Origin of the sequence: Streptomyces sp. NPDC058051 (assembly GCF_042885475.1) — a bacterium.
GTDB lineage: Bacteria > Actinomycetota > Actinomycetes > Streptomycetales > Streptomycetaceae > Streptomyces.
Genome location: NZ_JBHVRW010000018.1, coordinates 1 through 56,218, shown reverse-complemented (window position 1 = coordinate 56,218; position 56,218 = coordinate 1). Strand labels below are relative to the sequence as shown.

General features: G+C 71.5%; 52 protein-coding genes (1 of these 52 cut by a window edge). 30 read left to right on the top strand and 22 right to left on the bottom strand.

What is annotated here, in order from left to right; all coding sequences use genetic code 11:
* The 4 genes from ACFVUT_RS25650 to ACFVUT_RS25635 form a co-directional block, all read left to right on the top strand.
* Nucleotides 1–849: the 3' portion of a DUF4429 domain-containing protein gene (locus ACFVUT_RS25650; RefSeq protein WP_389654236.1), read on the top strand. The gene continues 120 nt to the left of window position 1, outside the view; the window shows 849 of its 969 coding nt (coding positions 121–969); the start codon falls outside the window, past its left edge; it ends in the stop codon at nt 847–849.
* Nucleotides 850–1,036: 187 nt separating this feature from the next.
* Nucleotides 1,037–2,455, top strand: a complete 1,419-nt coding sequence (locus ACFVUT_RS25645; protein WP_389654234.1) for a sensor histidine kinase — start codon at nt 1,037–1,039, stop codon at nt 2,453–2,455.
* Complete coding sequence (locus tag ACFVUT_RS25640) at nt 2,452–3,135, top strand: response regulator (RefSeq protein WP_389654232.1); 684 nt, start codon at nt 2,452–2,454, stop codon at nt 3,133–3,135. The genes ACFVUT_RS25645 and ACFVUT_RS25640 overlap by 4 nt, the downstream gene beginning before the upstream one ends.
* A 680-nt stretch (nt 3,136–3,815) precedes the next feature.
* Complete coding sequence (locus ACFVUT_RS25635) at nt 3,816–4,208, top strand: hypothetical protein (RefSeq protein WP_389671051.1); 393 nt, start codon at nt 3,816–3,818, stop codon at nt 4,206–4,208.
* A gap of 39 nt (nt 4,209–4,247) precedes the next feature.
* Here the strand turns inward: ACFVUT_RS25635 and ACFVUT_RS25630 are convergent, their stop codons facing one another.
* From ACFVUT_RS25630 to ACFVUT_RS25605, 6 genes are all read right to left on the bottom strand, one after another.
* Nucleotides 4,248–5,264, bottom strand: a complete 1,017-nt coding sequence (locus tag ACFVUT_RS25630; protein WP_389654228.1) for an aldo/keto reductase — start codon at nt 5,262–5,264, stop codon at nt 4,248–4,250.
* Nucleotides 5,264–5,731: a MerR family transcriptional regulator gene (locus ACFVUT_RS25625; protein WP_389654226.1), complete on the bottom strand. Its 468-nt coding sequence runs from the start codon at nt 5,729–5,731 to the stop codon at nt 5,264–5,266. The genes ACFVUT_RS25630 and ACFVUT_RS25625 overlap by 1 nt, the downstream gene beginning before the upstream one ends.
* Before the next feature lie 132 nt (nt 5,732–5,863).
* Complete coding sequence (locus ACFVUT_RS25620; RefSeq protein ID WP_389654224.1) at nt 5,864–6,388, bottom strand: GNAT family N-acetyltransferase; 525 nt, start codon at nt 6,386–6,388, stop codon at nt 5,864–5,866.
* A gap of 81 nt (nt 6,389–6,469) precedes the next feature.
* Nucleotides 6,470–7,306, bottom strand: coding sequence for an ABC transporter permease subunit (locus ACFVUT_RS25615; protein ID WP_389654222.1), 837 nt, complete (start codon nt 7,304–7,306; stop codon nt 6,470–6,472).
* A complete protein-coding gene (locus ACFVUT_RS25610; protein WP_389654220.1) occupies nt 7,303–8,889 on the bottom strand; it encodes an ABC transporter permease subunit in 1,587 nt (528 codons plus the stop codon). The genes ACFVUT_RS25615 and ACFVUT_RS25610 overlap by 4 nt, the downstream gene beginning before the upstream one ends.
* Entirely contained in the window at nt 8,886–9,971 is a 1,086-nt protein-coding gene (locus ACFVUT_RS25605; protein ID WP_389654218.1) for an ABC transporter ATP-binding protein, read from the bottom strand. Before ACFVUT_RS25605 ends, ACFVUT_RS25610 begins: the two co-directional genes overlap by 4 nt.
* A 137-nt stretch (nt 9,972–10,108) precedes the next feature.
* Between ACFVUT_RS25605 and ACFVUT_RS25600 the strand changes: the two genes are divergently transcribed.
* The 3 genes from ACFVUT_RS25600 (at nt 10,109) to ACFVUT_RS25590 (ending at nt 12,933) form a co-directional block, all read left to right on the top strand.
* On the top strand, nt 10,109–11,368 hold the full coding sequence (locus ACFVUT_RS25600) for a sensor histidine kinase (RefSeq protein WP_389654216.1): 1,260 nt from the start codon (nt 10,109–10,111) through the stop codon (nt 11,366–11,368).
* Nucleotides 11,365–12,042 carry a response regulator transcription factor gene (locus ACFVUT_RS25595; protein ID WP_389654214.1) on the top strand — a complete coding sequence of 226 codons (678 nt, stop codon included), beginning with the start codon at nt 11,365–11,367 and terminating at the stop codon, nt 12,040–12,042. The genes ACFVUT_RS25600 and ACFVUT_RS25595 overlap by 4 nt, the downstream gene beginning before the upstream one ends.
* Nucleotides 12,043–12,111: 69 nt before the next feature.
* Nucleotides 12,112–12,933 (top strand): serine hydrolase domain-containing protein, encoded by an 822-nt coding sequence (locus tag ACFVUT_RS25590; RefSeq protein WP_389654212.1) that lies wholly within the window; start codon nt 12,112–12,114, stop codon nt 12,931–12,933.
* Here ACFVUT_RS25590 and ACFVUT_RS25585 read toward each other — a convergent pair.
* Complete coding sequence (locus ACFVUT_RS25585; RefSeq protein ID WP_389654210.1) at nt 12,893–13,384, bottom strand: ATP-binding protein; 492 nt, start codon at nt 13,382–13,384, stop codon at nt 12,893–12,895. The two genes, ACFVUT_RS25590 and ACFVUT_RS25585, sit on opposite strands and share 41 nt — an antisense overlap.
* An 85-nt stretch (nt 13,385–13,469) precedes the next feature.
* On the opposite strand from ACFVUT_RS25585, the gene ACFVUT_RS25580 reads away from it, so the two are divergent.
* Nucleotides 13,470–14,318, top strand: coding sequence for a helix-turn-helix transcriptional regulator (locus tag ACFVUT_RS25580; RefSeq protein WP_389654208.1), 849 nt, complete (start codon nt 13,470–13,472; stop codon nt 14,316–14,318).
* Nucleotides 14,278–14,544, top strand: a complete 267-nt coding sequence (locus ACFVUT_RS25575) for a DUF397 domain-containing protein (RefSeq protein ID WP_389654206.1) — start codon at nt 14,278–14,280, stop codon at nt 14,542–14,544. Before ACFVUT_RS25580 ends, ACFVUT_RS25575 begins: the two co-directional genes overlap by 41 nt.
* Before the next feature lie 94 nt (nt 14,545–14,638).
* Here the strand turns inward: ACFVUT_RS25575 and ACFVUT_RS25570 are convergent, their stop codons facing one another.
* Complete coding sequence (locus ACFVUT_RS25570) at nt 14,639–15,316, bottom strand: C39 family peptidase (RefSeq protein WP_389654204.1); 678 nt, start codon at nt 15,314–15,316, stop codon at nt 14,639–14,641.
* A 181-nt stretch (nt 15,317–15,497) separates the two neighbouring features.
* Nucleotides 15,498–16,502: a winged helix-turn-helix domain-containing protein gene (locus tag ACFVUT_RS25565; RefSeq protein WP_389654202.1), complete on the bottom strand. Its 1,005-nt coding sequence runs from the start codon at nt 16,500–16,502 to the stop codon at nt 15,498–15,500.
* 230 nt (nt 16,503–16,732) lie between these two features.
* On the opposite strand from ACFVUT_RS25565, the gene ACFVUT_RS25560 reads away from it, so the two are divergent.
* A complete protein-coding gene (locus ACFVUT_RS25560) occupies nt 16,733–17,323 on the top strand; it encodes a GNAT family N-acetyltransferase (protein WP_389654200.1) in 591 nt (196 codons plus the stop codon).
* Nucleotides 17,324–17,356: 33 nt separating this feature from the next.
* Here the strand turns inward: ACFVUT_RS25560 and ACFVUT_RS25555 are convergent, their stop codons facing one another.
* Together ACFVUT_RS25555 and ACFVUT_RS25550 are read right to left on the bottom strand one after the other, a co-directional pair.
* On the bottom strand, nt 17,357–18,001 hold the full coding sequence (locus ACFVUT_RS25555; RefSeq protein ID WP_389654198.1) for a dihydrofolate reductase family protein: 645 nt from the start codon (nt 17,999–18,001) through the stop codon (nt 17,357–17,359).
* A 174-nt stretch (nt 18,002–18,175) separates the two neighbouring features.
* The gene (locus tag ACFVUT_RS25550; RefSeq protein WP_389654196.1) at nt 18,176–18,832 is read right to left on the bottom strand and encodes a pirin family protein; all 657 of its coding nucleotides are present in this window, start codon (nt 18,830–18,832) and stop codon (nt 18,176–18,178) included.
* 118 nt (nt 18,833–18,950) lie between these two features.
* Here ACFVUT_RS25550 and ACFVUT_RS25545 point away from each other — a divergent pair, with 118 nt between their 5' ends.
* From ACFVUT_RS25545 to fabF, 5 genes are all read left to right on the top strand, one after another.
* On the top strand, nt 18,951–20,150 hold the full coding sequence (locus tag ACFVUT_RS25545; RefSeq protein ID WP_389654194.1) for a PucR family transcriptional regulator: 1,200 nt from the start codon (nt 18,951–18,953) through the stop codon (nt 20,148–20,150).
* Nucleotides 20,151–20,239: 89 nt separating this feature from the next.
* On the top strand, nt 20,240–21,154 hold the full coding sequence (locus ACFVUT_RS25540; RefSeq protein WP_389654408.1) for an ACP S-malonyltransferase: 915 nt from the start codon (nt 20,240–20,242) through the stop codon (nt 21,152–21,154).
* A gap of 13 nt (nt 21,155–21,167) precedes the next feature.
* Nucleotides 21,168–22,169, top strand: coding sequence for a ketoacyl-ACP synthase III (locus tag ACFVUT_RS25535; RefSeq protein WP_389654192.1), 1,002 nt, complete (start codon nt 21,168–21,170; stop codon nt 22,167–22,169).
* Between the two features lie 65 nt (nt 22,170–22,234).
* A complete protein-coding gene (locus ACFVUT_RS25530) occupies nt 22,235–22,483 on the top strand; it encodes an acyl carrier protein (RefSeq protein WP_024490626.1) in 249 nt (82 codons plus the stop codon).
* A gap of 76 nt (nt 22,484–22,559) precedes the next feature.
* On the top strand, nt 22,560–23,822 hold the full coding sequence (fabF, locus tag ACFVUT_RS25525; protein WP_389654190.1) for a beta-ketoacyl-ACP synthase II: 1,263 nt from the start codon (nt 22,560–22,562) through the stop codon (nt 23,820–23,822).
* Between the two features lie 119 nt (nt 23,823–23,941).
* Here the strand turns inward: fabF and ACFVUT_RS25520 are convergent, their stop codons facing one another.
* Nucleotides 23,942–24,436, bottom strand: a complete 495-nt coding sequence (locus ACFVUT_RS25520) for a DUF3145 domain-containing protein (RefSeq protein ID WP_389654188.1) — start codon at nt 24,434–24,436, stop codon at nt 23,942–23,944.
* 349 nt (nt 24,437–24,785) lie between these two features.
* Between ACFVUT_RS25520 and ACFVUT_RS25515 the strand changes: the two genes are divergently transcribed.
* A complete protein-coding gene (locus ACFVUT_RS25515; protein ID WP_389654186.1) occupies nt 24,786–25,691 on the top strand; it encodes an SGNH/GDSL hydrolase family protein in 906 nt (301 codons plus the stop codon).
* Between the two features lie 11 nt (nt 25,692–25,702).
* Nucleotides 25,703–26,716, top strand: coding sequence for an aldose epimerase family protein (locus ACFVUT_RS25510; RefSeq protein ID WP_389654184.1), 1,014 nt, complete (start codon nt 25,703–25,705; stop codon nt 26,714–26,716).
* A gap of 115 nt (nt 26,717–26,831) precedes the next feature.
* On the opposite strand, the gene ACFVUT_RS25505 is transcribed toward ACFVUT_RS25510, so the two are convergent.
* Nucleotides 26,832–29,303, bottom strand: coding sequence for a beta-glucosidase (locus ACFVUT_RS25505; RefSeq protein WP_389654182.1), 2,472 nt, complete (start codon nt 29,301–29,303; stop codon nt 26,832–26,834).
* 149 nt (nt 29,304–29,452) lie between these two features.
* Between ACFVUT_RS25505 and ACFVUT_RS25500 the strand changes: the two genes are divergently transcribed.
* Nucleotides 29,453–30,058, top strand: coding sequence for a TetR/AcrR family transcriptional regulator (locus ACFVUT_RS25500; RefSeq protein ID WP_389654180.1), 606 nt, complete (start codon nt 29,453–29,455; stop codon nt 30,056–30,058).
* Between the two features lie 119 nt (nt 30,059–30,177).
* On the top strand, nt 30,178–32,133 hold the full coding sequence (locus ACFVUT_RS25495) for a flavin monoamine oxidase family protein (RefSeq protein ID WP_389654178.1): 1,956 nt from the start codon (nt 30,178–30,180) through the stop codon (nt 32,131–32,133).
* A 22-nt stretch (nt 32,134–32,155) separates the two neighbouring features.
* Here the strand turns inward: ACFVUT_RS25495 and ACFVUT_RS25490 are convergent, their stop codons facing one another.
* From ACFVUT_RS25490 to ACFVUT_RS25480, 3 genes are all read right to left on the bottom strand, one after another.
* Entirely contained in the window at nt 32,156–32,764 is a 609-nt protein-coding gene (locus ACFVUT_RS25490) for a LysE family transporter (protein ID WP_389654176.1), read from the bottom strand.
* Nucleotides 32,765–32,777: 13 nt separating this feature from the next.
* Complete coding sequence (locus ACFVUT_RS25485) at nt 32,778–33,572, bottom strand: EI24 domain-containing protein (protein WP_389654174.1); 795 nt, start codon at nt 33,570–33,572, stop codon at nt 32,778–32,780.
* Between the two features lie 180 nt (nt 33,573–33,752).
* The gene (locus tag ACFVUT_RS25480) at nt 33,753–34,772 is read right to left on the bottom strand and encodes an NADP-dependent oxidoreductase (protein WP_389654172.1); all 1,020 of its coding nucleotides are present in this window, start codon (nt 34,770–34,772) and stop codon (nt 33,753–33,755) included.
* A 151-nt stretch (nt 34,773–34,923) separates the two neighbouring features.
* Between ACFVUT_RS25480 and ACFVUT_RS25475 the strand changes: the two genes are divergently transcribed.
* Entirely contained in the window at nt 34,924–35,367 is a 444-nt protein-coding gene (locus ACFVUT_RS25475; RefSeq protein WP_389654170.1) for a MarR family winged helix-turn-helix transcriptional regulator, read from the top strand.
* Nucleotides 35,368–35,502: 135 nt separating this feature from the next.
* On the opposite strand, the gene ACFVUT_RS25470 is transcribed toward ACFVUT_RS25475, so the two are convergent.
* Nucleotides 35,503–36,291, bottom strand: a complete 789-nt coding sequence (locus ACFVUT_RS25470) for a hypothetical protein (protein ID WP_389654168.1) — start codon at nt 36,289–36,291, stop codon at nt 35,503–35,505.
* A 78-nt stretch (nt 36,292–36,369) separates the two neighbouring features.
* Here ACFVUT_RS25470 and ACFVUT_RS25465 point away from each other — a divergent pair, with 78 nt between their 5' ends.
* From ACFVUT_RS25465 to ACFVUT_RS25455, 3 genes are all read left to right on the top strand, one after another.
* On the top strand, nt 36,370–36,936 hold the full coding sequence (locus ACFVUT_RS25465; RefSeq protein ID WP_389654166.1) for a hypothetical protein: 567 nt from the start codon (nt 36,370–36,372) through the stop codon (nt 36,934–36,936).
* 276 nt (nt 36,937–37,212) lie between these two features.
* Nucleotides 37,213–38,250 (top strand): rod shape-determining protein, encoded by a 1,038-nt coding sequence (locus ACFVUT_RS25460; RefSeq protein ID WP_389654164.1) that lies wholly within the window; start codon nt 37,213–37,215, stop codon nt 38,248–38,250.
* A 21-nt stretch (nt 38,251–38,271) separates the two neighbouring features.
* Entirely contained in the window at nt 38,272–39,963 is a 1,692-nt protein-coding gene (locus ACFVUT_RS25455; RefSeq protein WP_389654162.1) for a GAF domain-containing protein, read from the top strand.
* Here the strand turns inward: ACFVUT_RS25455 and ACFVUT_RS25450 are convergent.
* Nucleotides 39,941–40,372, bottom strand: coding sequence for an Lrp/AsnC family transcriptional regulator (locus tag ACFVUT_RS25450; protein ID WP_389654160.1), 432 nt, complete (start codon nt 40,370–40,372; stop codon nt 39,941–39,943). The genes ACFVUT_RS25455 and ACFVUT_RS25450 overlap by 23 nt on opposite strands.
* 147 nt (nt 40,373–40,519) lie before the next feature.
* Here ACFVUT_RS25450 and ACFVUT_RS25445 point away from each other — a divergent pair, with 147 nt between their 5' ends.
* From ACFVUT_RS25445 to ACFVUT_RS25435, 3 genes are all read left to right on the top strand, one after another.
* Nucleotides 40,520–41,728 (top strand): nitrate/nitrite transporter, encoded by a 1,209-nt coding sequence (locus ACFVUT_RS25445; RefSeq protein ID WP_389654158.1) that lies wholly within the window; start codon nt 40,520–40,522, stop codon nt 41,726–41,728.
* A gap of 183 nt (nt 41,729–41,911) precedes the next feature.
* Nucleotides 41,912–43,369, top strand: coding sequence for an acyl-CoA synthetase (locus ACFVUT_RS25440; protein ID WP_389654156.1), 1,458 nt, complete (start codon nt 41,912–41,914; stop codon nt 43,367–43,369).
* Nucleotides 43,362–44,780: a carboxyl transferase domain-containing protein gene (locus tag ACFVUT_RS25435; RefSeq protein WP_389654154.1), complete on the top strand. Its 1,419-nt coding sequence runs from the start codon at nt 43,362–43,364 to the stop codon at nt 44,778–44,780. Before ACFVUT_RS25440 ends, ACFVUT_RS25435 begins: the two co-directional genes overlap by 8 nt.
* A gap of 111 nt (nt 44,781–44,891) precedes the next feature.
* On the opposite strand, the gene ACFVUT_RS25430 is transcribed toward ACFVUT_RS25435, so the two are convergent.
* The 3 genes from ACFVUT_RS25430 to ACFVUT_RS25420 form a co-directional block, all read right to left on the bottom strand.
* Nucleotides 44,892–46,157, bottom strand: coding sequence for an MFS transporter (locus ACFVUT_RS25430; protein WP_389654152.1), 1,266 nt, complete (start codon nt 46,155–46,157; stop codon nt 44,892–44,894).
* A 121-nt stretch (nt 46,158–46,278) separates the two neighbouring features.
* The gene (locus ACFVUT_RS25425; protein WP_389654150.1) at nt 46,279–48,102 is read right to left on the bottom strand and encodes an ABC transporter ATP-binding protein; all 1,824 of its coding nucleotides are present in this window, start codon (nt 48,100–48,102) and stop codon (nt 46,279–46,281) included.
* Nucleotides 48,103–48,293: 191 nt separating this feature from the next.
* Nucleotides 48,294–48,482, bottom strand: a complete 189-nt coding sequence (locus ACFVUT_RS25420; RefSeq protein ID WP_389654148.1) for a hypothetical protein — start codon at nt 48,480–48,482, stop codon at nt 48,294–48,296.
* Nucleotides 48,483–49,241: 759 nt separating this feature from the next.
* Here ACFVUT_RS25420 and msrA point away from each other — a divergent pair.
* Complete coding sequence (gene msrA / locus ACFVUT_RS25415) at nt 49,242–49,790, top strand: peptide-methionine (S)-S-oxide reductase MsrA (RefSeq protein ID WP_389654146.1); 549 nt, start codon at nt 49,242–49,244, stop codon at nt 49,788–49,790.
* Between the two features lie 916 nt (nt 49,791–50,706).
* Nucleotides 50,707–51,921 (top strand): acyltransferase family protein, encoded by a 1,215-nt coding sequence (locus tag ACFVUT_RS25410; protein WP_389671048.1) that lies wholly within the window; start codon nt 50,707–50,709, stop codon nt 51,919–51,921.
* A gap of 464 nt (nt 51,922–52,385) precedes the next feature.
* Here the strand turns inward: ACFVUT_RS25410 and ACFVUT_RS25405 are convergent, their stop codons facing one another.
* Complete coding sequence (locus ACFVUT_RS25405) at nt 52,386–53,708, bottom strand: acyltransferase domain-containing protein (protein ID WP_389654142.1); 1,323 nt, start codon at nt 53,706–53,708, stop codon at nt 52,386–52,388.
* A gap of 675 nt (nt 53,709–54,383) precedes the next feature.
* Here ACFVUT_RS25405 and ACFVUT_RS25400 point away from each other — a divergent pair.
* A complete protein-coding gene (locus ACFVUT_RS25400) occupies nt 54,384–55,289 on the top strand; it encodes a PucR family transcriptional regulator (protein ID WP_389654140.1) in 906 nt (301 codons plus the stop codon).
* Nucleotides 55,286–56,218: beta-ketoacyl synthase N-terminal-like domain-containing protein (locus ACFVUT_RS25395; RefSeq protein WP_389654138.1), on the top strand; the 933-nt coding region annotated here is incomplete at its 3' end. The genes ACFVUT_RS25400 and ACFVUT_RS25395, both read left to right, overlap by 4 nt.

Below are 56,218 nucleotides of genomic sequence, written 5' to 3'. Positions count from 1 at the left end.
GTCCCGCACACGGCGCTGTCGTCGGTGACGCTGACCCCGGGCAAGCGGGGCACGGTGGTCCTGCACGCCGTGCCGAGGCCGGGTGCCGACCCGCTCCTGGAGGCCGCGGCCGGACAGCTGAAGGACGGCAGCGACCCGTACCGGCTGGTGCTCCCCGCCGAGCGCGAGACGCTCGCCGAGTACTACGCCGACGAACTGCGCGCCCTGCTCGGCCCCGACGCCGCGGAGCCCGCCGACCGGTTCCTGGTCGCGGCCCCCGAAGCACCGATGCAGTTCAAGGCGTACGACGGCCGGGCCGGCTTCGACGGGGAACGGGTCTCCTTCCGCTGGTTCTGGACGGGCGCCTCCACGGCGAAGTGGAAGGCCGGCGACCAGACGTTCCCGGTGTCGGAGCTGAGCGGCGTCGAGTGGCGTTCGCCGGAAGCCTTCGAGGGCTATCTGCGGCTGGTGCCGAGGGGCCTGGAGTGCACAACTCCCCGTCCGGTTCCCGGGAGCGGTCTCGGCCCGGGTACGGAACCGGTCGCGGAGCTCGGCACGGACACGGTGCTCAGTGCCCGACCGGTGGGCCCCCGCCCCGCCCGGGCCGATCAGGACCCGGCCGCGGTGGTCTTCGGTCTCGGCTACGGCCCGGTGCACGAATCGCTGCCGTTCGCCGCCGCCGTTCTGGAGTCCGTACGCAGAAAGCACTCGGCTTCCGCTGCGTCGGCCGCCGTGGTGACGAGCGCTGTGCGGCGCGATCCCGCGGACATCGCGGAGCGGATCCGGCACCTCGGCGAGCTGCATCAGGCGGGTCTGGTGACGGACGACGAGTTCCGCGCGAAGAAGGCCCAACTGCTCGCCGAGCTGTAGCGGTAGCAGTAGCTGGAGGTGACGGGCGGCTGGAGGTATCGGGGCAGTCGGAGGCGTCAGGACGACTGAAGGCGTCGGGGTAGCTGAAGGCGTCGGGCCGGTAGTACTCCCGTACGGAAGCGCGGCGGCGGATCGAAACCCGGGTATGACGTCCTCGGGCCGGTCCGCTCCCTACGCTGATCGGGTCATGACCAGTTCCCCGCCGCACCAGCCGCCCGCGCCGGACGAGCCTCCCGCACCGCAGGGGCCGCCTCCGCCGCCCCGGGCGCCCCGGCCGTCCACTCCACCCCAGGCGCCGCCCGTCGCCGACGGTCTCGTGAGCGCCGCGCGACGCCATCTGCGCGAGTTCGCTCGCGGGCTCACGCATCCGTCCCACCCCTCGACGCCCCTTCTGGCAACGGCGCCGAGGCAGTGGCAGCGGCAGCTGCCGTACGTGGTGGTCCTCGCGCTCGTCGCGCTCTTCGTCCCGGTCACGATCGCTGTCCTGACCGATCAGTACGAGGTGGGCGGGGGTGTGGCGGGAGCACTCGCCGTCGCGCAGGCCGGTCCGCTGCTGATGCTGGCGCACCGGCCGCTCCAGGCCTGGTGGATCGTCTTCCTCGCCGACGTCCTGGGCGCGTTCGTGCTGCTCCGGTATCCGGCCCACTCGTACGACGTCTGGCCGTGGCCCCCACCCACGCTGATCGGCTACCTCTTCCTGCTGCTCGCGCTGGCCCTGCGCGAGACCCGGCGGACCCTGGTCGCGGTCTGGGCGGCGACGGGTGCGGCGGGCCTGGTCCTGCACCTGGTCTCGCCGGGCCGCAGCAACGGCAGCGCGCTGCTGCTGGTGATCCTCGGCACCGTGGTCCTCGTGATCGGCGCGGCGCTGCGGGAACGGGGCGACGCACAGCGCCGGCTCGCCGAGCAGGAGACCATCAGCGAGGCCGAGCGGGCGCGGCGGACGCTGCTGGAGGAGCGCACCAGGATCGCCCGTGAGCTGCACGACGTGGTCGCGCACCACATGTCCGTGATCACGGTCCAGGCCGATTCCGCGCCCTACCGGATCAGCGGGCTGCCCGAGGAGGCGCGCGCGGAGTTCGGGGCGATCGCGGCGAGCGCGCGGGAGTCCCTGGCGGAGATGCGGCGCCTGCTGACGGTACTGCGCAGCGACGGCACGGAGGGCGAGCGGGCGCCGCAGCCGGGGCTCGACCGGGTGCAGCAGCTGGTGGAGGCGACGGTGCGGGCCGGGGTGCCGGCCGAGCTGTCGCTGGCCGCCGACCTGCCGGACGTACCGCAGGCCGTGGACCTGTCGGCGTACCGGATCGTGCAGGAGGCGCTGGCGAACGTGATCCGGCACGCGCCCGGTGCGCGGACCCGGGTGTCGGTGACGTCCGACGGTGAGCAGCTGACCGTTCTGGTGGTCAACGGCCGGGCGGAGCGGCCCGGTTCGCCGCTGGAGACGAGCGGGACCGGGCACGGACTGGTCGGCATGCGGGAACGCGTACGGTTGACGGGCGGCACGCTGGACACCGGCCCGCTGCCCGACGGCGGTTTCCGGGTGGCCGCGCGGCTGCCGCTCACCGCCGCAACGCACCCGGACTCGGTCCCGGCCTCGGAGGCATCTTGACCATCAGCGTGATCATCGTCGACGACCAGGCCATGGTGCGGGCGGGGTTCGCGGCACTGCTCGCGGCGCAGAGCGACATCGACGTGGTCGGTGAGGCGCCGAACGGGCGGCAGGGCATCGAGGTCAGCAGGAAGGTCCGTCCGGACGTGGTCCTGATGGATGTCCGGATGCCCGAGATGGACGGCCTGGCGGCGGCCCGCGAGCTGCTGCACCCGCCCGCGGGGGTGGTGCACCTGCCCAAGGTCCTGATGCTGACGACGTTCGACGTGGACGACTACGTGTACGAGGCGCTGCGCGCCGGGGCGTCCGGTTTCCTGCTGAAGGACGCGCCGCCGGCGGATCTGATCGCGGCGGTACGGGTGGTCGCGGCGGGTGAGGCGCTGCTCGCCCCGTCCGTGACACGGCGCCTCATCGCGGACTTCGCCCGGCAGGGGCCGTCCGGGGCCACCCGGAGCGGGCAGGCGCTGCGGCTGAAGGGACTGACGCCGCGCGAGACGGAGGTACTGGAGCTGATCGCGCGCGGGCTCTCCAACCAGGAGATAGCAAGGAGCCTGGTACTGGCCGAGCAGACGGTGAAGACGCACATCGGGCGGGTGCTGGCCAAGCTGGATCTGCGGGACCGCGCACAGGCGGTGATCTTCGCCTACGAGGCGGGGTTGGTGGTGCCGGGCGAGGGGTGAGGGTGCCTGCCCTCTGCCCTGCGCCGGAGGGTCCGCGGGTGCGTGCCGCTGATGCCCAGTGCGTGTCACGGCGCGGGCAGCGCCCCCGGCCTCCGGCGCGGGCGCCTGTTCGATCGCCGCCCGTTCGCGTCCCCCGTCCGGGCGTGCCGTTGGAGCTGGACGAGGCGAAGAGGGACGAGGAGCGGCCGGGGCGACGTGGACCTCGGTACGGGGGGTGTCGACGGTGCAGCCCGCCCGGCTGAGGCGCTGTCAGAGGTGGCTGACACGCTGGGCGGCATGACAATCATGGACCGCTGGCACGAACAGGTGGCTACCGCTGGGGGAGCACGGGCGAGGAGACCTGGCTGCTGCTCGCTCAGGCCCAGTACCCGACCGGCGACCACGACGGCGACATGCATACCATCGCCTCCTGGCTCATCCGCCGCGCGGACCTGGAGGCGGAGGACTTCGGCAACGTCAAGGTGACGCTGGCGCACCTCTTCTGACCCGGCCGGGACCGGAGCGGACGGCGGACGCTGCCCGCCCGCGGGCCGCCGCGGTCTCCTCCTCGTCGACGAAGGACACCCCACCGGGGCACGTGCCTCGGCCACCGCTGGATTCGGCCCCGGCTGGGTCTCCGGGAATGCGCAGCAGACCTCACCGGGCCGCCCCCGGGCGCCGCGGCCTGGCGCGCGGATCAGGTGATCGGCCGGGAGCTGCCCGACCCGGAGCGGACCACACCGGCCGAAGTGAACCGGTTTTTCCGGGGGTTGACCGCCGCGCAGCAACAGGCCCTGGCCGTACGGCATCCGCTCGTCGTCGGCAATCCGGACGGCGTACCCGTCGCACTGCGCTACCGGGCCAACGCCCGTTCCCTGCAAGCCAATCACGACCCCAGGTACGCTCACCTCGCCCCAGCGCATTCCGGAACCAGGGACGGAAACGGGGACGGGGACGGCCCCGATCCGACCGGCCGGAACTTCGGCGCACGCCGCGTTCCGGCGCACGAGGCCCACGGGCACACCGGCTACTTCGCCCCGGGCACGGATTCGCTGCGCGCCTTCGTGTCGATCACGAAAGGGGAAGCCCGATGAGCCCGGGCCGTGGGGCCCGGCGCCCCCGGTCGGACGCGGTTACTCGCGCGCGGCGGACGTCGAGCTCATGTCCGGGTACCGGTCCCCCGCCACCTGCCCCGCGATCGGCTCCAGCAGTGCCAGCTCCTCGGCGGTCAGCGTGAGGCGGGTGGCGGCCACGTTCTCCAGCAGCCGGCTGCTCCTGCGGGTGCCCGGGATCGGCACCACGGTCAGCCCGTGCACCTGGGCCCGCTGCTGCACCCAGGCGAGCGCCACCTGCGCGGCCGACACACCGTGCGCCGTCGCGATCTTGTGGACGGGCTCCAGCAGGGCGGCGTTCGTCTTCGCGTTGTCGCCGGTGAAGCGCGGCTGGAACTGACGGAAGTCGCCCTTCGACAGGTCCTTGGACGCGTCCGTGAACGCCCCGGTGAGGAAGCCCCGGCCGAGCGGCGAGTACGGCACGAACGTCACCCCGAGTTCGACGGCGGCGGGCACGGCGCTGCGCTCGACGTCCCGGCTGAAGAGCGACCACTCGGACTGGAGGGCGGCGATCGGGTGCACGGCGTGCGCCTCGCGCAGCTCCGCGCCGGTCACCTCGCTCAGCCCGAGTTGCTTGACCTTGCCCTGCTGGACCAGCTCGGCCATCGCGCCGACCGACTCGGCCAGCGGGACGGCCGGGTCGCGGCGGTGCATGTAGTAGAGGTCGATGACATCGGTGTTCAGACGGCGCAGGCTGTCCTCGACGGCCTGGCGGATGTACGCCGGGTCGTTGCGTACGCCCCGGTAGTGCGGGTCGTCGTCCTTGCGCTCGATGGCGAACTTCGTGGCGAGCGTGATCGCGTCGCGGTGCGCCCCGACGAACGGGGCGAGGAACGTCTCGTTGGCTCCGCTGCCGTAGATGTCGGCGGTGTCGAAGAGGGTGACACCCGCCGCCAGCGCCGTCTCCAGCGTCTCGCGGGCCGAGGACTCGTCGGTGTCGCCGTAGAACTCGCTGATGCCCATGCAGCCGAGCCCCTGTACGCCGACCTGCGGGCCGCCGCTGCCGAGCTCCACCGTGGCGATCTTGTTGTCAGTCATCAGGCACAGGGCCTCTCCGGCGCCCGTCGGGCGCTCGCGTAGAAGTCGATCTTGTGGTCGAGGACGGCGAGGGTGTCGTGAAGCTCCGCGATCCGCGTCTTGACGTCGCGCCGGGTCGACTCCAGCAGCTCCTGCCGTTCCTCGAAGGTGTGGTCGCCCTCGCGCAGCAGCTCCGCGTACCGCACCATCCCGGCCACCGGCATTCCGGTCAGCCGCAGCTTGCCGACGAACGCCAGCCAGTCGAGATCGCGGTTGGTGAAGCGGCGCTGGCCGGTGTGCGACCGGTCGACGTGCGGCATCAGCCCGATCCGCTCGTACCAGCGCAGGGTGTGCGCGGTGAGCCCGGTGAAGGCGACGACCTCACTGATGGTGTAGCGGTCCTGGCCGTCGGGGCGCGGATGCGGATCGGGTTCCGATGCGCATGCGTCCTCCTCCACTTGTACGGAAGTGCTCTCCATCACCGTCATGACCTCCACGCTAGAACCTTGGAGTGCACTCGAAGCAAGCGCAAACGGGGACAGCTTTCCCGCCACCTGGCCCGCGCGGTCTGCCGCGCGGCCGGGGACCGCGCCCGCCGGGGATTACGGGACGGCCCTTGGTCAGTCGCCGAGGATCCGCTCCCACAGCAGCCCGTCCCGCCAGCTCCCGTCGAGAAAGATCGAGGAGTGCGCGACGCCGTACGGGCTGAACCCGTTGCGGCGCAGCACCCGCTGCGACGGCAGATTCTCCAGATGGGTGGACGCCTCGGCGCGGTGCAGCCCGAGTTCGTCCGCCATCACCCGGAGTGCAAGCCCGACGGCGTGCCCGGCGTGCCCTTGATTCTGGGCGACGCCGGCGATCCAGTATCCGACGGAGCCGCGGCGCAGGTGCGGCTGCGGCAGGATGCCTCCGACGGTGATCTGCCCGATCACCTGGTCGTCGGCGAGCACCACGCCCGGCCAGACCGTGCCGGCCCGGTATCCGGCCAGCAGGCCCTCGATCCGCTCCGCCTGGCCCTCCGGGGTGAAGAAGTCGGCCGGCTGAGCCGGTTCCCACGGCCGGAAAGCCTCGACGTCCCGCACCCGATGCGCGGCGATCGGGGCGGCGTCGGCGGGCTCGATCAGGCGGATCCTGGTACTGCGCATGGGCTGATCCTCGTCGCGGTGCGTCGCATGAGACGGCCAGCCTACGGCTGATGGCTCCGCCGATGATCCGCCGGCCGGAGGTCAGGCGTCACGCCTCCGCAGCAGCAGGGCGCCGGCCAGCAGTGCCGCCGCGGCCCACGTGGCGAGCACGCCCAGGCCCGACCATGGGCCGACGGGCAGTTCGTCCAGGTCGACGGTGGCCTGGACCGCGAGTCCGGCGGTCATCGGCGCGATCTGCTGGAGATGGTGCTGCCACTCCGGGGCCTTGACCACCTGGGTGACGACCGGGAAGAGGTAGAGCAGTCCCAGCACGATCCCGATGGCTGGTGCCGCCTCCCGTACCGCGGTCGCCACGCCGAGGCCGAGCAGGGCGATCAGGACGAGGTAGAGAACCGAGCCCACGGCCGCGCGCAGGGTCGGCCCGTCGGCCAAGGACAGCGGGGCGTAGCCGTGCGCCTCGGTGAATCCGTTGCCGGGCAGGATGTGGCGGCCGGCGAGGAGGGAGGCCAGGACGGCGGCCGTCCCGGAGGCCAGGACGACCGTGGTGAGGACCGTCGCCTTGGCGGTGAGGACAGTGATCCGGTTCGGCACCGCCGTGAGCGTGGTGCGGATCATGCCGGTGCCGTACTCGCCGCTGACGGCCAGCACCGCGAAGACGGCGACAACCGCCTGCCCGACGGTGACACCGGTCAGAACGAGCCTGACGGCGTCCTGACCGCACCCCGCGTCCGGGCACTTCACGGCCTTGGCGGTGCCGCAGCCCACGGCCACGGTCAGAGCGACGGCGAGCAGGAGCAGCCCGCCCGTTCCTCCGGCGGTACGGAGCTTGGTCCACTCCGCGCGCACGGCGCGGCCGAGGTCCCCGCGCCACGCGCCGTCCGCTGTGGTCACGCGTCGTGCGAGGCTCAGGAAGCTCATACGTCTCTCCCGCGCAGCCGCACCACGGCCAGGCCGAGAGCGAGCGCGGCGTATCCGCACAGCACGGCGAAACCGGCCCACGGCGCCAGCGGGTGGTAGCCGGTCGACGGCTCGTACACGCTGAGCACCTGCGCGTACCGCGGCAGCGTCTGCTGGACGGCGAAGCCCGCCGCCGGCGTCACCCGCAGCAGCCACTCCGAGGCGCCCGGGGGCAGCACGCCGGACGAGGCGAGCAGGAAGGGCAGCACGATGGCCGCGATGACCAGGGCGACCGCCGGTGCGCTGCGCCGCAGGAGGGTGCCGACGCCGAGGGCGAGCACGGCGGCTGCCGCGCAGAGCAGGCCGGTGCCGACCACGACGCGCAGTTCGGTCGCCGATGTGACGGGAAAGACCCGGAAGCCCCTGCCGCGCGCGCTGTGCTCCCCGAGGGGCACGGTGATCGCGGCGGCGCCCAGGCCGACGGCGAACGCGACGCCCCCGACCACCAGCGCCTTGGCGCCGAGTACCCGGCCACGCAACGGAGTTGCCGTCATGGTCGTACGGAGCAGGCCGCGCCGGTACTCGCCGGTGATGCACACCGTACCCACGGCGATCACCACGATGAGCCCGGCGAACGTGCCGACGAGGAAGTTCTCGACGGAGAAGGCGGCGCCCATGACGGGCCCGCCGACGACGGGTGCGATGTCACCGGCCCCGGTCACGGTGAACCCGCCGCTGCCGGTCCGGGTGAAACCGCCCTCGGTGGTGTTCGTGTAGCTGCCGGAGGTACCCGCGTCGCCGCCCACCTGTGTGCCGCTCCACCCGTCGGGGGACCAGTTGCCCGTGAGGCCGGGTCGGCCGAACGCGCCGGTGGCCACGGCGGGGCTGAACCCGGTGCCCGCCGCGGTGTCCTGTTTCGCTTCCGGCGACGTGACGAAGAGCCCGGCCCGCACGGTGCGCGCGAGACCGGACAGATTCGTGCCACCGATCTTCGTGAAGCGGGAGCCGTCGGCGGAGACGTAACCGGTGAGGCTGTCTCCGGAGCGGACCAGGCGCAGCCAGCGGGGGGACGTCTCGGAAACCTTGCCGGAAGGGCCTGCCGTGTCGTGGGTGAAGTCGTCCTGCATGCGCACCCCGTGGCTGCCGGTGGCCATGACCGCCGCGTACGTGGACCCCTGGGTGAGGCCCTCTTTCACGATGATCCCGGCCTTCGCCCAGGGCTGGGCACCCTCTGCCGGCCTGCCGCCGTCTCCGCTGTCGGCCAGGCCGGTCAGGGAGCGCAGGGCAACGGTGAGGGTTCCGTCACCGGTGAGCGTCCGGTGGACGAAGTAGAAGCTGTCGTTGACGGCCTCGCCGCCGGGGCCCTTGGTGTACGGGGTGGCGCCGGGGCCCGCGGGGGCGGCCGTGCCGAGCAGCCCGACCACGATCGTCACGAGGAACGCCCCCGCCATGGCGAGGACCCAGCCGCGTACCGTACGGAACTTGGTCCACTCGGCGTGCAGCGTTCCGAGGAAGCCGCCTCGCCCCGTGCGGGGTGCGGCCGGGGGGCGGAGAGTGCGGGTGACGGTCGTCGTGCGACCTCGCCCGCTGTTGTGCGCGGTCATCGGGTGGCCTCCCCCGCCGGTGTGCCCCGGTACTCCACCGCGTCCCGGGTGAGCTCCATGTACGCCGCTTCGAGGGTCGCCCGGTGCGCGGACACCTGCGAGAAGGGCACCCCGTTCCGGGCGAGCAGGGCCACGATCTCCTCGTCGGGCAGGCCCGCGACGCCGAGGGTGTCGGGGCCGGTGGCGACCACGGTGGCGCCCGCGTCGTGCAGAACCCGGGCGGCACGCGGGGACGCGGAGGTACGCACGGTGATCCGGCCTCCGGACGCCTGGGCGAGCAGCTCGCCGACGCCGGTGTCCGCGACGACCCGGCCGCGTCCGATCACCACGAGATGGTCCGCGGTGTCTTCGAGTTCGCCCATCAGGTGACTGGAGACCAGGACGGCACGGCCCTGCCGGGCAAGTGCCGCCAGGAAGCCGCGCATCCACACGATGCCGTCGGGGTCGAGGCCGTTGAACGGCTCGTCCAGCATGATGACGGGCGGGTCGCCGAGCAGCGCCGCCGCGATCCCCAGGCGCTGGCGCATGCCCAGGGAGAAGCCGCCCGTTCTGCGCCGGGCCGCCGGGCCCAGACCGGCCTGCTCGATGACCTCGTCCACCCGCCGGGCCGGCACCCCCTGCGAGTGGGCCAGCCACAGCAGGTGGTTGCGGGCGGTGCGGCCGGGCTGCAGCGCGGAGGCGTCGAGCAGTGCCCCCACGTGCCGCAGCGGGCTACGCAGGCTCCGGTAGGGCACCCCGCCGACGAGGGCCTGACCCTCATCGGCTGCGTCCAGGCCCAGGATCACACGCATGGTCGTGGACTTCCCCGCGCCGTTCGGGCCGACGAAACCGGTCACCCGCCCCGGGCTCACGGTGAACGTCATGCCGTCCAGGGCCAGTTGCGGCCCGAAGCGTTTACGCAGACCGATGACCTCGATCGTGGCCTGTGTGCCGTGGCTGCCGTGGCTGTCGTGATGGTCGTAGCTGCCGTGGCTGCCGTGGCTGCCGTGGCTGCCGTGATCGTCGTAGCTGTCGTGGCTGTCGTGGCTGTCGTGATCGTCGTAGCTGCCGTGGGTGTCGCCGGCAGTGCTCTCGTCGCTCATGGCCCCGACTCTGGGGCGGCTCGGGTTACAGGAACCGAACCGGCGCTGTCATCCCCCTGTTAGGCGCCGCCGCTTAGCCTGGTCACGGACCGTGGCCGGGACGTGCCCGGTCCGGGCGGCAAGAAGGGAGCAGGCGGATGAAGTGGGGGCTGCCCCGACGGCTCACGAACCTGACCGCCCGGCTCGGCCTGCGCCGTGGCACCGCCCGTGCACGCTTCACCGCCTGGTACGTCACCCTGTTCCTGCTGTCCGGGACGGCACTGCTCGCCCTCACAGCCGCGGTGGCGTCCGGCGGATCGAGGTCCAGCGAGGCCGTGCCCGGCAGCGGCACCGGTCAGCCCGCCGCGGCGGAACAGGCCCAGGGCCGCATCGCCGACCTGGAGCGGCAACTGGCCCAGGCACACGACTCCCAGTCCCGGCAGATCCTGATCGGGTCCACCATCGCGCTCGGCGTCATGGCGGTGGTCTCGGTCGGCCTCGGCTGGTTCGTCGCGGGCCGGGTGCTGCGCCCGCTGCGCGTGATGACGTCAGCCACCCGCCGGATCACCGCCGACAGCCTGCACGAACGTCTGGCGATGGGCGGTCCCGGCGACGAGGTGAAGGACCTCGCCGACACCATCGACGACCTCCTCGGCCGTCTGGAGAGCTCCTTCGACGCCCAGCGCCTCTTCGTCGCCAACGCCTCCCACGAACTGCGCACCCCTCTCACCACGATGCGGGCCTCCCTGGACGTGGCCCTCGCCAAACCGGGCCCGGTCGCCGGAACCACGGCCACACTGGCCGCCCGGATGCGCGCCGAACTCGATCAGGTGGACCGGCTGTTGGAGAGTTTCCTCGTCCTGGCGCGCACCCAGCACGGACGGTTCACCGACTCGGGGCGGCTCGACCTCGGCAGGCTCGCGTCGGCTGCCCTGGCCGAGCGAGCCGGAGACATCGCGGCCAAGGGCCTGACGGTGCGCGAAAGCCGGATCGATGACACCGCGTGGGTGTGGGGCAGCCGGACCCTGCTGCGTCGCGTGGCCGACAACGTGATCGACAACGCGATCGCGCACAACGAATCCGGGGGCTGGATCGGCGTCACGGTACGGACCGCACACGGTGGAGGAAGCTGCGGAGGCGCGGTGTCCCTCGTCGTCGAGTCCGGCGGACCGGTCCTCGACCAACGGCGTGTGGCGGACCTCGCACAGCCCTTCCGCCGGCTCGGCGCCGACCGGACCGGCACCGGCCGGGGCAGCGGCCTCGGCCTCTCCATCGTCGCGGCCGTCACCGAGGCCCATCACGGCACCCTGGACCTCGCCGCCCGCCTCGACGGCGGCCTGCGCGTCACCATCACCCTCCCCCGCACGGACGGCAGGACGGCAAAAGCCCCCGACACAGACACGGAGGTGACGCGTTGAGAGTCCTGGTGGTCGAGGACGCCCGCTCCCTCGCCGAGGTCATCGCCGAGGGACTGCGCGACCAGGGCATGGCTGTGGACATGGCCCACGACGGGCTCGACGCCACGGCCAAGCTGGACGTCAACGCGTACGACGTCGTCGTGCTCGACCGCGATCTGCCGGTCATCCACGGCGACACGCTCTGCCAGATGATCACCGAACGGGACGGCCGCGCGATGGTCCTGATGCTGACCGCCGCCGACTCGCCCGGTGACCGCGTCAGCGGCCTGACCCTGGGGGCCGACGACTACCTCGCCAAGCCCTTCCACTTCCCCGAACTCGTCCTGCGCATCCGCGCCCTGGCCCGCCGCCGCCCCGCCGCCCGGTCCCGCACCCTTCGCACGGCGGGCATCGAACTCGACCCGCTGCGCCGCACGGCCGACCGCGACGGCCGCCCACTCGACCTGTCCGTCAAGGAGTTCGCGGTTCTCGAAGCCCTCCTGAACGCGAGCCCCGCCTTCCTCAGCACGGAGGACCTCCTCGAACAGGTCTGGGACGAACACGCCGACCCGTTCACCAACACGGTCACGGTGACCATCAGCCGCCTGCGCCGCAAGCTCGGCGGCCCCCCGGTCATCGTCACCACACCCGGCGTGGGGTATCGGATCACCGGCCCGGCCGCCCCACCCGGCTGAGCAGTCGGCAGGGGCTGGAGGACCGTGCCCGCCGCCGGCTCGACGACGGTGCCCGTTACGCTCGTACACATGCACAGCCTGGCGATGATCGAGAACTGGCCCGTCCCCACCGCGGCAGCCGCTGTCGTACGGGCGGACGGCACCGTCGTCGGTACGCACGGCCCGACCGCGCACCGCTTCCCGCTCGCCTCCGTCACCAAGCCGCTCGCGGCCTATGCGGCGCTCGTGGCGTACGAGGAGGGCGCGGTCGAACTCGACGAACCGGCCGGGCCCGAGGGCTCCACCGTCCGGCACCTGCTCGCCCACACCAGCGGGCTCGCCTTCGACGAGCACCGGGCCACCGCCGCTCCGGGCACCCGGCGGCTCTACTCGAACGCGGGCTTCGAGGTGCTCGGCGACCACATCGCCAAGGCCACCGACATCCCGTTCCCGGAGTACGTGCGCCAGGCCGTACTGGAACCGCTCGGGATGACGTCGACGACGGTGGACGGCTCGCCCGCCAAGGACGGCGTCTCGACCGTCGACGATCTCGCACGGTTCGCGGCGGAGGTGCAGGCACCCCGGCTGCTCGACCCGCGCACGGTGCTCGCCGCGCAGACCGTCGTCCACCCCGGCCTGAAGGGCGTCCTGCCGGGCTACGGCCACCAGAACCCCAACGACTGGGGTCTCGGCTTCGAGATCCGGGACCACAAGTCGCCGCACTGGACGGGCGGTTCCTCGTCGCCCGCGACCTTCGGCCACTTCGGCCAGTCCGGCACGTTCCTGTGGATCGACCCGGTCGCGGGCGCCGCCTGCGTCGCGCTCACCGACCGCGCCTTCGGCCCCTGGGCCGTGGAGGCGTGGCCGCCCCTCACGGACGCGGTGCTCGCGGAGCTCCGCTCCGGGCACTGAGCCACTGCTCTCCCGCCCGGTCCGCCGCCCTCTTGGTCCAGCACTCGAACCACACCGTCTTGCCGTTGCCGTCGCGGCGCGGTTCGGCACCCCAGCAGTCGGTGACGGCGTCGACCAGCATCAGCCCTCTCCCACCCTCGTCGAGGACATCACCCGCTGTCACACACGGCAGTGCGGCGCAGTCGTCCGCGACCTCGACCCGCACCCGCCCGGCCGGGAGCAGGAAGATGAGCGTCCGGCACCGTCGGCCGGGGACGTGCCGCACGACATTGGCGATCAGCTCGGTGAGCGCCAACTCCGCCGCGTCGGCCAGGTCGAGGAGATCCCAGCCGGTGAGGTAGAGGCGCAGGATGCGGCGCAGATGCCGGGCCGAGTGCTCGCCCATCGCGAAGTCGCCGCGGTAGGTCGGCTCCGGCAGGTCGTCAACCCTCGGATCAATTACGTGATTCATGTCACCAGCGTGCAGTGAAGTGATTACGCTCGGCTACGTTCCGAAACGAACGCCGTGAGGCGTTGAACGCCGGAGGTGCCCCGTCGTGCCCAACATCCAGTCACTCGACCCCAGCGCTTCACCGTTGGACTACTACGGCTGGGAGCTGCGCCGCCAGAGAGAGGCCCACAACCTCAAACAGCACCAGCTCGGCGACATCATCTTCTGCTCGGGTTCGCTGATCGGCCAGATCGAGACGACGAAGAAGGTCCCCACCCGCGACTTCTCCGAGCGGGTGGACGCCGCGCTCGGGACGGACGGGGTGTTCTCGCGGCTGATCGGCCTGGTGCTGCGCAGCCAGTTGCCGACCTGGTTCCAGCCGTACGCCGAGATGGAGTCGTGCGCCACGTACATCTCCACGTACCAGGCGCAGTTGGTGTACGGGCTGTTGCAGACGGAGGGGTATGCGCGGGCGGTGCTCGCCACCGGCATGCCGGACGATCTCGACGGCCTGGTGGCGGCCCGGATGGAACGCCAGCGCATCCTGGAGCGGGAACGGCCGCCGCTCGCCTGGACCATCCTCGACGAGGCGGTGCTGCACCGGCCGATCGGTGGCCACGAGGTCATGCGAAAGCAACTCCAGCGATTGTTGGACTTCACCGACCAGCGCTGGATGCGGATTCAGGTGCTGCCCTTCGCGGCCGGTGAACACGCCAGCCTCGCCGGGTCGTTCACCGCCATGCGTTTCGACGACGATCCCGACATCGTCTACACGGAGGACGTCATCTCCGGCCATATGACGGCCAACCCCGACACCGTCAGGGAAGCCTCGCTCCGTTACGCTCACTTGCAGGCCGCAGCCCTCTCCGTGGAGAATTCGGCGGCCCTGATCACCCGCGTGATGGAGGAGCGTTATGGAGACCGGTCCCGACCTGAGGAACGCGCGGTGGCGTAAGTCCAGTTACAGCGGGAACACCGGCGGCGAATGCGTCGAGTGCACCGTCACCGGCGGTGCGGCCTGGCGCAAGTCCAGTTACAGCGGAAGCACCGGCGGCGAATGCGTCGAGGTGGCCGACGGCCTCCCCTGCGCCGTCCCCGTCCGTGACAGCAAGAACCCCGACGGTCCCGTTCTGACCATCGGGGCCGGCGCCTGGCAGAGCTTCGTGGACGGGCTCCGCTGACGTCACCGGAGGCCCTGCGACAGAGGGGGCTCGGGGCGACCGTCCATGGTCGTCCCGAGCCCCTTTCCTGTCCCCCTGGTCTGCGGGATATCCGCTACGCCGAGTAGCCCTTCGACGCGATCCACGTCGCCAGCTTCTTCGTGGTCATGGTGTAACGGTGACGGCTGGAGGACTTGTACGCGATGTCCTCGATGATCGCGCGGTCACCGCTCTTGGTGTAGCCGACCACGGTCAGGTAGTGGCCCTGGTTGTACGTGTGCTTCGTGCCCGCCGTGTCGTACGCCGTGCCGTAGACGTTGGCCACGATGACATGGCCCCGGTAGATGTCGTACTTGATGTCCGCCTTCAGGCGCTTGACCGCGGCCGAGCTGGCGGTGTTGCCGTTGATCTTCTTGCTCTCGTACCAGGAGGTCTTCAGGCGCTTGTTGAGCGCCTTGGTCACCAGGCCGATGTTGTCGGTCTGCTGTTCGTGGGTCTCGACCTCAAGATCCTTCGCCAGGGTCTTCTGACTGACGGTCTTGCCCCGCTGGGTCAGTGCGAGACGGGTGGCGGCCGGTCCGCAGTAGTAGTACTTCGACTGTGTCTGGAACGAGTACGCCGACAGCGTCTTCTTGGCCGGGTAGCTGTTGCCCTCCGGCGGCGGGTACTGTGCCGCCGCGCTGCCCGCCGTGGCGAGGACGCCCGCCGTGGCGAGCGCGGTGATCGTGGCTGCGGCGAGCCGCACCCGGCGGCGCGACGCGCCCCCGCGGTGCTCGGTGACGGTCGTGGTCATGAGCGGTTTCCTTCCCCCGAGCCGTATCGCCGACCTGAACGGCGTTACGACGAGACTGTGTTGGTCGGTGCGAGCGACGGAGCCTCCTTGGTTCCGGTGTCGGCCCCGCGGCTGCCGTACCAGCATCGGTCCGGAGCGTTCCTGGCGACGACGGCGTTCGGACAGCACCGAATTCCGCCGCTCAGACCGGTCCCAGGTGCTGCGGATCGCCGTGCAGCAGCGCTGCTCCGAGCGGGGTGAGGATATGGATGACGCGCCCGCCGACCCGGTTGTCGTGGACGAGTCCGGCCTCCCGCAGGGCGCGGACGTGTTCGCTCGCCGAGGCCGCGGAGATGCGCAGCACGCGCGCCAACTCGCCCGTGGTCGCCGAGTCCTGGAGCGCGGTCAGCACACGGGCACGGGTGCGGCCGAGAAGCCCCGCGAGCTGCCTGCGCCTCCGGTCCGCGCCGAGCGGCACGGCTTCGGGGCCCTCCGTCCGCGAGATCGGGTAGACGAGCACCTGCGGCAGTGTCGGGTCGGCGAGCGCGACCGGGCTGCCGTGGCAGAAGAAGGACGGAACCAGGCACAGACCCCGGCCGCCGAGATGGAGGTCGCGGCCCTCCGGGTAGCGCACGTGGAGCGTCGGGGGCCGCCAGTCCAGCGCGGGCCGCAGCGACTCCAGCAGACCGGTGACGCCTCCGTCGCGCAGGGCGCGGGCCCGGACCATCCGGTCCGCCTCCACGGTGGCGGCCACCCGCGTCCAGTCGGGACGGACAACGGTGTCATGCACCCGCCGCATGGCATCGGCCAGTTCGTCGAGGTGGCTCCGCTCACCGGCGGCGAGACCCGCGAACCAGCGTGGCAGGTGCCTGGTGCGGGCCGAGCGCGCCAGCTCCCGGCGCAGTCGGTCCGAGGGGGTGGCCCGCAGTGCGTCCAGGCCCGCCACCAGCCCGTGCCCGCCCTCGGGCGGTGTCAGGAAGTCCGGGAAGTAGCTCGCCGGAGGGGCCGCGGCACCCACCAGCCGGGCCGGGCCACCGGCGCCCCTGCGCTGGAGCTCCGCACGCGCTCGGCGCCGCCACTCGCCGAAGGAACGCGGACCGTGCCGCGACAGGAGTTGCACCCCGAGGACCGTCTCCCAGAGCGGGTCCGGTCCCGACGCGACCCAGACCTTCGCCAGATCGGCGTCCGTGAAATGTAACCGCAGCATCTTTCCCCCGACATGCCGTGCTTTCACAGGGAGGCGGGAGGCCGAACAGGGCGCCCTGCCCCGTAAGGAGGGATCCCGGCGGCACCGCTCCCGGTTCCCGGAACGGCGTGCATGCACTCACTCGGGGGACGGGGAGCCTCGCCGTACCCCGCGCCACGCACAGCGCGTGGGGCAACGGGCGACCTTGGAAGCCGTGCCCGCGGCCCGGGGAACCGCTACCCTCCTCGGCCATGGCCGACATAGTCCGCGCCGCCGCGTCCGACGTCCCGGCGCTCGCTTCCGTACTCGCCAGTGCCTACGCCGAGGACCCCGTCTGGTCCTGGCTGATGCCGCACGACCGGGACCGGCGGCTGCGGCTGCTGTTCACCGCGCATCTGGCGCAGCAGGTCCCGGCGGGCCGGGTGTGGACCGATCCGGACCGCACGGTGGCGGCCGTGTGGGCGGAGCCCGGGAAGTGGAAGCTGCCGGTGAGCCATCTGCTGCGCAACGCGGGCACGCTCCTGCGCGCGGGCCGGGCCCAGCTGCCCCGGACCGGGATGCGGTTGCTCGCGCTGGAGCGCCGCCACCCGGCCGGGCCCGCGCACTGGTACGTCGAGTACATCGGCACCCATGCGGACGCGCGCGGCACGGGGCGCGGGTCTCAGGTGCTCGGCAGGCTGCTGGAGCAGGCGGACGCGGACGGGCGGCCGGTGTTCCTGGAGTCGAGCAACCGCCGCAATCTGACCTTCTACCGGCGGCACGGCTTCATGGTGCAGCAGGAGATGTCGTTCCGGGCGGGGCCGCCGATGTGGTCGATGTGGCGCCGGGGCGCGGACCGGTAGCGCCCGCGCCGGCATCCCCGGGCGGGCGCTGGGTCACTTCCGCCAGAACAGGTGGTGCGCCACGCCGCTCGGGCTGGGCACGACGTCCAGGTGGTAGCGGTCGAGCAGCTCATCGGGGGACTCCCAGAGCCGTACCCCGGATCCGAGCTTCACCGGCGAGACCGCCACATGCAGGGTGTCGACGAGGCCGGCGTCGAGGAACTGCCGGATGGTGGTGGCTCCGCCGCCGAGCCGGACGTCCTTGCCCCCGGCCGCCTCCCGCGCCTGCTGGAGGACCGTGACCGGATCCCCGTCGACGAAGTGGAACGTGGTGTCGGACAGCGTGTACGAAGGACGTGTGTGGTGGGTCATGACGAACACCGGGGTGCGGAACGGGGGCTCGTCGCCCCACCAGCCGCGCCACTCGTGGTCGTTCCAGGGCCCGCGCTGGGGCCCGAACTTGTTGCGGCCCATGATCTCGGCGCCGATGTGGCGCGCGTAGTCCCGGGTGAGGTGGTCGTCGAGGCCCCGGCTCCCCCCGGGGTCGGTGCGCATGGGCCAGCTCGCCGTGGCGCCGGCCCAGGCGAACAGCCGCTCGGGATCGACGTGGCCGAACGGCCTCTCGAAGCTCTGGTCCTCACCGGCCCCGATCCCGTCACTGGAAACATTGAAGTTCTGGACTCTCAGCAACTGAGCCACGCGTTCCTCCTGCGTCGTCGATGACGTCGATAACAGTGAGCAGACTCTTCGGGCCGGCAGAACTCATCGCCGCGTCCGTGACCCGCCTGGAATCGCCGCGTCCATGACCGGCCTGGAATCGCCGCGTCCGTGACCGGCCTGGATGCGGGCCGCCCGTGGTCCCGTCCCGTCGGATCAGGCCGACAGTTCCCAGATCAGCACCTCGGACGGCTCGGCCGCCTCCAGTTCCAGGCCCTGCTCCCCCGTGATCCGCGCCGCGTCGCCCGGCCCCAGCTCCTCGCCGCCGATCCGCACACCCCCGGCCACCACGTGCACGTACGCCCGCGCCGCGTCCGGCACCGCCGTGCGCCCGCCCTCGGCGAGTCTGCGCACGTGCAGCATGGCGCCCGCCTCCGGGAGGGCGTACGGGGTGGAGTCGGCGATGCCGGGAACGCTCGTGTACGCGGGTTCGCCACCCGGTTCGAGCGGTGCCAGCCACATCTGGATGAAGGTGAGCGGACCGTCGCCGTCGTTGCGTTCGACGTGCCGGACGCCCGCCGCGGCGCTGAGGTGCTGAAGGTCCCCGGCCCGTACGACGGTGGCGTGACCGGTCGAGTCGCGGTGGGTCAGCTCGCCCTCGACGACCCAGGTGACGATCTCCGTGTGGCTGTGCGGGTGTTCGTCGAAGCCCGCGCCGGGTGCGAGCCGTTCCTCGTTGCAGGCCAGCACCGCGCCGAAGCGGAGGTTGTCCGGGTCGTAGAAGGTGCCGAACGAGAAGGCGTGCAGCGACTCGATGCCGACCGCCTCGTCCCCGCCCGTGAAGCGGTCGTCGGAGCGCTGTACGGATATCACCCGCCCACGGTAGCCCGGCGCGGCCACAACCCCCGCGCCTCACGTCGTTACCGGGCGGTACGACCCGCGACCGCCCCGGCTCTCCGTGCGGGTCGCCCGATGAGGCAGTCTTGTGTCCGTGCCCCGACCCGATCCTGAGCAGCCCGCCGCGAACGCCGCCCACCTGCATGCCGCGACGCTGAAACGCCTTGAACAGTCCTCCGGCCGACTGGCCGCGAACGCGATCGCCCGCATGGACGAGTCGCTGCCGTGGTACCGGGCGATGCCTCCGGAGAACCGGTCCTGGATCGGCCTGGTGGCCCAGGCCGGGATCGCGGCGTTCACCGAGTGGTTCCGGCATCCGGAGACACCGCAGGCCATCTCCACCGATGTGTTCGGCACGGCTCCGCGCGAGCTGACCCGGGCGATCACCCTGCGGCAGACCGTGGAGATGGTGCGGACGACGATCGAGGTCATGGAGGCCGCGATCGAGGAGGTCGCCGCGCCCGGCGACGAGTCGGTGCTGCGTGAGGCGCTGCTCGTCTACGCGCGGGAGATCGCCTTCGCGACCGCCCAGGTGTACGCGCAGGCCGCCGAGGCCCGCGGCGCCTGGGACGCCCGGCTGGAATCGCTCGTGGTGAACGCGGTGCTGTCCGGCGAGGCCGACGAGGGTGCCGTGTCACGCGCCGCGGCGCTCGGCTGGAACTCACCCGAGCACGTCTGCGTGGTGCTCGGTACGGCCCCGGACGGCGACAGCGAGCTGACCGTGGAGGCGATCCGGCGGGCCGCCCGGCACGCGAAGCTCCAGGTCCTGACCGGGGTGCTCGGCAACCGGCTGGTCGTCATCGCGGGCGGCAGCGACAACCCGCTGCATGTCGCGAAGGCGCTGATCGGCCCGTACGCGGCAGGTCCCGTCGTCGCCGGGCCCGTGGTGCCCGACCTGCTGGCGGCCACCCGGTCCGCGCAGGCGGCGGCGGCCGGGCTGAAGGCGTGCGGTGCCTGGCAGGACGCCCCGCGCCCGGTGCTGGCGGACGATCTGCTGCCGGAGCGCGCGATGGCGGGCGACCCTGCCGCACGGGCCCAGTTGGTGGAGGAGATCTACAGACCGCTGGAAGAAGCGGGTTCCGCGCTCCTGGAGACCCTGAGTGTCTATCTGGAACAGGCGAGCAGCCTGGAAGGCGCGGCCAGAATGCTTTTCGTTCACCCCAACACCGTGCGCTACCGGCTTCGACGTGTGACTGACGTCACCGGATGGTCGCCCTCCGATGTCCGCTCGGCGTTCACCCTCCGAATCGCCCTGATCCTGGGGCGCTTGGCCGCCAGAGATCCTCAGTCCTAGACTTTTGTCGGACATCAACAATTCCCCCCGCGGTTCTTCGTCCCTGTCCCCACGGGCGTTCCGGACCGTTCACAAGAGAGAGTGTGAGGGTGCTCGTACTCGTCGCTCCCGGCCAAGGCGCCCAGACGCCCGGCTTCCTGACTCCCTGGCTCGAACTCCCCGGCGCCGCCGACCGCATCGCGGCCTGGTCCGACGCCATCGGGCTCGATCTCGCCCACTACGGCACCGAGGCCGACGCGGAAACGATCCGTGACACCGCGGTGGCGCAGCCGCTGCTGGTCGCCGCCGGTCTGCTGTCCGCCGCCGCACTCAACGCGTCGCCCGACATCGTCGCAGGTCACAGCGTGGGAGAGATCACCGCAGCCGCCTACGCCGGAGTCATCGGCGACGAAGCCGCACTCCGTCTCGTGCGGGCCCGTGGGCTCGCCATGGCCGACGCCGCGGCGGTCACCGAGACCGGCATGGCGGCACTGCTCGGCGGCGAGCCCGAGGTCACCCTCCCGCACCTGGAGAAGCTCGGTCTGACCCCGGCGAACGTCAACGGGGCCGGTCAGATCGTCGCCGCGGGGACCGTCGCGCAGATCACCGCGCTGACCGAGGACAAGCCCGAGGGCGTGCGCCGGGTGGTGCCGCTCAAGGTCGCCGGCGCGTTCCACACGCACCACATGGCGCCCGCGGTCGAGCGGCTGCGCGAAGCCGCCCTGGAGCTGAAGATCACCGACCCGGCCGTGACATATGTCTCGAATGCCGACGGGGAGACGGTCGCGTTCGGCGACGAGGTCATCTCCCGGCTGGTCGGCCAGGTGGCCAACCCGGTCCGCTGGGACCTGTGCATGGAGACCTTCAAGAAGCTGGGTGTCACGGCGCTCATCGAGACGTGCCCCGGGGGCACCCTCACGGGTCTCGCCAAGCGCGCCATGCCCGGTGTGCAGACCCTCGCGCTCAAGACCCCCGACGACCTCGACGCGGCCCGCGCGCTCATCACCGAGCACGCGGGCGCCTAAGGAGCCCGAGAGCATGTCGAAGATCAAGCCCAGCCAGGGCGCCCCGTACGCGCGCATCATCGGTGTCGGCGGCTACCGTCCGACGCGGGTCGTGCCGAACGAGGTGATCCTCGAAACGATCGACTCGTCCGACGAGTGGATCCGCTCGCGCTCCGGCATCGCCACCCGCCACTGGGCCTCCGAGGAGGAGACCGTGGCCGCGATGTCCGTGGAGGCGTCCGGGAAGGCCATCGCGGACGCCGGGATCACTCCCGAGCAGGTCGGCGCCGTGATCGTCTCCACCGTCTCGCACTTCAAGCAGACCCCGGCCGTCGCGACCGAGATCGCCCACAAGGTCGGCGCGGGCAAGCCCGCCGCCTTCGACATCTCGGCCGGCTGCGCGGGCTTCGGCTACGGGCTGACCCTCGCCAAGGGCATGATCGTCGAGGGTTCGGCGGAGTACGTCCTCGTCATCGGCGTGGAGCGGCTCAGCGACCTCACCGACAAGGAGGACCGTGCGACGGCCTTCCTCTTCGGCGACGGCGCCGGCGCGGTCGTCGTCGGCCCCTCCAAGGAGCCTGCCATAGGCCCGACGGTCTGGGGCTCCGAGGGCGACAAGTCCGAGACCATCAAGCAGACCGTGGCGTGGGACGAGTACCGGGACGGAAGCCCGGAGAAGTTCCCGGCCATCACGCAGGAGGGCCAGGCGGTCTTCCGCTGGGCCGTCTTCGAGATGGCGAAGGTCGCCCAGCAGGCGCTGGACGCGGCCGGCATCGCCCCGGAAGACCTGGACGTCTTCATTCCGCACCAGGCCAACATGCGGATCATCGACTCGATGGTGAAGACCCTCAAGCTGCCGGAGCACGTCACGGTCGCCCGTGACGTGGAGACCACCGGCAACACCTCCGCCGCCTCGATTCCGCTCGCCATGGAGCGGCTCCTGGCGACCGGTCAGGCGAAGAGCGGCGACACCGCGCTCGTCATCGGCTTCGGGGCGGGTCTCGTCTACGCCGCGACGGTCGTTACCCTCCCCTAGGCACACCAGGCCATTTCGGCCCGGACGTCCGAACCACTGCAGATAAACATCGAAGGAGCGCCAACATGGCCGCCACTCAGGAAGAGATCGTCACCGGTCTCGCCGAGATCGTCAACGAGATCGCCGGTATCCCGGTCGAGGACGTCCAGCTGGACAAGTCCTTCACCGACGACCTGGACGTCGACTCGCTGTCCATGGTCGAGGTCGTCGTCGCCGCCGAGGAGCGCTTCGACGTCAAGATCCCCGACGAGGACGTCAAGAACCTCAAGACGGTCGGCGACGCTGCCGACTACATCCTCAAGCACCAGGCCTGATCAAGCCGGCTCTGTGTCGCCACCCGGCGGTGGCGCCGCTGATTCACGACCCTCTACACGTGGAGAAGATTTTCCAGTGAACTCGACCAATCGCACCGTGGTCGTCACCGGTATCGGCGCAACCACTCCGCTGGGTGGCGACTCGGCGTCGACCTGGGAAGGTCTGATGGCCGGTCGTTCCGGCGTCAAGCCTCTTGAGGGCGAGCGTTTCGCCGAACTCCCCGTCCGGATCGCCGCCGTCGCGGCCGTCGACCCGGGCGACGTCCTGCCCCGCCCGCTCGCCCGCAAGCTGGACCGCTCGGCGCAGTTCGCGCTGATCGCGGCCCGCGAGGCCTGGGCGGACGCCGGCTTCACCGGCAAGGCCGGTGAGGACGAAACGGTCCGGCCCGAGCGTCTGGGCACGGTCATCGCCTCCGGCATCGGCGGCGTGACCACCCTGCTCGACCAGTACGACGTGCTGAAGGAGAAGGGCGTACGCCGCGTCTCCCCGCACACCGTGCCCATGCTCATGCCGAACGGCCCGGCCGCCAACGTCGGCCTGGAGGTCAACGCCCAGGCCGGTGTGCACACCCCGGTCTCCGCGTGCGCCTCGGGCGCCGAGGCCATCGGGTACGCCGTCGAGATGATCCGCACCGGCCGTGCCGACGTGGTCCTCGCCGGTGGCACCGAGGCGGCCATCCACCCGCTGCCGATCGCGGCGTTCGCCAACATGATGGCGATGTCCAAGAACAACGACGAGCCCCAGAAGGCGTCGCGTCCGTACGACACGGGCCGTGACGGCTTCGTCCTCGGCGAGGGTGCCGGGGTCGTCGTCCTGGAGTCCGCGGAGCACGCCGCCGCGCGGGGCGCCAAGGTCTACTGCGAGGTGCTGGGACAGGGACTGTCCGCGGACGCCCACCACATCGCGCAGCCGGAGCCGACCGGCCGCGGCATCGCCACCGCGCTGCAGAACCTGCTGGACCAGACGGACCTCAAGCCGTCGGAGGTCGTGCACCTCAACGCGCACGCCACGTCGACGCCGCAGGGCGATGTCGCGGAGCTGAAGGCGCTGCGCAAGGTCCTGGGTGACGACCTCGACCACGTCGCGATCTCCGCGACGAAGTCGATGACCGGTCACCTCCTCGGTGGCGCCGGAGGCATCGAGACCGTCGCGACGGTCCTGGCGCTGCACCACCGGATGGCTCCGCCCACGACCAACGTCGAGAACCTCGACGAGGCGGTCGAGGCGGACGTCGTACGCGACAAGCCGCGTCCGCTGCCCGAGGGGTCGATCGCCGCGATCAACAACTCGTTCGGGTTCGGCGGACACAACGTCGTCCTGGCGTTCCGCAGCGTCTGACACCCGCTCCGCGTCCCGGTACGCCGAAGCCCGCTTCCCCGGTCGGGGAGGCGGGCTTCGTCCGTTGCCGGGAGGCGGGGCCCGGGGCCATGCCCGGGACGGCGGTCCCGGTCACGGGCTCACACCACCTGGTGCAGCCACCGCACCGGCGCTCCCTCTCCCGCGTGGCGGAAGGACTCCAGTTCGTCGTCCCACGGCTTGCCGAGCAGCTTGGCGATCTCGGCCGCCAGGTCGCTCTCGCCCCGCTCGGACCGTGCCAGCGCCGCCCTCAGCCGGTCCTCCGGCACCAGGATGTCGCCGTGCATGCCGGTGACGGCGTGGAAGATGCCCAGCTCGGGCGTGGAGCTGTAGCGCTCGCCCTCCGTCGTGGGGCTCGGCTCGGCCGTCACCTCGAAGCGCAGCAGATCCCACCCGCGCAGCGCGGAGGCCAGCTGCGACGCCGTGCCGGGCGCGGCCTGCCAGGAGAACTCGGAGCGCCAGGTGCCGGGCGCGGCCGGCTGTCTGATCCAGTCCAACTGGACCCGCACACCGAGGACACCCGCCACCGCCCATTCGACATGGGGGCAGAGCGCTCGCGGTGCGGAGTGTACGTACAGAACTCCACGTGTCGTCACCGGGACCTCCAGTGTGGGACGAAGTTCGCCTTCCCCAGCGGCCTCGCGCCCGTACCGTCTCTTCTCGGCCGGTCCCCGAGGTTGTCATCAGTAAACAGCATCGGGGTGAATCTCCTGAAAAGGGGCAGTATGTGACGTGATGTGATTTTCGGAATGCCACCCGACTGGAGCCGGGTGAGGGGGTGCGCCGCTGGTCCGACGAGGAAAAGCTACCGCGCGGCGGCGTCCGGGGTGTGACGTACCGTCGGTCCCGGGCCCATCATTCGCTCAGCTTTCACCCTGCGGGGCGGCCGGGCCTTCCGACCGGTGCCACCAGGGGTTGCCGGGGGCATAACCGAGGGGACCAGGGATGCAGGATCGTTCCGCCCGCCGTCGTTCACGCACCGTGGCAGCCGTCCTGGCGACCGTCTCGTTGCTCGGCACGGCCGCGCTGACGGGCTGCGACGGGACGAGCGGTAAGCCGGCGGCCGAAAAGCGACGTCCGTCGGCCAGGTCCGCTCCGGTCTGGGACCGCAGCCCGGGATCGGTGGCCGCCGTCGGTGACTCCATCACCCGCGGATTCGATGCCTGTTCGGTGCTGGCGGACTGTCCGGAGGTGTCCTGGGCGACCGGTACGGACAGCGAGGTGCGCAGCCTCGCCGTGCGGCTGCTGGGTGCGTCGGGGGCCGCCGGGCGCAGCTGGAACCATGCCGAGACGGGGGCCAGGATCGCGCAGTTGCCGGAGCAGATGGCGCTGGCGGCGAAGGAGAAGCCGGACCTGGTGACGGTGATGATCGGCGCCAACGACGCCTGCCGGGACTCCGTGCGGCTCATGACGCCGGTGGCGGACTTCCGGGCGTCGTTCGAGGCGTCGATGCGTCAGTTGCGGGCCGCGGCACCGAAGGCGCAGGTGTACGTGTCGAGCGTGCCGGATCTCAAGCGGCTCTGGTCGACGGGGCGCGGCAACGCGCTGGGCAAGCAGATCTGGAAGCTGGGGATCTGTCAGTCGATGCTGGGCGAGGCGGACGACATGGGTGCGGGCGCCGTGGCCCGGCGGGCCTCGGTGCGGGAGCGGGTCGTGGCGTACAACGACGTGCTGCGCAAGGTCTGCGCGAAGGACCTGCGCTGCCGGTACGACGGCGGGGCGGTCTTCGACTACCGGTTCACGGACAAGCAGCTCAGCCGGTGGGACTGGTTCCATCCGGGGCGCAACGGCCAGGCGCGGCTGGCGGAGATCGCGTACCGCAATGTCACCGCGGTCCGGCCCCCGGCGTAGGGTTTGTGATCATGGACACGAGTTCGAGCACGGCAGTGCGCAGGGAAGCATTCGGCACGCTCGCGGACGGCACCGCCGTGGACCGCTGGACGCTGGAGCGGGACGGCACGCGGGTGCGTGTCCTGACGTACGGCGGCATCGTGCAGTCGGTCGAGGTACCCGGCCGGGACGGGTCGCGGGCGGGTGTCGCGCTGGGGCTGCCGGACCTCGCCGGGTACGAGCACCACACGGGTCCGTACTTCGGCGCGCTGGTCGGGCGGTACGCGAACCGGATCGGCGGCGCCCGTTTCGAACTCGACGGGCGCACACACCAGGTGACGCGCAACGAGGGGCACAACCATGTGCACGGTGGGGCCCGGGGCTTCGACAAGCGGGTGTGGGAGGCGCGGGAGGTGGCCGGCGGCGTCCGGCTCTCCCTGGTCTCGGAGGACGGCGAAGAGGGCTTCCCGGGCCGTCTGACGGTGTCGGCGGCGTACACGCTGGACGAGGGCGGGGCGCTGCGGATCGCCTACCGGGCGACGACGGACGCCCCGACGGTGCTGAATCTGACGAACCACACGTACTGGAACCTCGCGGGCGACGACAGCGGCAGCGCGCTCGGGCAGGTGCTGCGGATCGCGGCCGGGCGGATCACTCCGGCGGATGCCGAGTCGCTGCCGACGGGCGAGTTCCTGCCGGTGGAGGGAACCCGGTTCGACTTCCGTGAGCCGAAGCCGGTCGGCACGGGCTACGACCACAACTTCGTGCTGGACGGGTCCGGGACGGATCCGGTGGCCGAGCTGTACGACGCGGCGTCGGGGCGCGTCCTGACCGTCACCACGACGGAACCGGGGATGCAGCTGTACACGGCGGACCACTTCGACGGCCGGCCGTTCGTGCCGTGTGCCGGGATCGCACTGGAGACCCAGCACTTCCCGGACTCCCCGAACCGGCCCGAGTTCCCGAGCACGGTGCTGCGGCCGGGCGAGGAGTACGTCTCGACGACGGTGTACGGATTCGGGGTGCGCACAGAGCCTGTCGGGTGACCGACAGGCTCTTCAGGGGGTGGCCGAGGCGCGTCGGCGGGACGCGCGGCCTGAGGAGAGCCCCGGAGCGGGGTCGGATGCCGGGGCTCTCCCGTACTGGGGCCGCTGCCGGCGGCTACTCCTTGACGTCCACGGCCGTCGTGAGGCGGACATCACCGAGCGAGCGGGCCGCCTGCACCTCGTACGTGCCGGGGACGAGGGTCCAGTCGTACGCCGTTTCGTCCCAGATCTCGTACGCGCGCCGCTCCAGCGGGATCACGGCCTCGACGCTCTCGCCGGGCGCCGCCTCGACGCGTGCGAAGCCGGCCAGCCAACGGGCCGGGCGTTCGGCGGTGTCGTCGCGGGGGGCCAGGTAGAGCTGGACGGTCTCGGCGCCGGGCCGGGTTCCGGTGTTGCGGAGGCGGACGGTGGCGGTGTCGGGGCCGGCCGTCAGGCTCTCGTACTCCCAGGTGGTGTAGCCGAGTCCGTGGCCGAAGGGGTACGCGGGCGCGGTGCCCGCCTTCTCCCAGGCCCGGTAGCCGACGAAGACGCCCTCCTCGTAGTGGAGTTCGCCACCGGTCGGGGTGGTGGAGGCGACCGGGACGTCGGCGAGCACGACCGGCCAGGTGGTCGGGAGCCGGCCGCCCGGCTCATCGGCTCCGAGCAGGACGTCGGCGAGCGCGTGGCCCGCCTCCTGGCCGGGGAACCAGCTGAGCAGGACCGCGGCGACCTCGTCGCGCCACGGGAGCTCCACCGGGGAGCCGGAGTTGACGATCACGACGGTGTTCGGGTTGACGGCGGCGACGGCCCTGACGAGGTCGTCCTGGGTGCCGGGGAGCCTCAGGTCGGTGCGGTCGAAGCCCTCGGACTCGACGCGTTCGGTGGTGCCGACGACGACGATCGCGGTGTCCGCGGTCCGGGCCGACTCGACGGCTTCGGCGATCAGCTCCTCGGGATCGCGGCGCGGGCCGAGGTGGCAGAGGGAGAACGAGACGCCCGGGATCGGTGCGTCCTCGCCCAGGGTGTCGGGGACCTGGCGCAGCGAGACCTCGACGGGTTCGCCCGCGGCGAGGGCGACCCGGCCGCGCTCCAGGGGGTTGCCGAAGAATGCCTCGCCCGGGTCGGTGGAGCCGGTGACCCGGTGGACCTCGTCGTACAGGGTCTCGCCCGCCACGGTGAAGCGGAGCGCTCCGGTGCCGCGGGTGCCGAAGACGTGCTCGCCGCCGTCACGCGGGACGAAGGTGCCGGTGATCTCGACGCTGTGCAGCGTCGCGGCGGTCACGCCCTCGGGGAACTCGGTGCCGGTCCACTGGACGGTGCCGCCGCGCAGCGGGGCCGAGCCAATGACGGTGCCGGAGGCGTCGTAGCAGATGGCCCTGAGGTCGAAGCCCTGCTCGGCGGGGGTCAGTTCGTTGTTCGGGTCGGCGCCGACGCGGTAGTCGAGGACGCCCTCGGGCAGAGCGGCGGTGAGGCCGTCCAGCGGCGTGACGATGTGGTGCGGGAAGACCTGGGCGGAGCCGCCGCCGAGGACCCGGGCGTCGCGGGCGAGCGCCCCGCTGAGCGCGACCTTGCGGACGGCGGCCGGGTCGACGGGCAGGGCGGCGCGTTCGTTGCGCACGAGCACGAAGGAGCGGCGGGCGATCTCGCGGGCCAGGGCGTCGCCGTCGACGGCCTCGGGAAGGCCGGACGCGTCGACGACGGGCGGGGCGCCGTCCAGGATGCCGACGCGGGCGGCCAGCCGCAGCACGTTGCGTACCGCTCCGTCGACGACGGACTCCTCGACCTCACCGGCCCGTACGGCGTCGGCGAGTGCCTTCCCGTACACCGTCCTGGGCCCCGGCATGGCGACGTCCAGACCGCCGTTGACGGCGGCGGCGGTGGAGCGGGCGGCGAGCCAGTCGGAGACGATGTAGCCGTCGAAGCCCCATTCGCCGCGCAGCACCGCGTTCTGCAGATAGCGGTGCTCGGTCATGGTGGAGCCGTTGACCTGGTTGTACGCGGCCATGATGCCCCACGGGTGGGCGTTCTTGACGATCCGTTCGAACGGGGCGAGGTAGATCTCGCGCAGCGTGCGCGGGGCGAGGATGTTGTCGACCGTGAAGCGGTCGGTCTCGGCGTCGTTGGCGACGAAGTGCTTGACGGTCGTGCCGACACCGCCCTCCTGCACGCCCCGCACGTAGCCGGTGCCGATCTCTCCGGTGAGGTACGGGTCCTCGCTGTACGTCTCGAAGTGGCGCCCGCCGAGCGGCGACCGGTGGAGGTTCACGGTCGGGGCGAGGAGGACGTGCACCCCCTTGCGGCGGGCCTCCTGGGCGAGCAGCCGGCCGGCCCGGCGGGCCAGGGCGGGATCCCAGGTCGCGGCGAGCGCGGTCGGCGAGGGCAGCGCCACGGACGGGTCGTCGGCGCTCCAGGCCACCCCGCGGACACCGATCGGCCCGTCGGACATCACCAGGGAGCGCAGCCCGATCGCGGGGAGGGCGGGCAGCGACCACATGTCCTGGCCGGCCAGCAACCGCGCCTTGTCGTCGAGTCCCAGGGCGGCCAGCGCCGCGTCGACCGCGGCCTCGCGGGCCGCATCGGGGTGGATGGATGGGGTCGCGCCTGCCACGGCCGTACCTCCTCGTCGGGTTCCTGCACTGAAGGTCTCCATAGTGACTCTTTTACCGGTAGAGCAGTAGGCTTCGTTACTGGTCCGTTACGCGTGGGGATGGCGTACGGTCCTCGGGCGAGGACCGATGAGCACCGGAAGGGGCCGGGATGGTGCGGGCCAGAAGCGCGGAGCGGCGGGCGGAGATTCTTCGCGCCACTCTCGAAGTGATCGCCGAGCGCGGTTATCGCGGCGCCTCGCTGAGCGCCGTCGCCGAGCGGGTCGGCCTCAGCCAGCAGGGTCTCCTGCACTACTTCCCGACCAAGGAGGCGCTGCTCGTCGCGGTACTGGAGGAGCGCGACCAGTGGGACACCGGGGGCGGCACCCGGAGCGACGGCACCTGGCGGATCGATCTGCTGGGCTCCCTCGTCGAGTACAACGTGATGCGGCCGGGCATCGTCCAGACGTTCTCGGCGCTGCTCGGCGAGAGCGTGACGGAGGGTCATCCGGCACGGGAGTTCTTCACGCACCGGTACACCCAGGTCCGGGCGGACATGGCGGCGATGCTGCGCGCGAAGTACGGCGAGCGGCTGCCCGGCGGCCTGACGCCGGAGCGCGCGGCGCCGCTGCTGGTGGCGGTGATGGACGGGCTTCAGTACCAGTGGCTGCTGGATCCGGACGCGGTGGACATGCCGGCGGCCTTCCAGGACCTGCTGACCCTGTTGCAACCGGAGGGACCGGCCGAACCGGGCACCCCCGAGAACCCCCAATCATGACATGACCTGCGACAACTCCCGTACGGCGAGGGCGTCGAGCGCCACCTGCGGGTGATTTCCGAGCGGTCTACGCGCGTCCGGGCCAAAGGCACCGCGCCGGGCACCCCAGGGTGGGGCGCATGAATTCCACGCCCTCCGGAGCCTCTTCCGGCCAGCCCGCCCGGCGCACCCTGATCACGGGTGCCGCAGCCGGCGCCGCAGCCCTTGCCGCGACCGCCGCGGGTTCCGCACGCGCCGCCGCGCCGGGAACCCCCGCCGCGCCCGCCGCACCCGCGCCCGTACTGGCGCCCGCGGCCACCGGCTCGGACTGGGACGCCTGCCTGTCCGTCGCCCGCGCCATCCTCGTACGCGACGAACAGGACCAGCCGCTGGTCCCGCACTACCGCGACATCCTGCTGTCCAAGGGCCTGCCGCGCAGCCGCAAGGCCCCCAAGAAGGTGCTGGTCGTCGGCGCCGGCCCGGCCGGGCTCACCGCCGCCCACCTGCTCCGGAACGCCGGACACACCGTCACCGTGATCGAGGCCAACGGCAACCGCGTCGGCGGCCGGATCAAGACGTTCCGTGCGGGCGGCCACGAGCACGCGAAGGCCCCGTTCGCCGACCCGAAGCAGTACGCCGAGGCCGGCGCCATGCGGATCCCCGACAGCCACCCGCTCGTCACCGGGCTCATGGACGGCTTCGGTCTGAAGCGGCGCCGTTTCTACCTGGTCGATGTCGATGCCGAGGGCCGCCCGGCGAACCGCACCTGGATCCATGTGAACGGCATCCGGATGCGCAAGGCCGACTACGCGGCGAGGCCGCGGGCGGTCAACCGCTCGTTCGGGGTTCCGGCGGAGTACGAGAACAAGACCGCCGCGACGATCGTGCGGGAGGCATTCGCGCCCGTACGCAAGGAGTTCGAGGGCAAGGAGGGCCACGAGCTCGTCGAGGGCTGGGCACGGGTCATCCAGAGGTACGGGCACTGGTCGATGTTCCGCTTCCTGACCGAGGCGGCCAAGCTCGACGAGCGCACCATCGACCTCGTCGGCACCGTCGAGAACCTCACCTCGCGGCTCCATCTCGCCTTTGTGCACAGCTTCATCGGAGCCTCGCTGATCAGCCCGGACACCGCGTTCTTCGAACTGCCGGACGGCACGGCCACACTGGCCGACGCGATGTACGCCCGGGTCAAGGACCTGGTGCGGCTGGACCGCCGCGCCACCAGGATCAGCTACGGCCCGGGCAGCGTCCGGGTCGAGACGGTGTCCGAGGGCCGCGACGGCAAGCGGCTCGTGCGCGAGACGTTCACCGGCGACCGGGCGATCGTCACCGTGCCGTTCTCCGGGCTGCGCCACATCCCCGTCTCGCCCGCGCTCAGTTACGGCAAGCGGCGCGCGATCACCGAGATCCACTACGACGCGGCGACCAAGGTCCTGCTCGAATTCAGCCGCCGCTGGTGGGAGTTCGAGGAGAAGGACTGGAAGACCGAGCTGGAGAAGATCAAGCCCGGCCTGTACGACGCCTACCGCCTGGGCAGGGCGCCCGCCGACGGTTCGCTGCTGGGCGCCCACCCGTCCGTACCTCCGGGCCATCTCCCGCCCGACCAGCGCGTGCACTACGCGGCGTACCGGGCGGCGGCCCGCAACCAGCCCGCGGCGGCGCATGTCATCGGCGGCGGATCGGTCACCGACAACCCCAACCGCTTCATGTTCCAGCCGTCCCACCCGGTGGAGGGCAGCGCGGGCGGCGTCGTCCTCGCCTCGTACAGCTGGGCCGACGACGCGCTGAAGTGGGACTCGCTGGACGACAACGAGCGCTACCCGCACGCCCTGGGCGGGGTGCAGGACGTCTACGGGCAGCGCGTCGAGGTCTTCTACACGGGCGTCGGCGCCACCCAGTCGTGGATGCGCGACCCGTACGCCTACGGTGAGGCCTCGGTGCTGCTGCCGGGCCAGCACACCGAGTTGTTCGCCGATGTGCGGTCGGTCGAGGGGCCGCTGCACTTCGCCGGCTGCCACACCTCGGTCAAGCCGGCCTGGATCGAGGGGGCCCTGGAGTCGGCGGTCAGGTCCGCGCTGGAGGTCCACACCAGCTGACCCGTGCCCGGACGGGCGTCGCTCAGCGGGCCAGGCCCAGGGTGACGCCCAGTCCGACGAGCACCGATCCGATGCCCCGGTTGAGGACCTTCTGCCACTTCAGCATCGCGGTCCGCAGCCGCGCGTGCGAGAAGAACAGCGCGACCAGGCCGAACCAGCCGAGATGGGCGACGGACATGAACAGTCCGTATCCGGCCTGCTGCCACAGGCCGGTCGCGGGGCCGACGACCTGGGTGAAGGTCGACACGACGAAGAGCGTCGTCTTGGGGTTCAGCGCGTTGGTGAGGAAGCCGGTGCGCAGCGCCCCGAGCCGGGTCAGCCGCGGCCCGGAATCCAGGTCGACGTCGAGATCGCCGCGGGCGAGGAAGGTCCGCACCCCGATGTAGACGAGATAGGCCGCGCCGATCAGCTTGATCGCGGTGAACAGCGCGGTCGAGGACGCGATCAGCAGCCCGATGCCGAGCATCGTGTACGTGACGTGGACGAGCACGCCGGCGGCGACGCCGACGGCGGACAGCAGTCCCGTCGTACGGCCGTGGAGAGGGCTGTTGCGGACGACCATCGCGAAGTCCGCGCCCGGGCTGATCACGGCGAGGACGGTGATGACGGCGACAGCGACGACCTCGGCCACGGCGCGGGGCCCCTCAGTCCTTGTCGAGGACGTACGGTGCGGGGGCCGCGTCCTCGTCGGGCGCCACCGGGTTCCCCGCCACCAGATCCCGCGCCAGCAGGGTGGCTCCGGCGACGGCTCCCGGCATGAGGAACACGGCGACGAACGGGACGAGGAAGGCGAGTCCCAGCGGTACGCCGAAGCCGAGGGTCAGCATGCGGCGCCCGCGCAGCAGGGCGAGCCGGTCCTTCAGGACCATGCCGCGGCGCTGGAGCGCGATGGCGGTGAGCTCCTCGGTGAGGAAGTAGCCGGTGACGCAGAAGCCGATCACGGGGACGACGGTCTGACCGACGACCGGGATGAATCCGAGGGCGAAGAGCAGCACCGAGTACAGCCCCACCCGCACCAGGATGCGGACGCTGTCGCGGGCGGAGATCCACAGGTCCCGCCAGAGCGGCAGCCCGGACTCGGGGACCTCGCCGCCCTCCGTCCGGTCGACCTGTTCGGAGAGCGATTCGTAGAAGGGCTGGCCGACCAGCAGCGTCACGGCGGTGAACGTGATCACGGCGAGGAAGAGTCCGAGCGCGAAGACCAGCACGGTCAGGGTGTTGCGGAGCAGACCGAGCCAGGGTGACGACCAGTCGTCGGCGAACGGGGTCGCCCAGGACACCAGGTCGTCGGCGCCGTAGGCGAGGCCGACGAGGGCAGCCGCGTACAGGACGAGGGTGATGAGTCCGGGCAGCAGCCCGAAGCCGAACCAGCGGCCGTGCCGGCCGACCCATCGCTGTCCCTGTATCAAGTAGCCGAAGCCCGCCCCTAGATCACGCATGGCGTCAGCGTACTGGTGGACGCCGCGGCCCCTCCCGCCGCGGTGTGTCCGTGCGGGGTGGGGTCGCGGTGTGTCCGGTGCGCGGCCGAGGCAGTGGCGTGCCCGGTGCACGGCCGAGGGCCGCACCTTCGCGGGGTGCGGCCCTCGGCCGCTTCCGGGCGGTGCGGAGGGTGCGGACGGTCAGGCGAGGGACACGATCATCTTTCCGGTGTTCTCGCCGCGCAGCAGGCCCGTGAAGGCGTCGAAGCCGTTCTCGATGCCTTCGACGAAGGTCTCGCGGTACTTCAGCTCGCCCGAGGCCAGCCAGCCGGCGACCTCCTGGACGAACTGCGGCTGGAGTGCGGCGTGGTCGCCGACGAGCATGCCCTGGATGCGCAGGCGCTTGCCGATGACCAGGGCGAGGTTGCGCGGGCCGGGGGTCGGCTCGGTGGCGTTGTACTGGGCGATCATTCCGCAGACGGTGACGCGGCCGTGCACGTTGAGGGAGGAGATCGCCGCTTCGAGGTGCTCGCCGCCGACGTTGTCGAAGTAGATGTCGATGCCGTCGGGGGCGGCCTCGCGCAGTTGCTCGGCGACGGGGCCGTTCTTGTAGTTGAAGGCCGCGTCGAAGCCGTACTCCTCCACGAGCAGCTTGACCTTCTCGTCGGAGCCGGCCGAGCCGATCACCCGCGAGGCGCCCTTCAGCTTCGCCATCTGGCCGACCTGGCTGCCGACCGCACCGGCCGCGCCGGAGACGAACACGGCGTCGCCCTCCTTGAAGGAGGCGACCTCGAAGAGGCCCGCGTAGGCGGTGAGCCCGGTCATGCCGAGCACGCCGAGGTAGGCGGAGAGCGGGGCGAGCGACGCGTCGACCTTCACGGCGCGCTCGGCCGGGACCTCCGCGTACTCACGCCAGCCGAGGCCGTGCAGGACGTGGTCGCCGACCGCGATGCCCGCCGCGTTCGACGCGATGACCTCGCCGACCGCCCCGCCGTCCATGGGGTGGTCGAGCTTGAAGGGCGGGGTGTACGACTTCACGTCGTTCATCCTGCCGCGCATGTACGGGTCGACCGAGAAGTGCAGATTGCGGACGAGGACGCGGCCCTCGCCGGGAGCGGAGACCGGGGCCTCACGCAGCGCGAAATCCTCCGCCTTCGGCCAGCCGTGGGGGCGGGCGACGAGGTGCCATTCGCGGCTGGACGTGGGAAGTGCATCAGACATGGGCTCGGGGTCTCCTCAATGCCTTACGAGGTGGGGGAGGCTTCACCCGGCCGGTGGGGGCCGGCCCGGGGAAGCCGAAATGCTTCATGATGTGAAACAACAATGCTCTTTAATATTTCATGTTGTCAAGTAACCGGCTATCCTGGGTGTCATGGCCACCACCCGTACAGACCCTCTGACGCTCGAAGTCGTCGAACTCATCGGCGCCGTCGTGGCGCGCTACTACGAGGAGTACGACGAGGCCGCGGCGGCCCACTCGCTCACGGGTGCCCAGGCGCGCGTGCTGGGGCTGCTCGCCCTGGAGCCGCTGCCCATGCGCAGGATCGCCCAGAAGCTGAAGTGCGAGCCGTCGAACGTCACGGGCATCGTCGACCGGCTGGAGACGCGCGGCCTGGTGGAGCGCCGGCCGGATCCGCTGGACCGGCGGGTGAAGCTGGCCGCGCCGACGGAGAAGGGGGCGCGGACGGCGCAGCGACTGCGCGACTCGCTCACCTTCGCCCGGGAGCCCCTGGCCGAGCTGTCGGACGCGGACCGGGCGACGCTGCGGGACCTGCTGCACCGCATGCTGGGCGCGTCAGGCCCGCAGCACGACTGAGGGCACGGCGTTCCCGCACCACGACCGAGAGCAGGGTGTGCCCATGTGTGCCCGCAGCACGAGTGGGGGCACTGCGCGCCCGCAGCCCGGATCAGGGCCGGGCGCGCCCCGGCGTCACGCGACCGGCCGGACCGCTCACAGGCAGAACCACAGCCAGCACGACTGGGACTTGGTCGGCGTGGGTGTGGGGGTCGGGGTCGGGGTCGGGGTGGACGACGCGGGGGGCTCGGCCGGCGTCGGGTCGCCACCGGGCCGGGCGGGGTCCGACGGATCGCCGGACGGTCCCTCGGCAGTGCCGGATCCCGACGCGGCCCCCTCGTCCGCGGAGGCGGAGGGGGCGGCGGAGGCCGACGCCGAGGAGGCGCCGGAAGACTCGGGGCGGGCGCGGCCGGTCGCCCCGTTCGCGCCGTCGGTGCCGACCGCATGGGAATCGGTGGCCGGGACCACGGAGGGGCCGTCCACCGGACCGGGCGGCTCGGCCGTGTCGCCCGCCGAGCGGTCCGGGACCGGTGCGGTCGTGACCGGGACCGATTCGCGTACGTAGTCCGAGGCGCCGTCGTCGCCGTTCGGTTCGAGGGCCAGCTCGGCCAGGCTCAGCGCCCCGGCCGCGAGCACCACGCCGAGCACGGTGAACAGTGCCGTCCGGCGGCGACGGCGGTGGGCGCGCCGGCCGCGCCCCTCGGCCCGGGCTCCCCGGTCGGGCTTGCGGGAACCCCGTGAACCGCGCGCGGGCCGGGCGGCCTCCCGTGCCTGACGGCGTCGGCCCCCGGGCTGCGACGGGGCGGCCCCCTCGCGCTCCGCTTCCGGTTCGTGGCCGGAGAACGCGGGCGTGGCGTAGTGAGTCAGCGCCTCGGCGGGGGTTCCGCATCCGGCGCAGGCCAGGGCACCGTTGAGGTGCCGCTGACATGGGTGGCAGTAATCCATGGCGCCCGCAGGTTAGATGCCGATAGGACAACATGGAAAGTCGCTCACGTGAGGATCCTGTGTGGAACCGTTGATTCCATGACCGCGCCCACACCTTTCGGCCCTCGTGAGTTCCAGCTCGTCCTGCTGCGCCGGATGGCCGACCACCAGCCCGCTCTCGTGGACCACGCCCGGCAGGAACTGAGTGCGTCGCGCACGGAGATGCGGGAGGCCAACCGGCGCTGGCAGGCCATGGTGCGCGCGCCGCGCGGGCGGGGCGCGCTGCGTCGCTACCGTTCGGCGCTCGGCACACCCGAGTCGTCCGCGCGCCGCACGATCGGTGACCTGGAGTGCGACGCGCTGCTGTGGCCGGTGCCGCTCTGGCCGGATCTGCGGTTCGAGGTACTGGTCGCACCGGGCGGGGCCGTATGGAACGCCTGGCTGGTCCGGGCGCCGGGGGCGCCGGGGCCCGAGCTGCGCGCGGTCGAGGATCTGCGTCCCTGGTCGGGCACGGTGGACGAGGTCGCGCGGGCCTTCGCTCCGGCCCGCCCCATGGAGGGCAGCGCGCCGACCCGGTGGGCGCTCGCGATCACCGCGCCGGGTACGGGTGAGCGGTACGTCGCCGAATTCACCTGGGGACTGTTCCAGCGCCTGCTGCCCGGCTGACGCACCGGGCGGAGGGCGGCTCCGACGCCTGCTGCCGGGCCGGCTTCCCCGCCACAGGCCGCTCCGGTCCCGCAGCCCGGCCGGCCGCCTCACCGCGGGCTGCTCCGGCGCCTGCAGCCCGGCCGACTTCTCCGTACCGCGTTTCTCTGTCGCCCTGTCAGCTCTGTACCTCCTACGGCCCATCCCGGCGCGCGCAATGAATCCGAACGGCGCAGGATGCGAGGAGAGCCGGCCTGCCGCCGGGACCACCGATCAGCGCTCTCGGGAGAACCTGTCGTGACCGTCAGCCTTGAGCAGTTGCGCCGTTGCCATGTCGCCGTCGACCTCGGGGCCGCTCGGACCCGTGTGTACGTCAAGGGGCTCGGGCTCGTCGTCGACGAGCCGAGTGCCGCCGCGATGAACACCCGTACCGGCTCTCTCATCGCCGTCGGCGAACTCGCCGAACAGATGACGGGCCGCACCCCCGACTACATCCGGGTGGTCCGGCCGGTCACCGGCGGAACCGTCATCGACATCGAGATGGCCCAGCGCATGCTCCGCCAACTGCTCGGCGACAGACTCCGCCGCCAACTGCGCCGCAAGCCCCGGCTGCGGGCCGCCGCCTGCACCCCGCACGACAGTGATCCGCTCGCCCAGCGGGCCACCGTCGAGACCCTGGTGGGGCTGGGCGCCCGGCGGGTCGAACTGGTCGACACCCTGATCGCGGCGGCCGTCGGCTGCGGGCTGCCCGTCGAGCAGCCGACCGCCTCCATGATCATGGTGTGCGGTGCGGCGACCACCCAGATCGCGGTGCTCTCGCTCGGTTCGATCGTGACCGCCGCGCGCATCCCCGTCGGCGGGGACGCCATCGATCACGCGGTGATCCAGCATCTGCGCCAGCACCACGAACTGATGCTGCCGAGCCAGTCCGTACGGCCCCTGCAACTGGCGCTCAGCGGCGGGGGGCTCAGCGCGCGCGGGCCCGCCATGACCGAGATCCACGGCCGGGACGTGGCGACCGGCCTGGCCCGCTCGGTGCAGGTCGACACCGCCGCGATGCGGCAGGCGATCCACGCCCCGCTGACCGCGGTGCTCGACGGCCTCGGCAGGATCCTGCGCGACTGCCCGCCCGATCTGGTGGCCGACATCGCCGACTGCGGAATCATGATGGTCGGCGGCAGCGCGCTGCTGCCCGGTCTCGATCAGATGCTGCGGGACGCCACACGCGTGCCCGTGCACATCGCGGAGCGGCCCGATGTGTGCTCGGTGCTGGGGCTCGGTGCGATGCTGGACGGGAAGATCGAGCCGATGATTCTCGACCCGCTCGCCTGCTGAACACGGCGGGGGGTGAGGCGAATGCCCGAAGAGACGGCGGACACGAAAGACACAGCGGATACGGCGGATACAGCGGCGAACGCGAGGGCGGACACGGCGGTGGCCGCAGCGGACGCGGCGGATACGGCGGCGGACTCGCCCGCCGGCCCCCGGGACGAGCCGGCCGGTACCCCGCACGCGCCGCGCCTGCCTCTGCTCCTGGAAGCGGTGCTGCGCGTCGGCACCGATCTCGAACTGCGGGCCACCCTCCAGCAGATCGTGGATGCCGCCACCGCGCTGACCGAGGCCCGGTACGGCGCGCTCGGTGTGCTCGACACCGAACGCGGCACCATCACCGAGCTGTTCACCTCGGGCCTCGACGACACCGAGCGGCGGCGGATCGGCCACTTCCCCGACGGCCACTCGGGGATGCTCGGTGTCCTCATCGACGAGCCGCAGCCACTGCGCAGCGACGACCTGGCCGCCGACCCGCGCTCCTGCGGAGTGCCGCCCGGCCACCCCGTGATGCACTCCTTCCTCGGGGCGCCGATCCGGGTGCAGGACCAGGTGTTCGGCAACGTCTACCTCACCGAGAAGCGCACCGGTTCCTTCACCGACACGGACATGGCGCTGCTGAGGGTGTTCGCCTCGCAGGCCGGAATCGCGATCGGCAACGCCCGGCTGTACGAGGCGGCCCGGCAGCGGGAGCGCTGGATCGAAGGCGCGGCAGCCGTCACCACCGCCCTGCTGAGCGGCGGGAACCCGGCCGACGCGCTGATGACCGTCGCCGAGGGGGCCAGGGCGCTCGCCGACGCGTCGGCCGGGGTGATCCTCCAGCCCAACGAGGAGGGCGGGATGGAGATCGTCACCGCGTCCACGCGCGACGACCCGGCCGGGATCGTCGGTACGACCATCGCGCCCGACTCCGCCGTACTGGTCCAACTGCTCGGCGGAGAACCGGTGTTCATCGAGGACTCGGCGACGGATCCACGGATGACGACGCATGTGCGCTCGCGGTTCGGCCCGAGCATGATGCTGCCGTTGCAGAGCGGTGGGCGGCTGATCGGCACCCTCGCCCTGCCCCGACGGCGCGGCGCCCGTCCGTACACGGCCGTGGACCGGCTGCTGGCCTCCCAGTTCGCCTCGCAGGCCGCGCTCGCGCTGGTCCTGGCGGACGCCCAGCACGACCGGGAACAGCTCGCGGTGTACGAGGACCGGGACAGGATCGCCCGCGATCTGCACGATCTCGTCGTCCAGCGGCTGTTCGCGACGGAGATGATGCTGGAGTCGACCCGCCGCAGGGCCGCCGTCCCGGAGACGGACGAGCTGCTGAGCAAGGCCGTCGACGAGCTGGACTCGACCATTCAGGAGGTGCGGACGGCGATCTTCGCTCTCCAGCAGCCGCCCGCCGAGGCCCCCGCCACCTTCCGCGGCCGGGTGCTGCGCGAGACCGGAGGTGCCGCGGCCGTGCTCGGTTTCCAGCCGTCGGTGCATTTCAACGGGGCGGTCGACGCGCTGGTCCGGGATCCCGTGGACCGGCGGCTGCTCGCCGCGCTGCGCGGCGCACTCGCGGCCGCGCACCGCCGGACCGGGGTGTCGGCGATCGAGGTGGAGGTGGACGCGACGGCCGTGCTGCCGGACGGGCGGACCGCGGTCCGGCTGGCGGTCGCCGACGACGGCCGCGACGAGGACGGCTCGCGCTCGTCGACCGTCATCTGGCAGGCGCCGCTCTGAGCGCGACGCGGGTGTTGGAGTGCGCGACACCGGCCTCCCGCTTGAGCCTGCGCAGCAGCCCGTCCAGGGCCGTGGTGTCGGCGACGGTGGCGCGTACGAGATAGTCGTGGCCGCCGGTCACATGCACCACTTCGGTGATGCCGGGCAGGGCGAGCACCGCCCGCTCGAACACCTCGTTCGTCGTGTCCATCCGCAGCGTCACGTCGATGAAGACGACGAGCCCGGTGCGGGTGTCGGCGGCCGGGTCGATGATCACGGTGAAACCGCGGATGACACCGTCGCGCCGCAGCCGGCGCACCCGGTCGGCGGCGGCATTGGCGCTGAGCCCGACCCGTACGCCCAGATCGCGGTACGAGATCCGGGCATCCTCCTGAAGGATGCTGAGGATTTCCCTGTCAAGACGGTCCATACCGCGATTGTCGCAGCTTTTCCCGAATAATGACCGCGCAAGGCGCATCCGAGGCTCGTCCCCCTCCCGCGTGGGTCACCCGATCGCCTTGCCCCGCCTGGCGCAACACGGCAGGCCCCTGTCCCCCGGACGCCCTTGACTGAAGGGATGGAAGCAGCCGTCAAGCAGTCCGCCCCTCCGGTCGGCGTCGAGTCCGGTGCCGCCTATCGCAACCTCGTGATGGCCACGATCGGCTTCGGACTCACCTTCTGGGCCTGGAATCTGATCTCGCCGCTGTCCGGGGACTACAAGGACCGCCTCGGCCTGAGCTCCTTCGAGCAGTCGCTGCTGGTCGCCGTGCCGGTACTGGTCGGTTCGCTGGGCCGGATCCCGGTGGGCGCGCTCACCGACAAGTACGGTGCGCGGCTGATGTTCCCGCTGATCTCGGCGCTCACCATCGTGCCCGTGCTGCTGTTGATCCCGGCGGCGGACTCCTACGGGGCGATGCTCGTCGTGGGCTTTCTGCTGGGCCTGGGCGGCACCACCTTCGCGATCGGCATCCCGCTGGTCAACTCGTGGTTCCCGCCCGCCAGGCGCGGCCTCGCACTCGGGGTGTTCGGCATGGGCATGGGCGGTGTCGCCCTGTCCGGGTACTTCACCCCGCGGATCGCCAAGCACGGCGACCATCTGCCGTTCCTGGTGGTCGCCGCGGCACTCCTGGTGTATTCGGCACTGGCCGCGTTCCTGATCAAGGACCGCCCGGACCGTCCGGTGCCGACCGACTCGCTCGCCCACAGGCTGGGGGCCGCGGGACGGTTGCGGGTCACCTGGGAGCTGTCCGCGCTGTACGCGATCGGCTTCGGCGGAATCGTCGCGTTCGGCGTCTACCTCCCCACGTATCTGAAGACCTGGTACGAGCTCTCACCGACCGACGCCGGCACGAAGGCGGCCGGGTTCGCCCTGGTCACGGTCGTCTTCCGGCCGATCGGCGGCTGGCTCTCGGACCGCGTCCACCCGGCCCTGGTGACGGCGGCGGCACTCGGCCTGGCGGCCCTGATGGCGATCGTCCAGGCCTTCGACCCGGATCTGGCCCCCGGCGGCACGGTCGCGCTGCTCTGCATGGCGGCCGGCCTGGGCACCGCGAGCGGCAGCGTCTTCGCCCTGGTCTCCCAGGTGACACCGCAGGCGAAGGTGGGCAGCGTGACGGGGATCGTCGGCGCGATGGGCGGCCTGGGCGGATTCGTCCCACCCCTCGTGATGGGGGCCATCTACAGCGCGAAGGGGTCGTACTCGATCGGGTTCATGCTGCTGTCGGATCTGGCGCTGGCGGGGTGCGTGTACGCGTACGGGCGCATGCGGACCATTCAGCGGGAGTGACGGCTTCCCCTGCCGGCGCGCGGGGCATACCGGGCAGGGGCGGGACGGGGCGAGGGTGCGGGGCGGGAGTGCGAGGCGGGGGGTGCGGGGCCGGGGTGCGGGGCCGGGGTGCGAGGCCGGAGTGCGAGGCCGGGCTTTCGCTATGCGGCCCGGGTGGGCGGGTGAGCCCTTAGGGTGCGAGGGGTGACTTCTCTTCTCTCTGCACCGGCTGACGGGTCCGTCCGGGTGGCCGCCCGGTTCGGCGAAGACTCCCTGACGTACGCCCGGTTGGGCAGCGCCTCCACCGCGCTCGCCGCACGTCTCGCCGGGGCCCGGCGGGTCGCCGTCTGGGCCACCCCCACTCCCGAGACCGTCGTCGCCGTCGTGGCCGCGCTGCGGGCCGGGGTGCCGGCGGTGCCGCTGAACCCGAAGACGGGAACGCGCGAACTCGCGCACATCGTGGCCGACAGCGAACCGGCCGTGGTGCTGGCCGGGGCGGGTGACGTGCTCCCGCCGGTGCTGGACGCACTGGACCGGATCGACGTCGACACCGATCCGGACGCCGAGGAGGCCGCCGCGCCTCCGGAGCCCTCCCCCGAGTCCCCCGCGCTGATCGTCTACACCTCCGGCACCACGGGCCCGCCCAAGGGCGCGATCCTGCCGCGGCGGGCCATCGCCGCGTCGCTGGACGCGCTGGAGGACGCCTGGCAGTGGACCGGCGACGACGTGCTCGTCCACGCCCTGCCCCTGTTCCATGTGCACGGTCTGATCCTGGGCGTGCTCGGTCCGCTGCGCCGGGGCGGATCGGTGCGGCACCTGGGCAGGTTCTCCACCGACGGGGTGGCCCGTGAGCTGTTGTCCGGCGGCACGATGCTCTTCGGCGTACCGACGATGTACCACCGGCTGGCCGAAGCCCTCGACGCATCCGCGCCCGGCGCCGCCGAGCTGGCGAAGGCGCTGGCCGGGGCCCGGCTGCTGGTCTCCGGATCGGCCGCGCTTCCGGTGCACGACCACGAGCGGATCGCCGCCGCGACCGGCCGCCGGGTCATCGAGCGGTACGGCATGACGGAGACCCTGATGAACACCGGCGTCCGGGCCGACGGCACGGCGCGCCCCGGCACGGTCGGAACGCCCCTGCGCGATGTCGAGCTCCGCCTCGTCGAGGAGGACGGCACGGTCCTCACCGACCCCGGCCCCGACGCCATCGGCGAGATCCAGGTGCGCGGCCCGAACCTCTTCACCGGCTATCTGAACCGCCCCGACGCCACGGCCGCCGCGCTGGCCGAGGACGGCTGGTTCCGAACCGGGGACATGGCCACCCGTGACACCGACGGCTCCGTGCGGATCGTCGGCCGCAAGGCCACCGATCTGATCAAGAGCGGCGGATACAAGATCGGCGCCGGTGAGATCGAGAACGCGCTCCTCGACCACCCCGGCGTCCGCGAGGCCGCCGTCACCGGTGAACCGGACCCGGACCTCGGCGAGCGGATCGTCGCCTGGGTGGTCCCGGCCGACCCCGCCGCTCCCCCGGCCGAGGACGAGCTGGCGGATCATGTCGCCGCCCAGTTGTCCCCGCACAAGCGCCCGCGCACGGTCCGCTACCTGGAGGCGCTGCCGCGCAACGACCTGGGGAAGATCATGAAGCGGTCGCTCCATGGCTGACCGCCTGTCGGCACGGGCGGCGATCGCCGCCCTCACCACCGAGTTCGAGGAGTGCGTCGGGTTCGAGGAGCGCGCCGGGTTCGAGGAGCGCGCCGGAGCCGGTGTGCCCGGCCGCGACGGCGCCGGGAACGGGCCGCTCGGCTGGTCCGGGTACGCGGACTCCCGGGCCCGTGCCGCCGCGCGTACCGGCGAGGAGGAGTCCGTCGTCCACGGCCTCGCCTCCGTCGGCGGCCGAAGCTGTGTCCTCATCGCGTTCGAGTTCGGTTACCTGGGCGGTTCGCTCGGGCAGCGCACCGGGGACCGGCTGGAGGCGGCGTACGAGGCCGCACGGAGCCGGGGGCTCCCGCTGGTCTCGCTCGTCGCGACGGGCGGCAGCCGGATGCAGGAGGGCATGGTCGCGCTGACCCAGTTGCAGCGCGTCGCCCGCGCCTCGGCACGGCTGCGGGCCGCCGGCTCCGCCCACCTCGCGGTCCTGCGCGACCCGACGACGGGCGGCGGCTGGGCCACGCTGGGCGCCGGCGCCGATGTGATCCTGGCGCTGCCGGGCGCCCAGGTGGGGTTCGCCGGTTCCCGGGTACGGCCCGCGGACGCGGATCCCCGTGCGTACACCGCGGAGGGCCAGCTGGCCGCGGGGCAGATCGACGCCGTCGTCCCGCCGGACGAGCTCCCCCGGACGGTGGCCCGCTGGCTGGCGGCGCTGCACGCCTCCGGTTCCCCCGCTCCGGGCCCCGCGCCCGTGCCGGACGCCCTCGGCGCCACCGGCCTGCCCAGGACCGGCTGGGACGCGGTGGAGCAGGCCCGCTCCCCCTCCCGGCCGCGCGCCGAGGCGTATCTGGACGCCTATTTCGCTCACCGGCTCCCGCTCCGCGGCGACCGCTGCGGCGGTACGGATCCGGGACTGCTCTGCGGTTTCGGGCGGCGCGAGGGCCGGACGATCGCGTACGTCGCCCAGTGCGGAACGGCGACCCGCCCGGCCGGATACCGCACGGCGGCCCGGGTGATCCGGCTGGCCGACCGGCTCGGTGTTCCCGTGCTCACGCTGATCGACACCCCGGGCGCGGCCAACGGCGCCGAGGCGGAACGGGCGGGCGCGGGCGCGGCCATCGCCGACGCCTTCGCGGCGTTGGCCGAGGCCGAGGTGCCCGTCACGACGCTGGTGATCGGCGAGGGCGGTTCGGGCGGCGCACTGGCACTGGCGGCTCCGGGGAACACCTACGTCACCCCGGACAGCTACTTCTCGGTGATCGCCCCGGAAGCGGCGGCGGCGATCCTGAAGCGCGCCCCGGACGCGGTGCGCGCCACGGCCGACGAGCTGCGACTGCGCCCCCAGGACCTGGTGGAACTGGGCATCGCCCGCGCCGTGGTGCGTCCGGCACCGCCCGCGGACGGGGACCGAGAGCCTGTCGGGTGACCTCTGATCGGGCGGCCACGCCTCGGCCCGCACGCTTCCGGCGCCTTGGAATCGCACGCGCCGTGGCGCGTCCGCCTTCCGGCCGAAGGCCACCCGGCGGGCCCTGAGCCGTCAGGGCTGCGGGTTCTTCGCGTCGTACCGTGCGAAGCCTCGCCATCTCAGCCCCAGCAGCGACACGGCGACGACACAGGCGATCCCGCCGCCGGTCACCGCGAGGCCGGGCGAGGCCAGATCGGCGACCGATCCGGCCACGAAGTCACCGAGCCGGGGCCCGCCCGCCACGACGACGATGAAGACGCCCTGCAGCCGTCCCCGCATCTCGTCCGGCACAGCCGCCTGGAGCATGGTGTTCCGGAAGACCATCGACAGGGTGTCCGCGCACCCGGCGAGTGCCAGGAAGAGCAGACCGAGCCAGAGCTGACGGGTCAGTCCGAAGACCGCGACGGCGGTGCCCCAGGAGGCAACGGCGACGAGCACGGCGAGGCCGTGGCGGCGCACGCGTCCCAGCCATCCGGAGAACACCCCGCCGAGCAGCGCGCCCATGGCGGGGGCGGCGACCAGCAGCCCGGTGGTCTTCGCGTCACCGCCGTACCAGACCACGGCGACGACGGGGAACACGGCCCGCGGGTGGGCCAGCACCATGGCACACAGGTCGGTGAGGAAGGTCATCCGCAGATTGGGCCTGGCGCCGAGGAAGCGCAGCCCGTCGGCGACGGACGCCCGTTTGCCGTTCGCGCCCTCCTCGCGCTGCGGCAGCATCGAGGGCAGCCGCCACATCGCGTACAGCGAGGCGGTGAAGGTGACGGCGTCGACGGTGTACGCGGCCCGGTACCCCCACCAGCCGACGACGAGCCCGCCGAGCATCGGGCCGATCAGGGTGCCGGTGGTCCCGGTCATGGAGTTGAGCGCGTTGGCGGCGGGCAACTGCTCGGCCGGGAGCAGCCGGGCGATCATCGAGCTGCGCGCCGGTGAGTTGACCGCGAAGCAGGCCGCCTGGAGGGCGACGACCGTGTACAGCAGCCCCACCTGCTCCACCCCGGCGACCGTGGCGGCGACCAGCCCGACGGAGAGGACGAACGACCCGGCGGAGCCGGCCAGCCCCAGCTTGCGCCGGTCGATGGTGTCCGCCACGGCCCCGCCGAAGAGTCCGAAGACGACGAGCGGCAGGAAGGAGCAGAAGCCGATGAGCCCCACCGAGAAGGCGGAGCCGGTGATGTCGTAGACCTGGAGCGAGACGGCGAGCGCCGTCATTCCCTGACCGATCCAGGAGACCGTGTTCCCGAACCAGAGCCGCCGGTAGTCGGGGGAGGTCCGCAGCGGTGTCAGGTCGGCGAGTATGCGCGTGCGGGGTACAGGTTCTTCGGCTGTTTCGGTCACAGCGGATGGTAGCGACCCGCGTGTGTCCGGTGGTCCGGCACCTCCGGACGGCCCGGTCCCGGCCTCGCGCCCCGCACCGGTGACACGCGCTGCCGCAAGGTGCGGCGCGGCTCACGACCACCTACCGCCAGTGGATTCCTGACGGGCGGGCGGGAACGTACGCGGTGCCGTTGTGCGGATGGGCACGGCGCTCGAACAGATTGGCGTACAGACCTCTGCGGCCGAGGAGTTGGTCATGCGTGCCCGACTCCACGAGTCGGCCCTCGTCCAGCACCAGGATGCGGTCGGCGTCCGCGGCCAGGGCCAGATCGTGCGTGATCACGATGGTGGTGCGGCCCTCGGCGAGGCGTCGCAGCGGCGCGATGATGCGCTGTGCGGCCAGTCGGTCCAGTCCGGCGGTGGGCTCGTCGAGGAGCAGGACGGGTGCGTCGCGCAGCATGGCCCGGGCGATCGCGATGCGCTGCAACTGGCCTCCGGAGAGCCGGGACGTACCGGTGGCGATGACCGTGTCATATCCCTCCGGCAAGGTGCTGATGAACGCGTGGGCGTCGGCCGCCCGCGCGGCGTCCTCGATGTCACGGTGGGTCACACCGGCGCGTCCGCACCCGATGTTCTCCTCGATGGTGTCGTGCAGGACGAGCGTTTCCTGCGGCAGCAGCGTGATGTTGTGCCGGAGGTAGGTCAGCGGCAGCCGGTCCACGGGGACGTCGTCCAGCCGGACGCTGCCGGCGTCCGGGTCGTAGAACCTCAGCAGCAGGGCCGCCAGGGTGGACTTGCCCGCGCCGCTGGGGCCGGTGATGACCAGCAGTTCTCCGGGGCTCGCGGTGAACGAGAGGTCGTGGAGCACCGGCTCGTTGCCGCCGGGGTAGCGGAAGGTGACCTGGCGTGCCTCCACCTCGCCGAGCGCACGGCTTCGGGACGGGGCGGGCACGGAGTCGGCCGGGTCGGTGACGGCGGGTCGGGCATCGAGGATCTCCAGCAGCCGTTCGGCACCCGCGGTCGCGGCGGTGGCCGTCAGACCGAGCTGGCCCAGGGAGCGGATCGGCGGGTAGAGGTAGCCGATGAAGGCGGCGAAGGCCAGCAGCTGTCCGAGGGTCATCCGTCCCTGGGAGATCTCCCATGCTCCGAGGCCGATGATCGCCAGGACGCACAACGTTTCGAGGACCTCGACGAGTTGCTCGTAGAACTCGGTGAGGCGGACGGCCTTCACCGCCGTCTTCAGCCGGATCCGCGCCTTGCCGAGGAGCCGCGTCTCCTCGTCCCGCTGCCTGTTGTACGCCTGGGTCATGACGACGTTGACCAACGTCTCCTCGACCACCGCCGTGATGGCGCCGTCCGCAGCGCGTCCGCGCCGGGACACCGCGCGCAGCGGGCCGGCGAAACGCGTGGTCGTGAACCAGAAGACCGGCACCATGACCAGGGTGGCGAGGGCCAGATCCCAGCGCAGCCAGAAGGCGGCGGCGGCGTAGAACACCGTACTGAACAGCGCGGAGGCCGCCCCGACGATGCCGGAGACCACGAGCGCTTCGATGGCCTCCACGTCACCCGTCAGACGCTCCACCAGGTCACCCCGGCGATTGCGCTGGTAGAAGTGGGGCGGAAGCGTCTGGAGATGGCCGAAGACCCGGGCCCGCAGCCGCATCACGAAGCGTTCGGCGACCCAGGCCGCGAGGGAGTTGCCCAGATATCCGACCACCGCACCGGCGACGGCTACGGCGAGCCACTGACCGGCAGGTCTCCAGAAGGCGCTGACGGAGCCGGTCTGCAGTGCGGTGTCGGTGAGCTTGGCGAAGAGGAGGACCGTGATGGTCTCGGCGACGGCCGCCAGGACGGCGCACAGGAAGATGACGACGAGCCAGTACCGGTCGCCCTTGGTGAGGGGCCAGAAGCGCCGGAACGCCACGACGATACTGATGGGATCCGTGCGGATCGGGACATCCGTCACCGACTCCTGAGACGTCTCATCGTCGGGAGGCGCTGGGCGCCGGAGTGTGCTGCTGAGGCGCATGGGCTTCACGTCAGACGGGTGCTCGGACTATGGACCATCTCCATAGGCGCGGACCCCACAACGCGAGGCCGACCCGCGCTCCGGCGCGAGTCGGTCCCGGGTTCGGGGATGGAGTCGGGGATGTCGGATCAGTACCTGCCGCGTCCACCGCCGCGTCCACGGCCGCGGCCGAAGCCGCCGAATCCGTAGTCGCCGTAGTCGCCGTAGTCACCGTAGCCGCCGTAGCCGCCGTATCCGCCGCCACGACCGCGTCCCCAGCCGCGGCCACGTCCGCCGCGGCCACCACCCCTGTGGTCGAAGATGCCACGTACGTTCATCTTCGTCTCCTTCGGAAGTTCGCTGTGCCGCTCCTTGCTCTTGCTGCGGCACTTTCGACACTACGACTACCCCAAACAACCAACAAGTCGTACAAGCCATGAATCGGAGAAAACCCGTGAAATGCCGCAAACCTTCAGAGCGTTGTCACGAGTGACTCTCCGGTAAGCCCCCCGATCAGGGGCGCCGACGGCCCTCCGGCGAGTGCAACATTTGCCTACGGCAACGCTCGTCACCCTCGCAGGCGACCTCCCTCCGGCCGACGCCACCGAGCCCTGGCCGATGCCACCCGGCCCTGCTCGATCCCCTCCCCCCTCGGCACGGTGAGCGCGGCGTGAGCACGGCGGCGGGCGCGGCGGCGGGCGCGGCGTGAGCACGGCGGCGGGCACGGCAAGGACACAGCAAGGGCACGGCAGGGCGTCACCCACGGCGTCATCCACGGCGTCATCCACGGCGTCACCGGGCGTCCGGATGCCCTGCCCGCCCACCCGGACCGAGTGCGACGCCGAGCCGCTCGCTTCAGCCGGACCGCGGCAACGAGCAGGGAAATGGATGCCACGGGTGAGCGCGGGTCTGCGGGATGCCCCAAGGCCCGAACCAGTTGGCCCGGATCAGCAGCCCGGATCAGCAGGCCCGGATCAGTAGGTCCGGATCAGCGCCGAAGTCACGTGCGTGCGCGCTGACTTGACCCGTCAATCGAGAAGGTTAATCCTGCTACTATCAATCGCCAGAATGCGGACGAGAGTCTGGGGAGGACTCCAATGGCCGAGGCAATGTCCGTAAACGAGAATGTCGAGACCCTGACACTCGGTCCTGGATGCTTCTGGTCCTTTGACGCGGTAGCGCGCCGAACACCGGGGATCACATCGAGCATCGCGGGATTCGCCGGGGATCACGGCCCGCCGCCCAACTATGAGGACTATCAGCGCTACGGTCTCAACCCACAGAAATTCGTCGAGGCGGTAAAGCTGACGTTCCGCCCGGACGAGATCTCCTTGGAAGAGGTACTGCTCTCCTTCTTCCAGAGCCATGACGCGACCAAGCCGAACCAGAGCGGCGCGGACCGCGGGACCGTCTACCACTCAACGATCTTCTACGCCAATGAAGACCAGCGCGTACGTTCCGAGAAGGTCATGCATCGGGTGCAACAGGAACTCGGCCAGGAGATCGTGACCGACCTTCGGCCGTACGAGCAGTTCTTCGAGGCGGATCCCGATCAGCAGGACTTCTACAACAGGAATCGTTTCGAGCCGTACTGCCGAGTGGTCATTGAGCCGAAGCTCCGCACGATGGGGCTGAAGACCGACTGAGCAGGCAAAAGCCCTGGTCAGGACGTCAGTGAGGCAGGGCAGAGCAAGGTCGACATCGGTGAGGCAGAGCCGAGCAGGTCGGGGACTGGCGCGGTGGCTGATGCTCCGCTTCCGGTCCCCGCACGCTTCCGACGAAACGTGCGGTTCTCCCGCGCCCACCTTTCAGACATCGTTCACCGGCCGATATGCGCCATCGCCCTGCGCATGTTTCCGGTGAAGCGGCAGAACGGCGGAACACGGGCCGTTCGATCCACTCGTAGCCGATCCACTCGCAGGCGGCTCGGGGCCCAGTTCCGGCCTCGGAGTCCGAATTCCGCGTGGCGAAAAAGGCCCGCCGACCGTTCGTCGACGTAGCCCGTCGATCGCGTGAACGCGTGAAACGTCCGGCCGGATTTCTCGTTGCGGAATTTCGCCGCCCAGTCCCGCAGCACCGGATGAGATCGACGACTGCGGCGGACATCCGCCGTTCGACTTTCGAGCGGGCCGTGGCCGCGCGGTCCGTGTCCGGGAGTACACCTCACGTTCGGGGCACATCGGGCGTTCGGGGCACCGCGGGCGAACGTGCCTCCGTGACGGAACCTTCGGCTCGCGGCAGGGGGTGCGCGGGCCCGGGGCGGAGAGCACGGAGGTGGGGCCACTTCTGCCCACTGCGCGGTAATTCCGCTACAGAGACGCGGTTACCGGAGAATTACCCACGCCGAGTGAGACCGCGTATAGCCTGCCGACGCCCAGTCGCGTCCGCTTTCCGGTACGGAGGCTACTCGTTGTCAAGTTACCCGATATCGCAGGCCGTTATTCCTACGCAATCAGAGATCACATCCGCCTATTCTCTGCTGCATTCCGCTGACGACTCCGTACTTCCTTCCTCAGCGACGAACCCGCAGCCGGCCGCCTTTCGCTCCTTGGCCCTCACATGGTGACCCAGGGAACAGACCCGAGCAGCGTGGACCGCACCTACGCGCCCACACACCCCGTGGCCTCCCGGCTGCCGTCGTTGACGGGGCTTCGGTCCCTGGCGGCCTTGATGGTCTTCGCCACGCACATCCTCTGGTACACCCAGCTCATCCCGGGCGACACAGGAGACGAACTCAGAGACACGTTCACCCTCTCGGGCTCGTACGGCGTCGGCTTCTTCTTCATCCTGAGCGGCTTCGTCCTGACCTGGACCGCGCGGTCGGGTGACACGGCGCCTTCGTTCTGGCGCCGTCGCCTGGTGAAGATCGGCCCCATGCACCTGGTCACCTTCGCCCTGGCGGCCATCCTCGTGGTCAGCACGGACCGGCCGACCAGAATGGTCGACTGGCTCGCGTCCCTGACCATGCAGCAGGCGTGGTTCCCGGACGTCCGAACCAGCTCGGCCGTCAACGGAGTGAGCTGGTCACTGTCCTGCGAGTTCTTCTTCTACCTGGCCTTCCCGGTCCTGTTCCTCGTCCTGCGGCGGATACGGGAGCAGTGGCTGTGGCCGGCGGTCGCGGTCGTGCTCGCGCTGATCGTGGGAGCGTTCTTCGTCGCCACGTACGTGGTGACCGACCAGCCGAGGCTTGTCGCCTTCTCCGTGTCCGGCGATCTGTCGTTCACCCAGGTCTGGTTCGTGTACTTCTTCCCGCCGGTCCGCGCGCTCGAATTCGTCCTGGGCATTCTCCTGGCCAGGATCGTCGCCTCGGGACGGTGGCCGCGCATCGGCCTGGTGCCCGCCTTCGCCCTGGCCGTCATCGGGTACGTCCTCGCCCTGTACGAACCGTATCTGGCGGGTTCGGCGGGCCTGGCGTGTGTGTGGACCGCCCCCCTCATAGCCGCCGCCGCGGTCGCGGACCGGCAGCAGACCGCGTCGGTGTTCCGCAGACCGACGATGGTGTTCCTCGGTGAGATCTCCTTCGGGTTCTACATGGTCCACTGGATCGTCATCGTGACGGCTGCCGAGCTGATCGGGACGCGCACCTTCTCGCTGGGGACCGGCGCACTCCTGGCCGTCGGCGTGCTCGGCGTGGCCTTGCTGTGCTCGTTCGTCCTGTACCGATTCGTGGAGACACCTCTGGTGCGGCGGTTCGGGCGACACGCGCCGAATTCAGGCACGCCGGTCCTTACGGGAGCGACGCCCCTGAGGGCCGAAGGCCAACGCGTACCGGAGTGAGGGACCGCTCGATCGTTCCCGTCGCCCAACAGCGGCCGGGCGTCGGGGCCAGGCTCGTATGAGCTGCCGCCCCGCCGCCCGGCCGCGGTGCTCGTCATGCGGTACGCGCCGCCCGGACAGCGTCCGCCCAACGGCGCGGAACCCCGAACGGGGGGCGAGCCGCTGGTGCCGGGAAGCGCACGACGACCAGGGCCTCGACGGCCCGAGGTGTGTGTGCCCCGGCCGGAGCGCGAGTTCATTCGAAGGCCCGCCGCGCGCACGGCAGTTGCCGGCACGAGAGCGGGCGGGCATGCAGAGAAGGTCACGGCGTCCGGTGCGGTGCGCTGTGTGCGTGTGTCGCACGGCGCAGGTTCGCCCCACCTTCGTACGCGACGTACGAGGGTGGGGCGACCACGCGGCAGAGTGCCGTACGGGACACCGTGAGCCGGTGAACCCTTCAGGTCACAGCATGTGGGCAGGGACTGTCACGCGAACGCCGCTGTCCAGTCCACCGCGACCCCGTTCACGTACGCCTCCGCCAGCGCGGAAAGGAACCGGCCCATTCCGCCGTCCTCGTTGCGCAGAGTCGCCATCGGCACGATCGAGCGGCCGAGTTCCTCGGCGATGTCCTGCATCCCCACGCTGAGCACCGGCTGTGCGCTGCACTCCACGAAGACCGTGTGACCGTCGGTGACGAGCGTGCGGACGGCGTCGTCGAACCTGACCGTCTGGCGCAGGTTCCGGTACCAGTACTCCGCGTCCAGCTCATCGGTGTCGACGCGCTGTCCGGTCACCGACGAGTAGAACGGGACGTCGCTCCGCACCGGCTTGATGTCGGCCGCCAGGTCGAGCAGGGTCTCCCGCAGATCCTCCACGTGCGCCGAGTGTGCGGCGAAGTCCACTCCCGGCACCCGCCAGCGCATCATCCGAGCCGCGGAGAGCGCGGCACCGAACTCGGTCATCGCGGCCGTGTCGCCCGAAACCGTCATCGTGGCCGGGCCGTTCACCGCGGCGACCGACAGCACGCCGTCCCAGTCGGCCAGCATCTTTCGCACCTGGTCGTTGGGGGCCAGCACGGTCAGCATCTCGCCACGGCCGCGGATCTTCGTCAGGGCCTGGCTGCGCAGCGCGACGATCCGCGCCGCGTCCTCCAGCGACAACGCGCCGGCGACGTGCGCGGCCACGATCTCGCCCTGCGAATGGCCGACGGCCGCCGCGGGCTCGACACCGAACCGACGCCACAACCGGGACAGCGACAGCATCATCGAGAACAGCACGGGCTGCACGATGTCCACCCGGTCCAGCGGCGGGGTGCCCGGCACTCCCCGCAGCACGTCCTCCAGGGACCAGTCCACGTACGGCGACAGCGCCCGTTCGCAGGCCCGGATCTCATCGGCGAACACGGGAGAGGTGTCCAGCAGTTCCACCGCCATGCCGACCCACTGGGTGCCCTGGCCGGGGAAGACGAACACGGGCCGGGCGTCCGCCTGGGTCTGCCGGGCGGCCTGTCCGCTGAGCACGTTCGGCGCGGCCCGCTCCTCGGCGAGAGCGCGTACCCCGGCCAGCAGTTCCGTACGGTCGCGCCCGAGCACCACGGCCCGGTGCTCGTAGGCCGCGCCGCCGGCCACCAGCGACCGGCCCACCTCGGTGATGTCGTCGATGACGTTCCGCGCCGAGTCGGAATCGAGCCTGGCCAGCAGCCGGGCCGCCTGGCTGCGCAGACCCGCCGCGCTTCGCCCGGACAGCACCCACGGCACCGTGCCGGCTCCGGCGCCGACTCGAACGTCTTGTGTAGCCGGCTTGGTCACGAGCACTCCTCATCACTGGCAATCAGTGGACCGCGAAACGCAAGATATCGCGTGTGCCAAGCACTTCCGCCCATCGCGCGGTAATTTCTCCACAAGGGCACAGTTACCGGAAGGTTACCCACCGCGAATGGAATCATGGAAGGCTGCCGATATCCAGTCGCGTCCGCTTTCCGGCACGGAGGCTACTCGTTGTCAGGTTACCCGATATCCCAGGTCACCATTCCCGCCCAACGACAGATCACCGCTCCCTATTCGCTCCTCCATCTGCTGCACCCCGCTGACGACTCCGTACTCCATCTACCCACGACAAACCCGCAGTTGGTCGAGGAAGTCGTCCGCCGCGTCGGCTCGGGTGCGACTGGTTGGGCCATCGAGAACAGCCGCCTCCTCCTGGCCGAACTGGCAGGAGAGCCATTCGCCAGATTCGACCGGAAATCGAGCAGCGAAACGCGACTGGTCGAATCGATAGCACTCTGGGTCGTCCTGCGGCTCAGTGGTGCGAGAGCCATTACCGGACTCCTTTCCGCAGAACTCACGAATGCTATTCGGGAACGTATTGCGGACAGCACGAATGCCGACCTCTTGCTCCGTTACGTCCGGGCAGCACACGCGAGTTTCACACGCGAATTGTTCGATTTCTGCGAGGCGCAGATACCGCCCGGGCAACAGCCGGCCATGATGCGGTCCATCTCGGACGACCTGTTCGAAGGGATGGAGACCCTTTCCGCCGCGGTGACCGAGAAGTTCACCGCCGAACGCAACCGCTGGTTCGCCGGACCCGTGGGTGAGCGCTTCGAGCTGGTGTCCGCGATCCTGGCGGGCAAGCCGGTCGACACGGGAAAGGCGATGCACCAGCTGCGGTACGAGCTGACACTGCACCACATCGCGCTGGTCCTGTGGCAGGACGAGATCACCCCGGACAGCGGGCACGAACTGGAGACCACGGCCGTGCGCCTGCTGGACCAGATCGGCTGCTCCTCGATGCTGCTGCTCCCCGCGGGCCCCGGGCGGCTGTGGGCGTGGGGCGGGCGCGCCACCGGCCGCCCGGCCGAGCTGCGGCGATCGGACAAGCCGGTGGACCTGCCGGAGCACGTCCATGTCGCGTCCGGGTTGCCGGGCGACGGTGTGGCCGGCTTCCAGCGCTCCCACGAGCAGGCGATCACCGCGGAACGGGTCGGCCGTACCACCGAGCCCGGCCCGTTCGGCCTGTGCGACTACGGGGACCTGGAGCCCGTGATCCTGCTCGGCAACGACGCCGAGGCCACTGCCGACTTCGTACGCCGCGAACTCGGCCCGCTCGCCGACGACAACAGGACCATGGCCGCGCTGCGCGAGACCGTGCGGTGCCTGCTGGACAACGAGCGGGGTGTGGCCATCACGGCCAAGCACCTGCACATCGCGAAGAACACCGTGGTCTACCGGGTGAAGAAGGCGGAGCAACTGCTCGGGCGGTCCCTGCGCGAGGACCACCTCCGCCTGCACCTCGCGCTGTATCTGGCGGGGCGGCTCGGCTCATCGGTACTGGCCAAGCAAGGTCCCACGACAGGACTGAAGAACTCGATTCGGGCGGTGTCCAGGTGAGCGACAACCAGACGAACAAGAACGAGAAGCTCCTCGACTACCTCAAATGGGTCACCGCAGACCTCCAGAAGGCCCGGGCGCGGGTCGAGGAGCTTGAGTCGAGCCGCTCCGAGCCCATCGCCATCCTCGGCATGGGCTGCCGATACCCGGGCGACGTGTCGACGCCCGAGGACCTGTGGCGCCTGGCCGCCGACGGCGTCGACGCGATCACGGACTTCCCGGCCGACCGCGGCTGGGACGTCGACGGCATGTACGACCCGGATCCCGACGCGACGGGCAAGTTCTACGCACGGGAGGGCGGGTTCCTCAGCGACATCAAGGGGTTCGACTCGGCGTTCTTCGGGATCTCGCCGCGCGAGGCCCTGGCGATGGACCCGCAGCAGCGGCTGCTGCTGGAGACCACGTGGGAGGCCATCGAACGGGCGCGCATGGACCCGCGCTCACTGCGGGGCAGCGACACCGGCGTGTTCGTCGGCGTGATGTACACCGGCTACGCCTCCACGGTCGAGGCCGCGACGACGGGCGTCGAGGGCTACGCCATGACCGGGATGCTGACCAGCGTCGCCTCCGGCCGGATCTCCTACGTCCTCGGCCTGGAGGGGCCGACGGTCAGCATGGACACGGCCTGCTCGGCGTCGCTGGTGTCGATCCACCACGCCGTGGCGGCGCTGCGGAACGGCGAGTGCTCACTGGCCCTGGCCGGCGGGGCGATGGCGATACCGGTGCCGGACGGGTTCGTGGAGTTCTCCCGGCAGCGCGGGCTCGCGCCGGACGGCCGGTGCAAGGCGTTCTCTGCCTCGGCGGACGGCACCGGCTTCTCCGAGGGTGTGGGGATGCTGGTGCTGGCGCGGCTGTCGGAGGCGCAGCGGCGGGGGTTGCCGGTGCTGGCGGTGATCCGTGGCAGTGCGGTGAACTCCGACGGTGCGTCG

Coding starts and splice junctions, on each gene's coding strand:
- msrA (WP_389654146.1), top strand. CDS start 49,242: ATGGCCGAGGCAATGTCCGTAAACGAGAATGTCGAGACCCTGACACTC.
- ACFVUT_RS25470 (WP_389654168.1), bottom strand. CDS start 36,291: ATGGATTACTGCCACCCATGTCAGCGGCACCTCAACGGTGCCCTGGCC.
- ACFVUT_RS25510 (WP_389654184.1), top strand. CDS start 25,703: ATGGACACGAGTTCGAGCACGGCAGTGCGCAGGGAAGCATTCGGCACG.
- ACFVUT_RS25645 (WP_389654234.1), top strand. CDS start 1,037: ATGACCAGTTCCCCGCCGCACCAGCCGCCCGCGCCGGACGAGCCTCCC.
- ACFVUT_RS25515 (WP_389654186.1), top strand. CDS start 24,786: ATGCAGGATCGTTCCGCCCGCCGTCGTTCACGCACCGTGGCAGCCGTC.
- ACFVUT_RS25475 (WP_389654170.1), top strand. CDS start 34,924: ATGGCCACCACCCGTACAGACCCTCTGACGCTCGAAGTCGTCGAACTC.
- ACFVUT_RS25480 (WP_389654172.1), bottom strand. CDS start 34,772: ATGTCTGATGCACTTCCCACGTCCAGCCGCGAATGGCACCTCGTCGCC.
- ACFVUT_RS25585 (WP_389654210.1), bottom strand. CDS start 13,384: ATGAATCACGTAATTGATCCGAGGGTTGACGACCTGCCGGAGCCGACC.
- ACFVUT_RS25570 (WP_389654204.1), bottom strand. CDS start 15,316: ATGACCACGACCGTCACCGAGCACCGCGGGGGCGCGTCGCGCCGCCGG.
- ACFVUT_RS25495 (WP_389654178.1), top strand. CDS start 30,178: ATGAATTCCACGCCCTCCGGAGCCTCTTCCGGCCAGCCCGCCCGGCGC.
- ACFVUT_RS25400 (WP_389654140.1), top strand. CDS start 54,384: ATGATGCGGTCCATCTCGGACGACCTGTTCGAAGGGATGGAGACCCTT.
- ACFVUT_RS25625 (WP_389654226.1), bottom strand. CDS start 5,731: ATGACGGTGATGGAGAGCACTTCCGTACAAGTGGAGGAGGACGCATGC.
- ACFVUT_RS25420 (WP_389654148.1), bottom strand. CDS start 48,482: ATGAACGTACGTGGCATCTTCGACCACAGGGGTGGTGGCCGCGGCGGA.
- ACFVUT_RS25530 (WP_024490626.1), top strand. CDS start 22,235: ATGGCCGCCACTCAGGAAGAGATCGTCACCGGTCTCGCCGAGATCGTC.
- ACFVUT_RS25455 (WP_389654162.1), top strand. CDS start 38,272: ATGCCCGAAGAGACGGCGGACACGAAAGACACAGCGGATACGGCGGAT.
- ACFVUT_RS25575 (WP_389654206.1), top strand. CDS start 14,278: ATGGAGACCGGTCCCGACCTGAGGAACGCGCGGTGGCGTAAGTCCAGT.
- ACFVUT_RS25465 (WP_389654166.1), top strand. CDS start 36,370: ATGACCGCGCCCACACCTTTCGGCCCTCGTGAGTTCCAGCTCGTCCTG.
- ACFVUT_RS25620 (WP_389654224.1), bottom strand. CDS start 6,388: ATGCGCAGTACCAGGATCCGCCTGATCGAGCCCGCCGACGCCGCCCCG.
- ACFVUT_RS25450 (WP_389654160.1), bottom strand. CDS start 40,372: ATGGACCGTCTTGACAGGGAAATCCTCAGCATCCTTCAGGAGGATGCC.
- ACFVUT_RS25435 (WP_389654154.1), top strand. CDS start 43,362: ATGGCTGACCGCCTGTCGGCACGGGCGGCGATCGCCGCCCTCACCACC.
- ACFVUT_RS25590 (WP_389654212.1), top strand. CDS start 12,112: ATGCACAGCCTGGCGATGATCGAGAACTGGCCCGTCCCCACCGCGGCA.
- ACFVUT_RS25560 (WP_389654200.1), top strand. CDS start 16,733: ATGGCCGACATAGTCCGCGCCGCCGCGTCCGACGTCCCGGCGCTCGCT.
- ACFVUT_RS25445 (WP_389654158.1), top strand. CDS start 40,520: ATGGAAGCAGCCGTCAAGCAGTCCGCCCCTCCGGTCGGCGTCGAGTCC.
- ACFVUT_RS25600 (WP_389654216.1), top strand. CDS start 10,109: ATGAAGTGGGGGCTGCCCCGACGGCTCACGAACCTGACCGCCCGGCTC.
- ACFVUT_RS25610 (WP_389654220.1), bottom strand. CDS start 8,889: ATGACCGCGCACAACAGCGGGCGAGGTCGCACGACGACCGTCACCCGC.
- ACFVUT_RS25630 (WP_389654228.1), bottom strand. CDS start 5,264: ATGACTGACAACAAGATCGCCACGGTGGAGCTCGGCAGCGGCGGCCCG.
- ACFVUT_RS25500 (WP_389654180.1), top strand. CDS start 29,453: ATGGTGCGGGCCAGAAGCGCGGAGCGGCGGGCGGAGATTCTTCGCGCC.
- ACFVUT_RS25615 (WP_389654222.1), bottom strand. CDS start 7,306: ATGAGCTTCCTGAGCCTCGCACGACGCGTGACCACAGCGGACGGCGCG.
- ACFVUT_RS25565 (WP_389654202.1), bottom strand. CDS start 16,502: ATGCTGCGGTTACATTTCACGGACGCCGATCTGGCGAAGGTCTGGGTC.
- ACFVUT_RS25485 (WP_389654174.1), bottom strand. CDS start 33,572: ATGCGTGATCTAGGGGCGGGCTTCGGCTACTTGATACAGGGACAGCGA.
- ACFVUT_RS25605 (WP_389654218.1), bottom strand. CDS start 9,971: ATGAGCGACGAGAGCACTGCCGGCGACACCCACGGCAGCTACGACGAT.
- ACFVUT_RS25535 (WP_389654192.1), top strand. CDS start 21,168: ATGTCGAAGATCAAGCCCAGCCAGGGCGCCCCGTACGCGCGCATCATC.